Below are 54,812 nucleotides of genomic sequence, written 5' to 3' on the forward strand. Positions count from 1 at the left end.
CCGACGACGCGGCCGGGGGTGCCCCCGTGCCCGCAGGGCTACGGGGGAGTGCGTGCCGGGCGCCGCCGGGCAGGCGGGACTTTCGACACACGCCCCAGGGGGCGTCCTGCCGATCGGGCCGGATCGGGGAGCGGTGCCGGACGCCGCGAGCCCGGCGTGATCGGCGAGACACCCCCTGGGGCACCGGGCTAGTATCCCGGCGGTTCCTGCTGGGGGCCGCGGTCGACCGGACCGCGGCCCGACAGCACCTCGCCGTACGCCTGCATCAGGTCCGCCAGCCGGAGGGTGGCGAGGTCCTCCCGGGTCGGGCTGCCCGGACAGCCGGAGAGCCGCAGGTCCCGGTAGGCGCAGGACTTCTCGTACAGGGTGCGCAGGAAGCGCCCGTTGCCCAGCTCGTCGATCCAGCCCTGCTCGACGACGTGCCCGCCGATCGAGCGCAGCTCGTCGCGGGCCTCGTCGTCCCAGCCGTCCCCGTTGGCCGCCGCGAGGACCTCGCCGATGGCGGTGAGTTCGAGCGGCCGGTACGAGGGGAAGTCGACCCGGGTGGTGAACCGGGAGGACAGGCCGGGGTTGGTCGACAGCAGCCGGTCCATGCCCTCGGGGTAGCCGGCCAGGATGACCACCAGGTGGTCGCGGTTGTCCTCGGCCCGCTTCAGGAGCACCTGGAGCGCCTCGTCGCCGTACGCGTCGCCCTTGCTGTACCCGGTGTTGGAGAGCGCGTAGGCCTCGTCCACGAAGAGCACCCCGCCGACCGCCGAGTCGATCAGCTCGTTGGCCTTGACCGCCGTCTGCCCCAGGAACTCGCCGACCAGATCGGCCCGCTGGGCCTCCACGAGGTGGTCCCCGCCGAGCAGCCCGAGGGCGTAGAAGACCCGTCCCAGGATCCGGGCGACCGTGGTCTTGCCGGTGCCGGAGGGGCCGGAGAAGACGAAGTGCCGCTTCGGCGGCTGGACCGGCAGCCCCTGGTCGGCCCGGAACCGCGCCATCTCCAGCTGCGCCGAGAGCGCCTTGACCTGGCGCTTCACCGGTTCGAGGCCGACCATGCCCTCCAGCTCGGCCAGCGCCTGCGCGAGCAGGGCCGGATCGGTGGGACCGGCCGGGAAGCGCGGCGGCTCGGGCTGCCGGGGGACCCGGGCTTTGTGCCGTACGACCTCCGGGGGCGCGGCCGGTGCGACCGGCGGCGCCGGATCGGGCGCGAGCCGCAGCCCGTCGCCGAGTCCGCCGGTGTCGGGCTCGGCGCCCGGCACGGTGTCCACCGCGTCCTGGCCGAGTCCGCCGCCGACCGTGCCCAGGGCGACCGTCGCGAGCCCGGCCGGATCCTCCAGGCCGTCGTACCCCTCGAAACCGTCGTACTCGGTGATCGCCGCGAGCCGCGCCGCCGTGTCCATGAAGGAGGGGTCGATCCGGTGCACGGCCCGGTAGAGCGGAAGGGCGGCGGCACTGCGCCCGGTGCCCTCGTGGGCGCGGGCGAGCCAGTACCGCAGCTCCTTGCGCTGCGGCTGCTCGCTGCGGCACCGCATCAGGGAGGCCGAGAGCAGCGGCTCGGCCTGGCCGTACATCTCCAGGCGCACCCGGGCCATGCCGCCGAAGAGCCCGGCCTCGATGCCGAGCAGCGGGTCGTCGACGAGGGGCTCGGTGTGCCGGACGAGCTGGTCCCAGTCCTTGACGAGATAGGCCCGGCAGGCGTGCAGGAAGCGCACCTGGGGGTCGGTGTCGACCGGGGGGAGCCCCGCGAGGGCGCGGTCCAGCTCGGGCACGTGGCGCCCGTCGAGCCAGTGGGAGGCGTGCGCGAGCAGCAGGTCGCGCGGGCTCTCCAGGACCGGCTGCACCCACCAGCCGAGCCAGTACCAGGAGTTCAGGGTGCGCCGGTAGCGGGTCCGCTGCTCGCCGAAGCGCTCGCGGTGGCGGTACATCCGCAGCAGCGCGGTCGTGGTGTCGACCCGGAGCGCGTGCAGCCCGAGCCAGGCGTCCGCCATGCCGGGGTCGATCCGTACCGCCGCCCGGAACTCGTCCTCCGCCTGCGGGTAGGCGCCCATCGTGTAGGCGTCGACTCCGCGCAGCCAGGCGAGCTCGGCCGGGGGCTGCGAGCCCTGTGTGCCGATGTCCATCGGGTCCCCCACAACCGTCTTCGCATGGACGGGATTTGACCGCACCTGCGGGCATCGTACCTGCGCAGGGGGTGGGCGCTTAAGGAGAAGCGCATGATCCGGAAGCGGTGACCCTGGGTGAGCGCCGGGGGACGCGAAGGGCCCCGGCGAAGGCTCCGGAAGGGGGTCCGGGGGCAGAACGAAGCCCCCGGTCACGGGGGAACAACCGGGGGCTTCGCGTCCGCGGCGGCTCCTGAAAGCCGCACATTCAGAACGTAAGACCTGTACGGCCCTTGGGTCAAGCGGAGTTGGAGCACTTGCGCAAGCGGACTCCGGGCCCCTCAGTTCACGGACGGGAAGCCGTCACGGTGGGTGATGATCTGGTCCGTGCCCGCTGTCACACGAGGTCCGGGAAGCCACTCGTACCCCTTCCGGCACTCCTGTACCAGGGCGTCGGCGAAGGGCCGGGAGGGGTCCCCGGAGAAATGGCGAGTCTCCGCCACGGTCCAGCCGTCCCAGAACGCGGCCTGCTCCGGGCCGTCCCGGCGCCGGCCCCGCTCCCAGGACTCCTCCGCGCCGCGCTCCATCCAGAGCAGGCGCGCCAGGTGGGGGCGCACGGCCCGCCGGCCCGCGCCGACGCCCTCGACGAGGACCACCGGCGCCGGGGGCAGCGCGCGCGGCCCGCCGAAGCGCCGCAGCCGCCAGTCGTACGGACGGTAGGCCGCGACCGCGCCCCGCGCGAGGGGCTCCAGGACCTCTCCCCGCAGCCGGCCGGTCCACCCGAAGAGCTCCTCGTGGGTGGCGAGGTCGTCGAGGTGGAGGACGGGGGCGTCGCCGAGGGCGGCGGAGAGGCGGGCCGCGAGGGTGGACTTGCCGGAGCCCGCGTGCCCGTCGACCGCGACCAGCCGGACCGGCCCGCAGGAGGGCGGCAGCCGGAGCAGCGCGCGCGCCGCGCGGTCGAGGTCGTCCATGGCCCCAGGGTAGGGGAGCGGGGCCGTCCCAGGTCAGGGAGGTGCCGCCGTCAGTGGACGAGACCAATATTGGTGCGGCGACGCGGGGCGAAGTGCTGGCGGAGGCCCACCGGGGCCGGGATAGTGGGCCCGCGACCCGTCCGCGCGCCCGTGGTCCGGGGGCGCGGCCGACGGGCGGGACGTCCGCACGCCCGCGTGTCGACACATCGGCACACCGACATGTCCGTACGACAGCCCGCCCGTACCCCGTCCCGGCCGTACAGCACCGCACCCGCACACCGACATCTCCGTACGACAGCCCGTCCGCACCCCGACCCGGCCGTGCGGCACCGCACCCGCACACCGACCCGTCCGTGCGGCACCGCATCCGCGCATCGGCGCCCACACCGCACCCGCCGACCGGCACCTCCGCACGCCGGCACCCACGCACGCCCACCGTTCTCGACTGGGGGTCACCGCCCATGACCAGCTCCACCCCGCGCAGAACCGTCCTCGCCGCGGCGCTCGCGGCCGTCGCGGGAACGGCCGCCTCCGCCGTTCCCGCCGTCGCCTCCGCCGTCCCCGGCGGCGCCCGACGGAGACACGCCCCCGCGCCCGGCACCGTCGACAACCGCTTCTGGTCCTCGTACGCGGACTGGCGGAGCGGCACCGCCGCCGGTACGCGGGCGGTCCCCGGCGCCCGTCCGGGCCTGGTCCTCGCCCGGCCCGCCGGCCGCACCGACCACACCGACCCGCACACCGGGCGGACCTCGGCCTGGGAGTACGCGAGCTGGACCTCGCCCGAGTACACCCCGGCCGTGCCCGCCACCGAGGTCATCGCCTCCTGGAACGCCCGCACGCCCCCGGGCACCTGGATCCAGGCCGAGCTGTCCGGCACGTACTCCGACTCCACGGCCGTCCCCCGGTACGTCCTGGGCCGCTGGGCCTCCGGAGACGGGGAGGGGGACATCCGGCGCACCTCGGTCGACGACCAGACCGACGGGAGGAGCAGCGTCTGGACCGACACCTTCGCGATCGACGACCCGGCGAGCGGGCTGCGGCTGCGCTCGTACCGGCTGCGCCTGACCCTCTACCGGACGCCGGGCAGCGACCTCACCCCGACGGTGTGGCGGATCGGCGCCATGGCCTCGGACGTCCCGGACCGCTTCGCCGTCCCGGCCTCCGTGCCCGGCCCCGCCCGCGAACTGGCCGTGCCGCGCTACTCGCAGAACACCCACGTCGGGCAGTACCCCGAGTACGACAACGGCGGCGAGGCCTGGTGCAGCCCGACCTCCTCGCAGATGGTCGTCGAGTACTGGGGGCGCCGGCCCTCGGCGGAGGACCTGGCCTGGGTGGACCCGGCCTTCGCCGACCCGCAGGTCTGCCACGCGGCCCGCTTCACCTACGACAACCAGTACGAGGGCTGCGGCAACTGGCCCTTCAACGCCGCCTACGCCGCCACGTACCCCGGCATGAACGCCGTGGTCACCCGGCTGCGCTCGCTCGCCGAACTGGAGGGCCTGGTCCGCGTCGGCATCCCGGTCATCACGTCGCAGTCCTTCCTCGAGGAGGAGCTGACCGGCGCCGGTTACGGCACCTCGGGCCACCTGATGACGGTCGTCGGCTTCACCCCGGCCGGCGACGTCGTCGCCAACGACCCCGCCTCGCCCCACAACGAGGCGGTCCGCCGGGTCTACCGGCGGCGCGAGTGGGAGAACATCTGGCTGCGCACGAAGAGGTACGACGCGAACGGCAAGGTCAGGAGCGGGACGGGCGGGGTCTGCTACGTCTACTGGCCGACCGGTCCGACAGCGGGACAGCACCGCGCGCTGAGGGCGCTCGGGCTGGTGTGAGCGCGCGGGGGCCCGCCGTCGTACCGCCTCCGCCGCATCGGTCCGTCGCGCCTCCCGGCGGGACGGACACCGCGTCGACATCGGCTCGCGCGTCCCCGCCGTTCGGGTCGGCGTCGCGTGACACCCGAGGAAGGCAGGGGAGACGACCACGCGGGCCGGTTCCGTCGACCGCGAACCCGTCCGGGCGGCGGCGCACGTCGCCCGGACGCGCCGGCGGGGCGACAACCGCACCACGGCCGGCCGCGGCCCGTCCCCGTCGCGGACCTGCTCCCCGAGAGCTGCGTCCGGGCCGGCCACCGGTTCGACGACGCGGGAGGACGTGCCGCCCCCGTGCGTCGCCCCGTGCGCTGCGGGCAAAGGGAGTTGGCGGGGAGCTGCGCTACGTTGAGGGCGTGACCGACATCGAATCGCGCATCGACACGTCCCGGCCGCACACCGCCCGGATATGGAACTACTGGACCGGCGGCAAGGACAACTACCCGGTCGACCGGGAGACCGGTGACCGGATCAGGGAACTGCACCCGGGGATCGGGGACTACGCCAAGGCGGACCGGCTGTTCCTGGGGCGGGCGGTGCGCCACCTGGCGGGGCAGGAGGGCGTCCGGCAGTTCCTGGACATCGGCACGGGGCTGCCGAGCGCCGACAACACCCACGAGGTCGCCCAGCGCGTCGCCCCCGACGCGCGGGTCGTGTACGTGGACAACGACCCGCTCGTCCTCACGCACGCCCGCGCCCTGCTGGTCGGGACGCCCGAGGGCGCCACCGACTACCTGGACGCCGACCTGCGGGACGTCGACACGATCCTCGCCGCCGCGGCGAAGACGCTCGACCTCTCGCGGCCGGTCGCGCTGATGCTGCTCGGGGTCGTCATCTTCGTCGAGGACGACGAGGAGTCGTACGCGATCGTCCGCAGGCTCATGGACGCGCTCGCGCCCGGCAGCCACCTCGTCCTGTCCCACACGGTCACCCACCCGGACATGCCGGACGTCGACGCGGCGGTCGCCTTCTGGAACGAGCACGGCACCCCGAAGCTCACCCAGCGGACCCCCGCCGCCGTCGCGCGCTACTTCGACGGCCTGGAACTGCTGGAACCCGGCGTGGTGTCCTGCTCCGCCTGGCGGCCGGAGCGGCCGGCGCCGGACGTCGCGATGTACGGGGGCATCGGCCGCAAGTAGGGCGGGCCGGGCGGTGGACGGGGCGTGCGGGCGGGTGCCACCGGGCCGGGACCCGGGCGCGCGCGGCGACGTGGTCTGCGGCACAGAAGGCGCCCGCCGCGTCCCCCCGCCGACCGGCTACCGCCCGCCCGGCACAAGGCCCCCGGCGCCCTCGGCCCCCTCCGGCGCGGAGGCGCGGCCCCGGGGGACGTGACGGACGTCTCTACCCCGGGGCCGCCCCCGTGGCGCATGGTGGTCGCCATGACCTCCACCACCCACAGCCCCGCCCTCCTCCGCGCCCGCACGGGCGGCCCCCGGGACGACGACGGTCCCAAGCTCCTGGAGAACGTCCTCGGCTGGACCCTGGTCGTGCTGCTCGCCGTGCTCGTCACCCGGGCGGGCCTCATGTGACGGCGTCGGTGTGATCCCCCGGCGGCCGTGTGATCCGGGCCTCCGGGGCGGGCATGCTCCCCGCGACCCCGGCATCCCGCGCGCGGTCCGCCCGCGCCCGGCAGGGAGGAGCGTCCGGCCGTGCCCGACACCCCCGCGGACGGCGTGGAGCGCCGCCTGCCCACCGACGAGGCCCGCGAGCTGCTCGCCCTGGTGCGCGACGTCGCCCGGCGGGAGATCGTCCCGTCCGCCGCGGCCGAGGAGGCCGCCGGATGCTTCCCCCGCGAGCTGTTCGCACTGCTCTCCCGCTCCGGACTCCTCGGACTGCCCTACGACCCCGCACACGGCGGGGGAGGCCAGCCGTACGAGGTGTACCTCCAGGTCCTGGAGGAACTCGCCGCGGCCCGGCTCACCGTCGGCCTCGGCGTCAGCGTCCACACCCTCTCCTGCCACGCCCTCGCCGGTTTCGGCACCGAGGAGCAGCGGGCCGCGCACCTGCCCGCCCTGCTGGGCGGCGGCCTCCTCGGCGCGTACTGCCTCTCCGAACCCTCCGCCGGGTCGGACGCGGCGGCGCTGCGGACCCGGGCCGTCCGCGACGGCGACACGTGGACGATCGACGGCACCAAGGCGTGGATCACGCACGGCGGGATCGCCGACTTCTGCACGGTCATGGCCCGCACCGGCGGCCCCGGCGCGCGGCATCACGGCCTTCCTGGTTCCGGGGGACGCGCCGGGCCTGAGCGCGGACCCGCCCGAGCGGAAGATGGGCATGGGCGGCTCGCCCACCGCGCAACTCCGCTTCGAGGGCGTGCGGGTCCCCGACGCACGGCGGCTCGGCGGGGAGGGGCAGGGCTTCGCGATCGCGCTCGACGCCCTGGACTCGGGGCGGCTCGGCATCGCCGCCTGCGCCGTGGGGCTCGCCCGGGCGGCCCTGGACGCGGCCGTCGGACACGCCCGGGAGCGCCGCCAGTTCGGCCGGCCGGTCGCCGACTTCCAGGGGCTCCGCTTCCTCCTCGCCGACATGGCGACCCAGGTCGAGGCGGGCCGGGCGCTGTACCTGGAGGCGGCGCGGCTGCGGGACGGGGGGCGGCCCTTCGGCCGGCTCGCGGCGATGGCCAAGCTCTTCTGCACGGACGCCGCGATGCGGGTCACGACGGACGCGGTGCAGGTGCTCGGCGGGTACGGCTGCACGGCGGACTTCCCGGTGGAGCGCTTCCTGCGCGAGGCCAAGGTGCTCCAGATCGTCGAGGGGACCAATCAGATCCAGCGGGTGGTCATCGCCCGTCACCTGGTCGGACCAGAGTCCCGCTGACCCGGACGGTCCGGTCCGCCCAGACGGGCCCCGCGGCGAGCCGGGTCCACTCCTGGTCGCGGTGGCCGGGCAGGGCGCGGCCCTGGCTCGCCCAGAGGGAGAGCACGTCCTGGTAGATGGGCGGGTGCGCCGGGACGGGAGCGGGGGCGGGGAGGGCGGCGGGGACCGGGGCCCGCGCGGAGAGCGGGACCGGGGCGGCGACCGGTACGGGAGCGGTGATCGTGACCGGCGGATCGGCCGGAAGAGGAGGGCCGACGAGAGCCGGAGGGGAGGCCGGGACCGGGACGGAGGCCGGAACCGGCGGCTGCGACGGGGGCCGTACGCGGGACGGGGGAGCGGGCTGGACGCGCGACTGCGCCCGGGGCTGGGGCTGCGCCCGCGGCCGGTGACGGGGCTCGGCCCGCGTCTCCGTCCGGGTCTCGGCTCCCGCCTCGGCCGGGGGCTGCGCCTGCGCCGGTACGGGCACGGGCGGCGCGGGGACGGGTGAGGGCGCGGCTGTGGACGCCGGCGCCGCAGCCGGGAGGGGAACCGATTCTTCAATGCGCGGCTCGGCCTGCCGGTGCCGACCGTAACCGCTGGGAGTCGTGTGCAGCGTGGTCATGCCCGGACCAACGCGCTCCGTTGGCTGGGGGTCACCGCCGAGCGGATTCGAGCGGCAGTTCGCCCGGTACCCGGGCGGGTCCGGCACACGGCCGGACCATCGGGTTTCCCGTACCGCCGCGCGGTACGGGAAGGCGTCCGACGGGATGCGGCCTCAGGCCGCGCGGCGCATCTGCGGCACCCGGATCGGGCGCGAGCCCGGGCCGCCGACGTGCGAGAAGGGCTGCGTGCGCCAGTCGAGGCCCTGGGGGAGCGTCAGGAGCAGCGCGGTGTCCTGCTCCTGGACCTCCAGGGTGTCGTCGGCCGGGCCCGCCCCGGAGGCCGCGAGGCCCGTGCCCCGGCACACCGTGAGGACGAAGGGGTTCCACGGCGTGGGGCAGAGCGCGTGCTCCGGCAGCACGTCCTCGTCCGCGAGCAGCGCGATGGGCTGCGCGCACTCCGGGCAGAGGACCCGGAACATCTCAAAGGTGTCGTACGCGTCGAGTTCGTCGGACGTGTCGACCGAATCAACAGGCTCCTGCATGAAGAATCTCCCCCTCGGCTGGGTCGGCCGGATCTGTGCGGCCTTCGACCACAGCAAGCACTTCCCATACGGAACTCCGCATAACCGTGAGGCGGCACCCCGAGCCGGACACAAACATGTGGCGTTCGTCACATGCTCGTCGCAGGTGCCTCGTGACGGCGCATAGCGGTTCATACGGGGCGCCCCGGGCCGTGCCCCGGTCCCTGCGGAGCACTAGGGTCACCGCATGGAGGAGCTGGATCGTCAGATCGTGGAGTTGCTCGTCAAGGACGGGCGCATGAGCTACACCGACCTGGGCAAGGCCACCGGCCTGTCCACGTCGGCCGTGCATCAGCGCGTCCGCCGCCTGGAGCAGCGCGGCGTCATCCGCGGCTACGCCGCCGTCGTCGACCCGGAGGCCGTGGGCCTGCCGCTGACCGCCTTCATCTCGGTCAAACCCTTCGACCCCAGCGCCCCCGACGACACCCCCGACCGGCTCGCCGACATCCCCGAGATCGAGGCCTGCCACAGCGTCGCGGGCGACGAGAACTACATCCTCAAGGTCCGGGTCGCCACCCCGCTGGAGCTGGAGCACCTGCTCACCCGCATCCGCTCCCAGGCCGGCGTGTCCAGCCGCACGACGGTCGTCCTCTCCACCCCGTACGAGGCCCGGCCCCCGCGCATCTGACCCACCGGCCTCCGCCCGCCGGCGCCCACCTGTCTCCGCCTCCCGGCGCCCGCCGGGGGGACCTGCCGGACGGGCCGGGTCCGCACAGGTCCTAGCCTGGTGCCATGAGCGAGTCCATGCCTGCCGCGCCTTCCGGCGACCACCGCACCGTGCTCCTGCGCGGCGGAGAGGTCCACAGCCCCGCCGACCCCTTCGCCACCGCCATGGTGGTGGAGCGCGGGCACGTCGCCTGGGTGGGTTCGGAGGGAGCGGCCGACGCCTTCGCGTCCGGCGTGGACGAGGTGGTCGACCTGGAGGGCGCGCTCGTCACCCCGGCGTTCGTCGACGCGCACGTGCACACCACCGCCACCGGTTTCGCCCTCACCGGCCTCGACCTCTCCTCCGCCGCCTCGCTCGCCGAGGCGGCGGAGCGGATCCGGGCCCACGCCGCCGCCCGCCCCGGGGACCGCGTCCTCCTCGGCCACGGCTGGGACGCCTCCCGCTGGCCCGAGCGCCGCCCGTTCACCCGCGACGAGCTCGACGGCCTCACCGGCGGCCGCCCGCTCTACCTGACGCGGATCGACGTCCACTCGGCCGTCGTCACCACCGCCCTGCTCGACCTGGTGCCCGGCGTCCGGGACCTGGACGGCTTCCACGACGGCCTGCGGCCGCTCACCGGCGACGCCCACCACGCCGTGCGCGCCGCCGCCTTCGGCGCCGTGTCCGCGCTCCAGCGCGCCGAGGCCCAGCGCGCCGCCCGCGCCCGGGCCGCCTCCCTCGGCATCGGCACCCTGCACGAGTGCGGCGGTCCGCGGATCTCCTCCGAGGAGGACTTCACCGGACTGCTCGACCTCGCCCGCGAGGAGGCCGGCCCCCGGGTCGTCGGCTACTGGGCCGACCTCGACGTGGAGCGGGCGCGCGACCTCGGCGCGCTCGGCGCCGCCGGCGACCTGTTCGCCGACGGCTCCCTCGGCTCCCACACGGCCTGCCTCCACGAGCCGTACGCCGACCACGCCGACCGCGGTCACACCGGCGCCGCCCACCTGGACGCGGCCACCGTCGCCCTCCACGTCGTCGCCTGCACCGAGGCGGGGCTCCAGGCCGGCTTCCACGCCATCGGGGACGCCGCCGTCACCGCGGTCGTCGAGGGCTTCGGGGCCGCCGCCGAGAAGCTGGGACTCGCCCGCGTCCGGGCCGCCCGGCACCGGGTCGAGCACGTCGAGATGCTCACCCCCGAGACGATCGCCGCCTTCGCCGAACTGGGCCTCACCGCCTCCGTCCAGCCCGCCTTCGACGCGCTCTGGGGCGGCGAGGAGGGCATGTACGCCGACCGGCTCGGCGCCGGGCGGGCCCGCACCCTCAACCCGTACGCGGCCCTGCTGCGCTCCGGCGTGCCGCTGGCCTTCGGCTCCGACAGCCCCGTCACCCCGCTCGACCCCTGGGGCACCGTCCGGGCCGCCGCCTTCCACCGCACCCCCGAGCACCGGATCTCCGCCCGCGCCGCCTTCACCGCCCACACCCGGGGCGGCTGGCGCGCCGTCGGCCGCGACGACGCCGGGACGCTCGTCCCCGGCGCCCCCGCCGACTACGCGGTCTGGCGCACCGAGGAACTCGTCGTGCAGGCGCCCGACGACCGGGTCGCCCGCTGGTCCACCGACCCGCGCTCCGGCACGCCGGGCCTGCCCGACCTGACGCCCGGCAACGACCTCCCGGTCTGCCTGCGCACGGTCGTGCACGGACGGACGGTGTTCGTGCAGCCGGACGTGTGACGGAGGGGCGTTCCCCCCTTCGGGCACCGCCCCGCACGCTTGTCCCCGACCTGCGGGTCTTCCCCTCCGACCTGGCCTTTCGGGAGGAACCGGCAGGTCGGGCGGGTATTGACAGCCGCCCGCCGGGGGCGGGTAGGTTCTCCGCGTCCACCACAGGACGTCCGACCGGACCGCGCCCGCCCGGCAGCCGAACGCCTCCCGCGCCTCGGCCGCGGGGAGGGCCCCGGCGGAAGGTGCGACCCGGGTGGGGCCCGGACGTTCAGTAGACAACGGCTCCCGGTCGACCCGCAGCCGGCGGATCCCGGGCCGGACCGAAGGACGACGGGCCCCGCACCGCACGTCACCCGTCCCGCCCGACCCGCCGCGCCGGAGCATCCCGGGGACCTCGCTATGGTGGGGGCCTGTGTATGCATCCGAAGGGGCAGTAGTGAACGACGGTGGCCAGAGGCGTTACGGCCCGCTCGGCAAGGCCTTGGTGATCATTCCGACCTACAACGAGGCGGACAACATCAAGCCGATCGTCGCGCGGGTGCGGGAAGCCGTACCCGACGCGCACGTTCTCGTCGCCGACGACAACAGCCCCGACGGCACGGGCAAGTTCGCGGACGAGATCGCCTCCGAGGACGACCACGTGCACGTCCTGCACCGCAAGGGCAAGGAGGGGCTCGGCGCCGCCTACCTCGCCGGCTTCCGGTGGGGCATCGAGCACGGCTACGGCGTCCTCGTCGAGATGGACGCCGACGGCTCCCACCAGCCCGAGGAGCTCCCGCGGCTGCTCACCGCCCTCAAGGGCGCGGACCTGGTGCTCGGCTCCCGCTGGGTGCCGGGCGGCCGGATCGTGAACTGGCCGAAGTCCCGCGAGTTCATCTCCCGGGGCGGCAGCCTCTACTCGCGCGTGATGCTCGACGTGCCGATCCGCGACGTCACCGGCGGCTACCGGGCCTTCCGCAAGGAGACCCTGGAGGGCCTGGGCCTGGAGGACGTGGCCTCGGCCGGCTACTGCTTCCAGGTCGACCTGGCCCGCCGCGCCGTCGCCGCGGGCTACCACGTCGTCGAGGTCCCGATCACGTTCGTGGAGCGGGAGGTCGGCGACTCGAAGATGAGCCGCGACATCCTCGTCGAGGCGTTGTGGCGGGTCACCGGCTGGGGCCTGACGGCGCGCGCGGAGAAGGTCGGCAAGCGGCTGGGCCGCAAGCCCTCCTGACCCGTTCTCCCGCCGTACGGTCCGCCGGACGAGCGGCGGGCACCGGGCCGCGACCCGTACGCGCCGGTTCGCGAACCTCGCGCACCGGCCCCCGACCCGTACGCGCCGACCCGCGACGCGTACGCGCCGGCCCGCGATCCTCACCTGCGCACTGATCTTCCCTTTACGCCGTTCCGGCGGGGCTCCAGGCACACTGGGGACCATGACGACCGGCGTACCGCCCTCTCCCGCCCCCAAGAAGCGCTCCCGCGCGCGCACGTTCCTCCCGATCGGCCTCGCCGCCTGGCTGGTCCTGGAGATCTGGCTGCTCACGGTGGTGGCGGACGCGGCCGGCGGGCTCACCGTCCTCGCCCTGCTCGTCGGCGGCGCCGTGCTCGGCACCGTCGTCGTCAAGCGGGCCGGCCGGCGCGCCTTCCGGAACCTCACCTCCACCTTCCAGCAGGCCCAGGAGGCCGCGCGGACCGGTGGGGCGCCCGTCGCGCCGGAGCGGACCGGCGCGGAGGACCGCAACGGCTTCCTGATGCTCGGCGGCCTGCTCCTGATCCTCCCCGGCCTGATCTCCGACGCGGCCGGCCTGCTCCTGCTGATCCCGCCGGTCCGCTCCTTCCTCGGACGGTCCGCGGAGAAGGCGGTCGAGCGCCGGATGGCCGCCACGGCCCCCGGCGGCCTCCAGGACGCCTTCCAGCAGGCCCGCATGCACCGCCCGGACGGGAAGGTGGTCCGGGGCGAGGTCGTCCGCGAGGACGCCGCTCCGGGCCCGCGCGCGGCCGGGGACCCCCGCCCGCCCCTGACCCCCTGACGCGCCGGCCCCGGAGGGCACGCGAAAACGCCGCGGGGCCCGGTACACACCTTCGTGTACCGGGCCCCGCGGCGTTGATCGTCCGGCGGTCCGCTAGGCGGACTTGCGGCTGTCGCGCGGATGCACGGCGATGTTCATGGCGCCGGAGCGCAGGACGGCCAGCCTCTCGGCGAGGACCTCCTCCAGCTCCTCGCGGGTGCGCCGCTCCATGAGCATGTCCCAGTGCGTACGCGCAGGCTTGCCCTTCTTCTCTTCGGGACCGTCCCCGTCCACCAGGAGTGCCTGGCTTCCGCAGACCTTGCACTCCCACTCCGGCGGAATCTCCGCCTCTACCGAGAAGGGCATCTCAAAGCGATGTCCCTTCTCGCATGCGTACTCCACCGCCTGGCGCGGGGCCAGATCGATGCCGCGGTCGGTCTCGTAGCTCGTCACCACGAGGCGCGTGCCGCGAAGAGCTCGCTCACTCATGAATCGTGCCTCCCGGGCTTGTCGCCCACAGGACAGATGTCGCTGTCGTCGTTATCCGGTCAACGTCCGGTCGGCGGTAAAGATTCCCGTGCCGGGTCATGCGTCGCCCGTCGTGCCGCCCCTTGTTGTACCCACCAGTGCCCGTTTTGTCACATCTGACGGCAGGTGTGACGTGGTGTCTTCACCAAAGCAGCACGCAGTAACGGTCCGCCTGGCAGGCCAAACGCGTACACTACCGCCCTTTCCCCGCCACGTCTAAATACGCTCCGGCACGGGGTTTCCCGCGGCCTCCGCCGCGCGCCGCACCGGCACCCTGGCGAGCAGGACGAAGCCCGCGACGAAGAAGATCAACAGGGAGATGATGGCATCCCGGTAGCTTCCGGTCAGCTGATACGCGAGACCGAACACCAGCGGACCCAGCCAGCTCAGCCCCCGGTCGCTCATCTCGTACGCCGAGAAGTACTCCGCCTCCTTGCCGCGCGGCACCAGGTGCGAGAACAGCGAGCGCGACAGGGCCTGGCTGCCGCCCAGGACCAGGCCGATCGCGGCCGCCAGGGAGTAGAAGAACACCGGCGCGTCGGCCGGCAGGACGTAGGCCGCCGCCAGGATCAGGGTCCAGACCGCGAGCGAGGCCAGGATCGTCCGCTTGGCGCCGTACGACCGGGCGAGCCGCCCCATGCCGAGGGCCCCCGCCACCGCGAGCACCTGGACGAGCAGGACCGCCGTGATGAGCGTCGTCTGGTCCAGGCCCAGCTCCTCCGAGCCGTACAGCGAGGCCTGCGAGATCACCGTCTGCACGCCGTCGTTGTAGACCAGGTACGCGAGGAGGAAGGAGAGCGTCAGCGGGTGCCGGCGCATGTCCTTCAGGGTCGCCCGCAGCTGGCGCCAGCCGCTGCCGACCGCGCCCCCGCCGGCCCGCTCCCGGTCCTCGGCGGGCAGCCGCCGGTCGCGCAGCCGCCGCAGCGGCACGAGGGTGAACGCGCCCCACCACACGCCGGCCGAGGCCAGGCAGATCCGGACCGCCTCCCCCTCGGTCAGGCCGAAGGAGTCGTGGCCCGAGTAGAGGACCAGGTTCAGGACGAGGACCAGCGCGCCGGACGTGTAGCCGAAGGCCCAGCCGCGCGAGGAGACCGCGTCGCGCTCCTCCGGCTCCGAGATCTGCGGCAGATAGGCGTTGTAGAGCACCATCGAGACCGAGAGCGAGGCGTTCGCCACGATCAGCAGGAAGGCGCCCAGGAGGTAGCGGTCGCCGTCCAGGAAGAACATCCCGGCCGTGGCCGTCGCCCCCAGGTACGCCGTCGCCGCGAGCAGCGGCTTCTTCCGGCCCGTGCGGTCGGCCGCCGCGCCCACCAGCGGCATCACGATCACCGCGACCACGATCGAGGCCGACACGGCGTACGCGAAGAGCGAGCCCGCCCGCACGGGTATGCCCAGCGGGTGGACGAACCCCTCCGGGTCGGCCGCCGCCCGCGCCACCGAGGTCAGATAGGGGCCGAGGAAGACGGTGAGCACGCTCGTCGAGTACACCGAGCACGCGAAGTCGTAGAAGTACCAGCCCCGCTGCTCGCGCCGCCGTCCGGCGGGGCCGGTGGCGTACTCCTCCGGCTCGGTGGTGTCAGCGGTCACGGCCGCGCCCCCTCGTTCGTCCCCGTGGGCCCGTGCCCCTGGTGTCCCGTCCCCGTGCCGCCCGGGCGCGCGCTCAGCTCCACGCGCCCCGCTCGGTCAGCACCGAGCGCAGCGTCTCCAGGTGATCGGTCATGATGCCATCCACGCCCAGGTCGAGGAGGGAGTTCATCCGGGCCGGGTCGTTCACGGTCCACACGTGGACCTGGAGCCCGCGCGCGTGCGCCTCCCGGACGAACCGCCGGTCGACCACCGTGACCCCGCCCTGGCGCTCCGGCACCTGCGCCGCCACCGCCCCGGCCCGCAGCGCCGCCGGAACGCCCAGGGAACGCAGCCGCAGCCCGAGCACCCCGCGCACCCCGTACGAGGTGGCGAGCCGTGGACCGGCCAGGCGCTGCGCCCGGGCCACCCGGGCCTCGGTGAAGGAGCCCACGCAGACCCGGTCCCAGGAGCCGGTCCTGCGGATCAGGTCGACCAGCGGGGCGAGGGCGGACTCCGTCTTGAGGTCCACGTTCCAGCGGGCCTCCGGGAACTCCTCCAGGAGGTCGGCGAAGAGCGGCAGCGGCTCCCGGCCCGCCACCCGGGCCTCGCGCACCGCCTCCCAGGGCAGGTCGCAGATCCGGCCCGAGGCGTCCGTCACCCGGTCCAGGGTCGCGTCGTGAAAGGCCACGAGCACCCCGTCGGAGGTCGTGTGCACGTCGGTCTCGAAGTAGCGGTAGCCCGCCGCGGCGGCCCGGCGGAAGGCGGCCGCGGTGTTCTCCAGGCCGTTCGCCGTGCCGCCGCGGTGGGCGAACGGGAGGGGGGAGGGGTGGTCGAGGTAGGGGTGGCGTACGCGAGTCACCGCCGCAGTATGGCCTGTTCCGGTGTCCCGGGGGCGACCGTCGGGGGACGGGCGGCCGTCGCGGGGCCGGCCTCCCGCGCCGGAGCGGGATCCCCGGCCGGGCCGGGGAGCTCCGTCGGGGCGGGTTCCGGGGAGGCCGCCGCGACGCCCTCCTCCCGCTCCGGGATCGCGAACCGGCGCAGGAAGAACTGGGCCAGCGGGCCGATCGAGAGCGCGTACAGGACCGTGCCGACGCCCACCGAGCCGCCGAGCAGGAAGCCGGTCGCCACCACGGCCACTTCGAGGAACGTCCGCACCAGGCGGATGGAGCGGCCGGTGAGCCGGTGCAGGCCGGTCATCAGGCCGTCGCGCGGGCCGGGGCCGAACCGCGCCGCGATGTACAGGCCGGTCGCGACCCCGTTGAGGACGATCCCCAGCACGAGCAGCGGCACCCGCACGGCCAGGCCGTCGTGCTCCGGGACCAGGGCCAGGGTGCCGTCCATCGCCAGGCCGATCACGAAGACGTTGGAGACCGTGCCGAGTCCGGGCCGCTGCCGGATCGGGATCCACAGCAGCAGCACCACCGCCCCCACCACGATCGACACCACGCCGATCGTCAGCCCGGTCTTCCCGGCGAGGCCCTGGTGGAGGACGCCCCAGGGCTCCAGGCCGAGCGCGCCGCGCACGAGCAGTGCCGAGCTGACGCCGTACAGCGTCAGCCCCGCGTAGAGCTGGACCAGTCGACGGGTGAGGTGCCGGCCGCGGAGGCCGGAGGCGATGGACAAGGTGCTGCCCCCCAGAGTGGTGGTGGTGGACTGACTCGTGCCACTCTGTGGCAGGGGATCGAAGGCCAACCATGGCCAATTCGAGGAAGGTGGACTGATTTCCGTGGCTCAGTGGACTTCGGCAGTGGGACCGGCGCAACTCGCCCGGCAACTCCGGGCGCAGCAGCCCCGGCCCGCCGCGCCCGGCGCCCGCAAGCCGCCCGCCTACCGCGCCCTCGCCGACGGCGTCCGGCTGCTCGTCCTGGAGGGCCGCGTCCCGGTCGCCGCCCGCCTGCCCGCCGAGCGGGAGCTCGCCCTCGCGCTCGCCGTCAGCCGGACGACGGTGGCCGCCGCCTACGAGGCCCTCCGCACCGAGGGCTTCCTGGAGTCCCGGCGCGGCGCCGGGAGCTGGACCGCCGTCCCCGCCGGGAACCCGCTGCCCGCGCGCGGCCTCGAACCGCTGCCGCCCGAGGCCCTCGGCTCGATGATCGACCTCGGCTGCGCCGCCCTCCCCGCCCCCGAGCCCTGGCTGTCCCGGGGCTTCCAGGGCGCCCTGGAGGAGCTGCCGCCCTACGCCCACACCCACGGGGACTACCCGGCGGGCCTGCCCGCGCTGCGGCAGATGCTCGCCGACCGGTACACCGCCCGCGGCATCCCCACCATGCCCGAGCAGATCATGGTCACGACCGGCGCGATGGGAGCCATGGACGCGATCTGCCACCTCTTCGCCGGGCGCGGCGAGCGCATCGCCGTCGAGTCCCCCTCGTACGCCAACATCCTCCAGCTGATGCGCGAGGCCGGGGCCCGGCTCGTGCCCGTCGCCATGTCCGAGGGGCTCGGCAGCTGGGACCTGGGCCGCTGGCGCCAGGTCCTGCGGGACGCGGCGCCCCGCCTCGCGTACGTCGTCGCCGACTTCCACAACCCGACCGGCGCGCTCGCGGACGAGGACCAGCGGCGGCAGCTCGTGGAGGCGGCCCGCTCGGCCGGCACGGTGCTCGTGGTCGACGAGACCATGGCCGAGCTGCACCTCGACGACGACCTGGAGATGCCCCGGCCGGTCTGCGCCTTCGACCCGGCCGGCTCCACCGTCCTGACCGTCGGCTCGGCCAGCAAGGCCTTCTGGGCGGGCATGCGCATCGGCTGGGTCCGGGCCGCGCCCGACGTCATCCGCTCCCTGGTGGCCGCCCGCGCCTACGCGGACCTCGGCACCCCCGTCCTGGAACAGCTCGGCGTGAACTGGCTCATGCGGACGGGCGGCTGGGAGGAGGCCGTGAGCCTGCGCCGCGCCCAGGCGCGGGAGAACCGGGACGCGCTGGTGACCGCCGTCCGCAGGGAGCTCCCGGAGTGGGAGTTCACGGTCCCGCGCGGCGGCCTGACCCTCTGGGTGCGCACCGGCGGCCTCTCCGGCTCCCGGCTCGCCGAGGCCGGCGAGCGGGTCGGCGTCCGGGTGCCGTCCGGCCCGCGCTTCGGCGTCGACGGCGCCTTCGAGGGCTTCGTCCGGCTGCCCTTCACGGTCGGCGGCCCCGTCGCGGACGAGGCGGCCGCCCGGCTCGCCGCCGCGGCCCGCCTGGTCGAGTCGGGGGCGGCGGGCGGCGGGACGGAGCCGCCGAGGTCGTTCGTGGCGTAGTGCCTGTCCGGCGGATCGGGGTCGGGCGGGTCGCGGCGTTTCGGCAACGCGGCGAGGTGCCGTGCCGGGCGTCGCGGCCCCGGCCGTGATCCGCCGGACGGGCCCTGGTTCCGCCGGTGTCTCCGGGAACGCGCCGAGGGGCGGGTGCGGACCGTGGTGTCCGTACCCGCCCCTCGGCCGCTTCCCGGATGCTCAGCCCTCCGCCGGGACCGGGGCCTGGAACGGTGCCGGCCCGGGTGCGGGGGCCGGCTCGGCACGGGGGGCCGGGGCCGGGTCGGGGGGGATGACGGGGATCTTCTCGATCACCACCGTCGGCGCGGGAGCCGTCACCGGCGCGGCCGTGCTCCGCTCCGGCAGGAGGTCCAGGACCGCCCGGCGGTGCGCGTCGCTCGTCGCGTCGTCGTACGGGTCGGGCGTCGCCGGCACCTGGAGCCGCAGGACCGGGCCGCCGCCCAGGCGCGCGTAGCCGCGGCCCGCGGGGACGTCGGGCGTCGGCGTGGTGTGCGGCTCGGCGCCGAGGACGGCCGCGATCTGCCCGGGCGCGGCGGGGCCGAGCGCGATCCGGGCCCTGGTGTGGGTCCGTACCGTCTCGCTCAGCGTGTCCGTGTCGTCGAACTGCTCGGCCACCACCACCGTCACCTGCACCGCCCGCCCGTGCCGCAGCGGCACCTGGAGCAGCTCCTGCGGGTCGGGCCGGCCGTCGGCGGCGGCCAGGTGGCCGAGGACGCCCGGCCGGTCGAGCAGGATCCACAGCGGCCGCCGGGTGTCCTCCGGGGCGGGCAGGCCGGCCTGCCGGGCCCGGTTCGCGGCGATCAGGCGCCGCTCGGTCTCGTGCGCCGCCCACTCCAGGCTCGCCAGGGCGCCGGAGAGCCCGCACTCGACGGCGAGGACCCCGGCGCGGCCGGCCAGACACGCGTACTCGCCGGTGCCGCCGCCCTCGACGATCAGGACGTCGCCGTGGGGGAGCGCCTGGAGCGCGATCGAGCGCAGCAGGGAGGTGGTGCCGCTGCCCGGCCGGCCCACGGCCAGCAGGTGCGGCTCGGTGGAGCGGGGGCCGGTGCGCCAGACCACGGCCGGTGCGTCCTCCGTGCCGTCCGCCGTGACCACCGGCACGGTCCGCTGCACGGCGTCGGCGTCGGTGAAGCCGAGGACGGTCTCGCCCGGCACGGTGACGAAGCGCTGGGCGGCGATGGTGGTGGGCAGGGCGGGCAGCACGCTCAGGACGAGCCGGTTGTCCTCCTCGTCCCAGTCGAAGCGGTACTCGCGGCCGCGCCCCGACTTGGCGTGCAGCAGCTGCTCGACGCGGGCGCGCGCGGCCGGCTCGCCGTCGGCGAAGTACGGGGGGTACGCGATCCGCAGCCGGGTGAGACGCCCGTCCCCGTCGAAGGCGTACTCCCCGAAGGCCCCGCTCCAGTCGCCCCCGTGGGAGAAGAGCGGGGAGGGGTCCTCGGCAACGGAGAAGTACGGTACGAGCGCCTCGTACAGGCCCTTGAGGCGGGCGGTCTCCGCCTCGTCGGGCCCGGTCTTCGCGACCGGACGCTCGCGCCCCTTCCACGCGGCGGCGCCCATCAGCGTGACGAGCGCGAGGAGCGGCCCGTACGGCAGGAGGGCGACGACCAGGACGCAGGCCGCGACCAGGAACAGCGTGGGACCACGCCGTTCCTTGGGGGTCGCGGCCCACCTGGCGCGCGCGGACGCGGCCAGTTTCCGCAGACCCCGGGAGACCGTGATCAGCGGATGGAGCACGTCGGTGGCGCTGTCGGCGGCCGTGCGCGCGATCTCTCGACTGCGGGCGATCTGCGCGCTGCCGCTGCTCAGAATGCGGGGGAGTGGTCGCCGGGCCACGTCGTACTCCTGAAGTGGTGGAAGGGGCTGAGGGGCGTCAGAACTTGATCCCGCCCAGGAGACCGGCGAGGCTCTGCCCGCCCGCCGTGATGCTCGGGGCGATGGCGGTGCCCGCGAGGTAGAAGCCGAACAGCGAGCTGACGATGGCGTGGGAGGGCTTCAGGCCGTCCTTCTTGAAGAACAGGAAGCAGATGATGCCGAGCAGGACCACGCCTGAGATGGACAGGATCATTGGGTGTTCTCCTGGTTGAGGGGACAGTCACCATGAGTCCTTCCAGGTTCACGGCGGGTATCTATGCGACGGAAGGTGCATTGGAGTGAAAAAAAGCTGATTTCACCGCACCGGCGGACAGCGAACGCACGGTCGAGTGGCGAAACGCCCGAGGTGCGCTAAGGGCGAATCCGGGGGGACGGGACGCCGTGATCTTTGCCTCGGTCGCGCACGGTCATGTCCCCGGACGGGCAGTACCCTGTCGATTCACCCGTACGGCCCCGCTCGCCGTGCGCGACCCGACACCGTAGGAGAGAGGCGGTCCCCCGATGAGCGAGACTCCGGACCCCGAGGTCATCGAGCTGGCGTCCAAGGTCTTCGACCTCGCGCGCACGGGCGGCGCCGAGGCCCTCGCCGCCTACGTCGACGCGGGCGTCCCCGTGAACCTCACCAACGACCGGGGCGACTCCCTCGTCATGCTCGCCGCCTACCACGGCCACGCCGCGGCGGTCTCCGCCCTCCTGGAGCGGGGCGCCGACGCCGACCGCGCCAACGACCGCGGCCAGACCCCGCTCGCCGGCGCCGTCTTCAAGGGCGAGGACGCCGTGATCCGCGCCCTCCTCGCCGGCGGCGCGAATCCGGAGGCCGGGACTCCGTCCGCCGTCGACACCGCCCGGATGTTCGGCAAGGCCGAACTCCTGGAACTCTTCGGAACCCGGTGAACGGGCGCTGAACCCCAGGTGAGGCGGCGTCGTAAATGTGGTCGCGGTGGCGAAATGGGTGGGTCATCATGACGTCGGACCCGGCAGAACGGGCCACCGACGAGAGGCAGAGGAAGATGATCACTGGCAAGCGCAGGACGACGAGCGGCCCGACATGTCGCCGCACGGCCTAGGCGTACACCGATGCACCGCCTGACCCGGTTCATCCCGGTCATCCCGGCATCCCCCGGTCGTGTCGACAGCTTGATGTGAGGCGTCTCCCCATGTTCGATCCAGTCATAGCGCCGAGCGGCACCCTGCTCGGCCTGTTGCAGCGGGGCCGCGGCGACGGCACCCTGCACGCGCTCGCCGCGCCACGTGCCGAGGCCCTCGCGGCCCTGAACCACTGCGTCCTCGACGACCCCCGCCACGACTGGCAGGTCGAGAACCGCTCCCTCTACTACGCCCGTCTCTACCTGGACCTCCACGGAGGTCTCGACGAGATCGAGGCGCACCTCTTCGGCGCCGAGGACCACCTCGACACCGAGGAGTCCAGGACCGGGCTCGCGCTCGCCGTCCTCGGCCACCTCGCCTCCTACGGACGCCAGGACGCCCTGCTGCTGCTCCGGCGCTACGCCGCGACCGGCACCAACTGGGCCTGGGCCCTGGACGAGCTGGCCCTCCGCGACGACGACGCCGGACTCCGCGCGCTCGCCCCCTCCGTGCTGGGCCGCTTCCCGGCCGACGCCGAGGGCGACGCCGAGCTGGGCCGCACCGTCCGCGACGCCTTCGAGCCCCGGCCCTGGCGGCTGTGGGCCGAGGACCGGCGCGACACCGTGGGCCCCCGCGTCAGGGCCGCCATGGAGCAGGGCTCCTTCGACCGCTGGCAGCGCCAGATGCGCCCCACCGGGCCCCGCCCCGGCTGGAGCGTGCGCGCCGTCCTCGACTGGGCGCAGGAGGGGTACGAGCGCGGTGCCGTCCTCCACGGACCCGCCGCCCGCTGCCTCACCGCCGTCGCCGGCCCCGAGGACCGGCCCGAGCTGCTCGCCGCCGCCCGCGACGGCGCGGAGGGCGCCCGCGGCGCCGCCCTCCACCACCTCGCCGAGTCGCGGGACCCCGCCGTCCTCGACCTCGTCGAGCACGCCGCCGACGGTGACTCCCGCGCGGTCGCCGAGGCCGCCGTCGCCGCCTACCGCCGCATGTGCGGCGAGGACGCGGTCGCCCGCGCCCGCGCGTGGGTCCGGCGCGCCGACGCGCTCGGCGCCGCCGCCGCCGAGGTGCTGGCCTGCCGCGGCACCGCCGAGGACTCCCCCTCCGTCCTCGGCGCGCTGCGCGGAACCGTACGCGCCCAGGGCCCCGACGCCCCCGAGCTCGCCTGCCTCGTCGACGGCGCCGGACGCCTCGGCATCGCCTGCGCGGCCCCCGTGCTGCGCCACGTCTACCGGGAGACGGCCTCCTCCCAGCTCCGCGGCCGCACGGCCCGCGCCCTCGCCGCCACCGACCCCGCCTTCGCGACCGGCTTCGCCGTCGAATGCCTCTGGGACTGCGAGGAGACCACCCGCGAGGTCGCGGCCCAGCACGCCGAGACCGGCGACATCCGCGTCGCCGAACGGCTGCGCCGCCTCGCCGCCGACCCGGCCGAGGAGGTCGAGGTCCAGCTCGCGGTGCGCAACCGGATAGGGCCGGACCTGCAGGTCTGAGGACCCGGAACGCCCGAGGGGGACGGGGCGGGCCGGCGCCGCGCCCCCGCGGGCCCGGGAGAGCCGCCGGGCCCCGCCCCGCGGGCCCGGGAGAGCCGCCGCGCCCCGCCCCCCGCAGGCCTGGGAGAGCCGCCCCGCCCCGCGGGCCCGGGAGGGCCCCGCGCGGGAAACGCTCACGGGACGTTCCCTCCCCGTCCAGATCGACTTCGGCGGGAACACGCCGGGCGCGAGGACAACACCCGTATGCGTGTCGTCATCGTCACCGAATCCTTCCCTCCCGACGTCAACGGTGTGGCGCACTGCGCCCTGCAGACCGCGCGCCACCTCGCCCGGCGGGGCCACGTCCCGCTCGTCATCGCCCCCGCCGTCGCCGACCCGGCCGCGGACGCCGACGCCCCCTGCGCCGTCGTCCGGGTGCCGTCCCTGCCCCTGCCCGGCTATCCGCAGGTACGGGTCGCCCTGCCCAGTCGCCGGGTCGCCGCGTCCCTCGCCGCGCACCGCGCCGACCTCGTCCACCTCGCCGGACCGTTCGTCCTCGGCGTGCGCGGGATGACGGCCGCCGCCCGGCTCGGCATCCCCGCCGTCGCCGTCTACCAGACGGACCTCGCCGGCTACGCGCGCACGTACGTGGGGACCGGCGAGGGCACCGCCTGGCGCCGCCTCCGCGCCGTGCACGGCGCCGCCGACCGCACCCTCGCCCCCTCCACCGCCGCCCTGCGCGACCTGGAGGCCCACGGCATCGGCCGCGTCCGGCTCTGGGGCCGCGGGGTCGACACCGCCCGCTTCCGCCCCGGCCTGCGCGACCCCGCCCTGCGCCGCACACTCGCCCCGAACGGCGAGCTCCTCGTCGGCTACGTGGGCCGCCTCGCCCCCGAGAAGCGCGTCGACCTGCTCGCCGGAGCGTGCGGACTCCCCGGCGTGCGGGTCGTGGTCGTCGGGGACGGCCCGAGCGCACCCGCGCTGCGCACCGCCCTGCCGGGCGCCCGGTTCCTGGGCCGCCGCACCGGCGCCGACCTCGCCCGGATCTTCGCCTCGCTCGACGTCTTCGCCCACACCGGTCCCTACGAGACCTTCTGCCAGACCGTCCAGGAGGCCATGGCGAGCGGGGTCCCGGTGGTCGCCCCGGCCGCCGGCGGGCCCCTGGACCTGGTCGACCACGGCCGCACCGGGCTCCTCGTGCCCCCGGGCGACCCGGACGCGCTGCGCGACGCCGTCGCCGCCCTCGCCGCCGCGCCGGACCGCCGCGCCGCCTGCGGCCGGGCCGGCCGCGCCGCCGTCGAGGGACGCACCTGGGAGGCCCTCGGCGACGAACTGATCGGCCACTACCGGGAGGTCCTGCGCGGGCGGACGGCGGTGGCGGCGTGAACGGCCCCCGCACGACCGGCGCGGACACGGGGAGGTGCACGGGCGCGCGTGCGGGCGGCGGGCTCCGGATCGTCCGGCTCGCCAACTTCGTGACCCCCACCTCGGGCGGCCTCCGCACCGCCCTCGACCGCCTCGGCCGCGGCTACCTGGCGGCCGGGCACGAGCCGGTCCTCGTCGTCCCGGGCGCCACCGCGAGCGACCGTCGCACCGAGCAGGGCCGGGTCGTCACCCTCCCGGGGCCCGTACTGCCCGGCACCGGCGGCTACCGGGTCCTCGCCGACCGGCGCCGGGTCGCCCGCCTCCTCGACGAACTCGCCCCCGACCGGATCGAGGTCTCCGACCGCACGACCCTGCGCTGGACGGGCGAGTGGGCCCGCCGCGCCCGCGTGCCGTCGGTCATGGTCTCCCACGAGACCGCGGACGGGGTCCTGCGCACCTGGGGCGTGCCGCCCGTCCTCGCCGCCCGCGCGGCGGACCGGCTCAACCGCCGCACCGCCTGGGCGTTCGCGCGGATCGTCTGCACGACCGGGTGGGCCGAGCGCGAGTTCGTCCGGATCGGGGCCCGGAACGTCGTACGGGCCCCGCTCGGCGTGGACCTGGACCACTGCCGGCCCGGCCGCCGCGCCGCCGCGACGCGGGCCCGGTACGCGGCCGGGGAGCGGGTGCTGCTCCTGCTGTGCTCGCGCCTCTCCGTCGAGAAGCGGCCCGGCACGGCCCTGGACGCCCTGGAGGAGCTGCGCGGCGCGGGGGTCGAGGCGACGCTCGTGGTCGCGGGCGACGGGCCGCTGCGGGCCGCCCTGGAGCGGCGGGCGCGCGAGCGGCGCCTGCCGGTGCGGTTCGTCGGGCACGTCGCCGACCGGGAGGTCCTGGCCGACCTCCAGGCGGCGGCCGACGTCTGCCTGGCGCCGGGGCCCGCCGAGACGTTCGGGCTCTCCGCCCTCGAAGCCCTCGCCTGCGGGACCCCGGTCGTCGTCAGCGCCTCCTCGGCCCTCCCCGAGGTCGTGGGCACGGCCGGGGCGGCAGCCGCCGACACCCCGGCGGCCTTCGCCTCCGGCGTCCAGAGCCTCCTCGCCGTCCCGGAAGCCGTCCGCCGCCGGGCCGCACGCGCGCGTGCGGAGGGCTTCGCCTGGGACCGCTCGGTCGCCGCCTTCCTCCGCGCCCACGAGGCCCTGCCCGCCCCGGCGCCTTTCTTCCCCGGAGCGCACGGAGCGCAGGGGGTGCCAGGAGTTCCCGGGGCTCCCGGGGCGCTTGGAGCCCTCGGACCGGCCGGACCGATCGGCCCGGTCGTTCCCGAGGAGACCCTCGGATGACCGGGGAACCCTTCGGGCCGGAGGAGGCCGGCCGGTGACCGCGGACACCACGCGCGAAGGGACGGTGCGTTGTCGGCGATCGGGACGAGGCCGGCGGGGCCGGGACACCACGCGCGCGGGGACGGTGCGTTGTCGGCGATCGGGACGAGGCCGGCGGGGCCTGGGACGCCACGTGCGCGGGGACGGTGCCGCCGGGACCCCGGCGCCCCGCTCACCGCACCGGTACGAACCGCACCGCCGTCCCCGGCACCGCCTGGGCCGCCGCGCCCAGGTCGGCCTCCCGGACCACCCCGACCACCGGGTAGCCGCCGGTCGTCGGATGGTCCGCGAGGAAGACCACCGGGCGCCCGTCCGGCGGCACCTGCACCGCGCCGAGCACCATGCCCTCGCTCGCCAGCTCCCCGGGCACGGCCCGCTCCAGGACCGGTCCTTCGAGCCGCAGCCCGATCCGGTTGCTCGCCGGGGACACCCGGTACGCGCGCGTGGCGAGGGCGCGGAGGGCGCCGGGGGTGAACCAGTCGTCGCGGGGCCCGAGCCGGACCCGCAGGACGAGCACGTCCGGCGGCCCCGGCCAGGGAGGGGCGTCGACCGGCCCCCGTACCGCCGCGTCCGCGCCCAGCGGCAGGACCGTCCCCCGCCCCAGGGGCGCCGGGCCGAGGCCGGACAGCAGGTCGGTGGAGCGGCTGCCGAGCACCGGCTCGACCTCGATCCCGCCGTCGAACGCCACGTACGCCCGCAGTCCCCGGGAAGCCGTCCCGACCTCGACCACCGACCCGGCCGCCACCCGCACCGCCGTGCCCCAGGCGGCCGGGCGACCGTCCACCCGGACCGGGCAGGGCGCGCCGCCCACCGCCACGGTCACCGCGCACCGGGGCCGCACCGCGCACCCGTCGACGGTGGTCTCCAGGACCGCCGCCCCCTCCGCGTTGCCCACGAGCCGGTTGACGAGCCGTACGGCCGCCGGGTCGAGCGCGCCCGAGCGGACCACGCCCAGGTGCGCGTACCCGGGGCGTCCCAGGTCCTGCACGGTGGTCAGCGCCCCCGGCCGGACCACGGCCACCGTCCGGCCCGTCACCGCCCGCCTCCCGCGCCGGGGCGCTCCGCCGTGAACCGGACCCGGGTGCCGGGGGAGAGGAGCGCCGCCGGATCCCGCCCGGTGTCCCAGAGGACCGCGTCCGTGGTGCCGATCAGCCGCCAGCCGCCGGGGGAGGAGCGCGGGTACACACCCGTGTACGGTCCGGCCAGGGCGACCGAACCGGCCGGGACGGCGGTGCGCGGAGTGGCCCGCCGGGGCACCTCGTACCGCTCGCCGAGCCCGGTCAGATAGCCGAAGCCCGGCGCGAACCCGCAGAAGGCGACCCGGAACTCGGCCGCCGTGTGGATCCGCACCGCCTCCTCGGCGGACACGCCCCAGCACGCGGCGACCTCCGCCAGGTCGGGCCCGTCGTAGCGGACCGGCACCTCCACCACCCGCTCCGCGCGCGCGGAGAGCGGTCCCACCTCCCATCCGGGCAGCTCGGCCGCGAGCCGGTCCGGGTCCGCCACCCCGTCGAGCAGCACGGTCCGCGCCGCCGGCACGACCTCCCGTACGGGGGGAAGGGCACCGGCCGCCCGGCGCCGCAGCACCTCGGCGTGGAACGCCTCCGCCTCGGCGCCGCCGTCCAGCTCCACGAGCAGCGCCCGCTCACCCACGCGCAGCACGCGCACGCGTACGCCCGTGGAAGCGATCCCGTCCCCGCTCACGCGAAGGCCTCCACCCGCACTCCGGAGGATTCGAGGCCCGCCCGGACCCGCCGGGCGAGCTCCACCGCGCCCGGGGTGTCCCCGTGCAGACAGAGCGACCGGGCCCGGACGGCCACGGCGTCCCCGCCGTGCGCGGTGACCGTCCCGAGCCGGGCCAGGGCCAGCGACCGCTCCAGGACCTCGGTGGGATCGGTGACGACCGCCCCCTCCTGCCCGCGCGGCAGCAGGGAGCCGTCCGCCCGGTAGGCCCGGTCGCCGAAGGCCTCGGCGACGACGGGGAGTCCGGCCGCCGCGGCGGCCTCGTGCAGCTGGGAGCCGGGCAGCCCGAGCACCGGCAGCGTCCGGTCCGCGAGCAGCACCCCCTCGACGACCGCCGCCGCCTGCTCCCCGTCCCCGACCACCCGGTTGTAGAGCGCCCCGTGCGGCTTCACGTACGCGACCCGGGAGCCCGCCGCCCGGGCGAAGACCTCCAGGGCGCCGATCTGGTAAGCCACCTCGGCGGCCAGCTCCGCCGCCGGGACGTCCATCGACCGCCGCCCGAAGCCGGCCAGGTCCCGGTAGGAGACCTGCGCCCCGATCCGCACCCCGCGCGCGGCCGCGAGCTCGCACACCCGCCGCATCGTGGCCGCGTCCCCGGCGTGGAAGCCGCAGGCCACGTTGGCGCTGGTGACCACGGACAGGAGTTCCTCGTCGTCGGTCAGGGTCCAGCGTCCGAAGCCCTCGCCGAGGTCGGCGTTGAGATCGATCGACACCCAGGTCGTGCTCATCTTGCGCCTCGCGGGGTGGGGGCGTGCCCACGCGGGCACGGCGGGGCCATGGGACGCTCTCAACGTAGAGGATCGTTGAACGATCCGACAACGAGGGCGACGAGCCCGTCGTCCCGGCCCCTCCGTGCGGTCGACCGCGGCGCGGTGGGCTTCGGTGCGGTGGGCTCCGACGCGGCGGACCGGTGGCGGACGCCGCGGGGCGCCGAGGCCGAGGAGTCGCGCGGGCACCGGCGACGAAGAGGGAAGAGGCGCCGTGGCGAGGCCGGCGGAGGACGGGGCCGGGGACCCGGCGGACGACCGCGCGCCGCTCGGGCGCACGAGCACGGCGGAGCGGGTCGCGGGCATCCTGCGCACCCGCGTGGCCGAGGGCCGGTTCCCGCCCGGCACCCGGCTCTCCGAGGACGGTATCGGCGTCTCCCGCAACACCCTGCGGGAGGCCTTCCGCCTCCTCACCCACGAGCGCCTCCTCGTCCACGAGCTGAACCGGGGCGTCTTCGTCCGCGTCCTCGACGCCGGCGACGTGGCCGACATCCACCGCACCCGCGGGCTCGTCGAGTGCGCCGTCGTCAGGGGCCTGGGCCGGCCGCCGTTCGCCCTCGACGGCCTCGCCGCCGCCGTCGAGGAGGGCGAGGACGCCGCCCGCGCCGGCGACTGGAACGGCGTCTCCACGGCCGACATCCACTTCCACCGCGCGCTCGTCGCCCTCGCGGGCAGCGCCCGCACCGACGAACCGATGCGCGGCGTCCTCGCCGAACTCCGCCTCGCCCTCCACCTCGTCGACGACCCGCGCGCCCTCCACGAGCCGTTCCCCGCGCGGAACCGGGAGATCCTCGGCGCCCTGCGCGCCGGTGAGCGCGGCACGGCCGAACGCCTCCTCGCCCGCTACCTCGACGACTCCCGCGCCGGGGTCGAGGACGCCTGCGCCCGGGCCGCCGGCGCCCGCGACCGAGCCTCCGGCCCCGGTCGCATCCGCACTGTTTCGACCGTTGTCAGGGTGAGGACCTAATCTGTGCACCGTGACTTCGCCTGCCTCGACGGACCTCGCTCCGCCCCAGCTCAGCGCGGGGCCGCGGCCCGCGCAGGGCCCGGCCGCCGACGAAGGGCTCGCGCGGCGCCTCCGCGCGCTCGCGTGCACCGCCCCGCTGCACGACCTGGACGCCCGCAAGGCGAACCTGGCCGGCGAGTACACGGTCTACGCGATGGCCGAGGTGGCCCTCGCCGCGATCGACCTGATCACCCTCAACATGGACTTCGACACCGGCGCCGACCACGAGCAGATGGTCGCCCGCCTGCTGCCCCGCGTCGCCGCCCAGGCCCCGCGGCGCCCGGCCGCCGAGCACGAGCGCGTGGCCCGCTGGGTCCTGGAGAACCTGATCAACGTCGGCAGCGTCGACCGCGGCTTCCGCGCCGTCTACGGCACCTTCGGCACCGACGGCGTCTACGTCCGCAGGGACTACGACTTCAAACTCGTCGAGGAGGTCCCGGGATACGGGGGCGGGGTCTACCTCCGCACCACCGACGAAGCGGTCAACGTCCTGGTCGGAGCCCTCGACACCGACGTCACCAGCGCCCAGATCGCCGCCGAGGTGAAGCTGGAGGTCCTCATCAACCGGGGCCGCCTGGCCGACGCGCAACTCGCCGCCGAACAGGCCCGCTACCGGACCGTGCAGTACGCCGAGACCCTCCGCAGGACCCTGGAGGCCACCCGGCGCAACGTCCGTGCCGTCGACTGGCTCCAGACGGTCCCCGACATGATCGCCGAGGCGCTCGACCACGTGGCCGACCGCTACCGCCACGAGAACGCGATCCTCACCAACATCCGCAGGGCGCGCGACGAGGCCGAGGCCGCCACCGACGCGAAGACCGCCGAGCACAAGCGGCGCGCCGCCGAACTCGTCGACATCGTCAAGGACTGCATCCGCCGCCACACCCAGCTCCAGTCCCGCCTCCTGGAGGCCGGACCGCTCTTCCGCGCCGAGCAGGACCGCCAGGCCTTCGCCGCCCCCGCCGCGTACACCGGACTCGACCTGTACGGGCAGCTGGTCGCCCCGCTCCTCACGCTCCCCGTCGAACAGGCCACCCGCGCCACCGACGCCTTCTTCGCCCACGGCACCGGACTGCGCACCCCCGCCTCCGTCCGCCTCGGCGACCTCGTCGACCTGCTGCTCACCCCGCCCGTCGAGCGCGAGCACCTCGGCGCGGAGATGCCCGAGCCCGACCTGATCGCCACCCCCGACGACTCCCGCTTCAGCGAGGAGCAGCTCGGACACGCCATGCGCCTGCTCGACCTGGAGCACGACGCCCCGCGCCGCCTCTCCGGACTGCTCGCCGAGGCGCGTGCGACCGATCCCGACCTGCCGTACCTCGTCGCCCTCCTCGCCGTCCACGCGGCGAGCCCTCCGGTCGGCACCGCCTACCGCCAGGGCGAGGAGCGGCTGCTCTTCGCCGTCGACGACGGCACTCCGCTCGACGACCCCGAGTTCGGCGGCGCCGACCTCATCGTCGGTACGGCACTCCTCGACGCGGCGGGCATGGCCGCCGACCGCACGGAGGCGACGTGACCCTCGTACCCCCCGCTCCCGCCTCCTGTGCAGGTACCTCCGGTACAGATACCTCCAGTACAGATACCTCCTGTATCGACGGGGCCGGCCCCGCCCCGGCCGACGAGCCGGACTCGACCGACGCCCTCGGCCCGGCCGGCCTTCCGGACCCGGCCGACACCCTCGTACTCGGAACCACCGCCGCGCCCGCACTCCGACCGGAAGTCACGACGGAGCCGGAGCCGGAACCGGGGTCGGGGTCGGATCCAGAGCCTTCTTCGGATCCGGCGCCGGAAGCCGGAGCGGAACCCGACGCGGTCCCGGTCACCGACCCCGTCCCCGCACCGGACCCCGCCCCGGCGGACCCCGCTCCCGCCGCCGCGCAGGCCCTCCGTACCCGCCCCCGGCTCGGCACCGTTCCCCTGGGATCCGGGCCGTCCCGGTCCGGGGCCGCACGGAGGCGGGGCGACGTCCCGTCCGTGCGGGCCGTGCGGCTCACGGACGAGCCGCCCGCGCCCGCCGAGCGGGCTCCGGCCCCGGCCGCCGTCACCCCCGTCCCGCTGCCCCTGTCCCGTCCCGCCGTCCGCGCCGTACCGACCGAGAACCGTCCCGAGGAGCCCCAGCCGTGAGCGAGACCCACGCCGAGCACGCCGACGCGTGGAGCGAGCAGGAGGCCCCGCACGCCGACGCGTGGAACAGGCCGGAGGCCCCGGCCGCCCCCGCCGCGTCCGGCGGCCCCGCGGTCACCCCCGCCGACGCCGCCGACGCGGCCCGGCTCGTCTCCTTCGGCCTCCAGCCCAAGCTGCTCCCGGCCCGCGACGCCGAATACGCCGACCTCCTGCGCCGCTACCGCGAGGACCCCGCCTTCGCGCGCCTCGCCGACGCCGTCGCCACCGGCCTCGGCCTCGTCGTCCTGGAGGTCTCCCCGCGCGCGGGGATGGCCGTCACCGCCGCCGAGGACTCCGTCTTCGCCGTCCGCATGGGCGACTACGCCCGCCGCGCCTCCACGGACTCCGCCGACCGCTTCCTGCACGGCCTGGCCCACCTCGCCGTCGCCGCCATGGCCTTCCCCCGCCCCGAGGACCTCGCCGACGACGCGTACATCGGCCGGTTCACGGTCAACGGCGTCGACGCCTTCGTGCGCCAGGCCTGCCTGCGCCTGGAGCAGCGCGCCGAGGAGGACGGCGAGAACACCGACCCGGCCTCCGACGCCCCCGGCCTGGAGGCCGCCTGGCGGACCTACGCACGCCGCAGCGCCACCGGCGCCACCAAGGACGCCCGCAGGCTCGCCGGGTCCACCACCGGCATCGTCGGCAAGGCCGCCGCGTTCCTCACCGACTCCGGCTTCCTCCAGCGCACCGGCGACGAGGGCGGCGGCTCCTACCGCACCACCGCCCGCTACCAGCTCCAGGTCCGCGACATGGCGGGCTCCGCCGCCATGGCCGAACTCCTCGAACTCGGCGTCGTCCCCGTCAGCGACGGCTCCGCGACCCTCCTGCCGCCGCCCGAGGGCGACGACCTGGAGCTCGCGGCCGACGCGGGCCTCCCGTTCCACTCGTAATCCCGCCGACCCCGCCGACCCCGTCCACCACGCGCGCGGTCCCGCCGCCCCGCCGACCTTCCCAGCACGAGAGTCCCCGCCATGTACGAGCTGTCCCGGGTCCGCCTCTACTCCATCGGCCCCGCCGGCGCGCGCTACGCCGACACGGTCCTGGACCTGCGCGGAGTCGGCGCCCCGGTGCCCCACCCCGCCCCCACCCAGGCGGAGTTCTTCGAGGACGAGCCGGTCGGACCGCCGCGCCGCCCGGCCCCCGCGGGCGTGCTCTTCCTGGAGAACGGCGGCGGCAAGTCCGTCCTCCTCAAGCTGATCTTCTCGGTCATGCTCCCCGGCCACCGCAACACCCTCGGCGGCGCCAGCTCCGGCGTGCTGCGCAAGTTCCTCCTCGCCGACGACTGCGGCCACGTCGCCCTGGAGTGGCAGCACACCCTCACCGGCGAACTCGTCGTCGTCGGCAAGGCCAGCGAGTGGCGCGGCCGCCAGGTCTCCAACGACCCCCGGAAGTTCGCCGAGGCCTGGTACTCCTTCCGGCCCGGCCCCGGCCTCAGCCTGGACAACCTCCCCGTCGCCGAGGCCACCTCGGTCCGCCCGCCCGCCGAGGGCGCCTCCGGCGCGCGCGGCCGACGCCGCACCATGAAGGGCTTCCGCGACGCGCTGACCGAGGCCGGCAAGGCCTACCCGCACCTGGAGGTGGTCTGGGAGGAGATCCACGACCGCTGGAACGAGCACCTCGGCGAGCTCGGCCTCGACCCCGAACTCTTCCGCTACCAGCGCGAGATGAACGCCGACGAGGGCGAGGCCGCCGGCCTCTTCGCGGTCAAGAAGGACTCCGACTTCACCGACCTGCTGCTGCGCGCCGTCACCGACACCCGGGACACCGACGGCCTCGCCGACCTCGTCGGCGGCTTCGGCAACAAGCTCGGCCGCCGCGCCGAACTCACCGCCGAACGCGACTTCACGGCCGGCTCCGTGGACCTCCTGAACCGGATCGTCGAGGCCGCCGCAGTCCGGACCCACGCGCGCGAGGTCCACACCGCCGCCGAGCGCCGCACCCGCGCCCTCGCCCGCCGGCTCTCCGCCCGCGCCGCCGAGGAGCGCGGCCGGGGCGCCGAACTCGCCCGGCAGGTCACCTCCGCCGCCCACGCCGTCGCCGACGCCGAGGACGCCCGCGGCCGCAGCGCCCTCATCGCCGCCGAACTCGCCTACCGGCACGCCTCCCTGGCCCTGGCCGCCGCCGAGAAGGGCGCGGCCTCCCAGCGCCGCGAACTCACCGACGCCCGCACCCTGCACTCCGCCTGGCAGGCCGCCGAGGCCGTGCTCCGCCACCGCGCCGCCGGCGACCGCTCCGCGCGCGTGGCCGCCGCCATCCGCGAGGCCGAGCGGGACGCCGCCCCCGCCCTCGCGGCCCGCGCCGAGGCCGCCGCCGACCTCGTACGGGCCCTCGCCGCCGCCGCCGAGGAGGGCGAGCGGCACGCCGCCGAGGAGGAGGAGCGCTCCACCGCCCTCCAGGAGGCGGGCGAGACCGCCCACCGCGACGCCACCGCCGCCGCGACCGAGGCCCAGCGCGCCCGCAGCGAGTCCGGCCACCTGCGCCAGCGGCTCGCCGAGGTCGAGCAGGAGACCGCCGAGGCCGTACGGGCCGGCTGGCTCGACGACACCGCGCCCGACGCCGACCCGGCCCGCGCCGCGCTCGCCGCCAGCGACGCCGAGAAGACCACGGTCGCCGCCTGGGACGCGGCCCGCGAGACCGCCGCCGCCGTCGTCGAGCGCGCGCGGGAGGCCGCCGGGGCCGAGTCCCGCGCCGAACTCGCCGCCGCCCGCGCCGCCGACGCGGCCGCGGCCGCCGGGAACGCCTACGACGCGGAGCGCCGCGCCGCCGAGTCCCTGGCCGCCGAGGAGCGCCTCGCCGAACTCCTGAGCCTGCCCACGGCCGACCGCCCGGCCGGCGAGGAGCCCGCGGGGCCCGCCTCCCACGGGCCGCTCACCGCCACCGACCTCGACCGGTACGCCGACGAGCTGCGCTCCCTGCTCGACGGGGCCGTCGCCTCCGCCGAGCGGCAGCTCTTCGAACTGCGCACCGCCGCCGCCGACGACTCCCGCATCCTCGGCGCCCTCGGCGACGGCGGCCTGCTGCCGCCGGGACCCGACGTCCTCGCCACCGTCGAGCACCTCGGCGAGCACGGCATCCCCGCCCTCCCCGGCTGGCGCTACCTCGCCCAGGCCGTGGACCCCGCCGACCACGCGCGCGTGCTCGCCGCCCGCCCCGAACTCGTCGACGGCGTCGTGATCACCGACCCCGTCTCGTACGGGCGCGCCCGCGAGGTCCTCGCCGCCGCCGCCCTGCTGCCCCGCTCCGCCGTCGCCGTCGGCACCGCCGCCGCCCTGCTCGCCCCCGTACCGGCCCGACCGGGGGACGAGGACCCCGGCGTCTTCCTCGTACCGCCGAACCCGGCCATGCACGACGAGCACGCGGCCGACGAGGAGCGGCACGCCCTGCGCGCGCGGGCCGCCGCCCGCGACGAGGAGATCCGCGCCCTCGCCGGCCGCCTCGCCGGCGACCGCTCCCTCGCCGCCCGGCTCGGCGCCTGGCGCGCCGACTGCCCGCCCGGCATGCTCACCGAGCTCGCCGCCGCCGCCACGGCCGCCCGCGAGAGCGCCGAAGCCGCCGCCGCGACCCTCGAAGAGGCCCGCACCGCCCGCGCGGAGGCCGACGAGACCGCCGCCGAGGCGATCCGCGTCCGCGACGAGCGCCAGGAGGCCGCCCAGCGCGCCCGCCGGGTCGCCGACGCCCTCGCGGGCCTGGCGTTCCGGCTGCGCGAGCGGTCCGCCTGGCAGGCCAGGCTCCGCGAACTCGCCGACGACGCCGCCGAGTCCGAGGCCCGCGCCCAGACCTGCCTGGAGCGCGCCCGGGCCGCCGACGAGGACCGCCGCGCCGCCCAGCGCACCGCCGACGACGCCCACCGCACCGCCCGCGCCCTGCGGGCCGAGCGCGCCGAGATCGCGGGCGCCCCCGACCCGCTCCCCGAGGCCGACCCGGCCGCGCCCCGCACCGCCCTGCCCACCCTCCGCGAGGCCTACCGGGCCGCTTCCCAGCTCTACGAGAAGGTCGGCGTCGGCGCCGACCTGCGCGCCGAGCAGGCCCGCGCCGAGAGCGACGAGTCCGCCGCCCTCGCCGAGCTGAACCGCCTCACCAACAAGGTCCGCACCCGCGCCGAACAGCTCCTGGAGTCCACCGACGGCGCCGACGGCCCCTCCCGCCAGGCCGCCGCCGCCCGCGCCGAGTCCCTGGTCCAGATGCTGGAGACCCGTGCCTCCGAGGCGAGCGAGAAGCTCGGCCGGCTCCGCGGCGAGGCCGAGCGCCTCGCCCCCGAGGACGGCGGGGCGCACACCGAGCTGCCCGAGGAGCTCGTCCCCGCCGACGCCGAGCGCGCCCAGGCCCTCCTGCGCACCGCGACCGCCGAACTCGCCTCCCGCAGCGCAGCCCTGGAGTCGGCCCGCGCCGCCCACGCCGGACTGCTCCGCGACCACCGGGCCGCCGAGGACGCGGCCGGCGGCTTCGACGAGACGGCGGCCCTGCTCCGGGACCTGCTCCGCGACCACGCGGACGAGGAGCAGGAGGAGACCGAGCCGTACTCCGGCACCCTGGAGGAGGCCCGCACGGCGTCCACCGAGGCGCGCCGGACGCTGCGCGGCCGGACCGGCGAGCTGTCCGCCGCCGACGCCGCCGTGCGCGAGGCGAGCGACGTCCTCGTCCGGCACGCCAACTCCACCCGCTACGAGCAGGTCCGTACCCCGGCCCGCCAGCAGATCCGCGAGCTCCCGGCGTCCGCGCTCCCCGAGCACGCCGCCAAGTGGGCCGAGGCCTTCGCGCCCCGGCTGCGGGTCCTCACCGACGAGCTGGAGCAGCTGGAGCGCAACCGGGACTCGATCGTGGACCGCCTCCGCGGCCTCGTCGAGTCCTCCCTCGCGACCCTCCGCTCGGCCCAGCGGCTCTCCCGGCTCCCCGAGGGCCTCGGCGAGTGGTCGGGCCAGGAGTTCCTGCGGATCCGCTTCGAGGAGCCCGACCAGGCCACCCTCGCGGAGCGGCTCGGCGAGGTCGTCGACGAGGCCACCCGCGCCGCCGTGAAGAAGAACTCCGACCTGCGCCGCGACGGCATGTCCCTGCTCCTGCGGGGCGTGCAGGCGGCCCTCGAACCCAAGGGCGTCTCCGTCGAGATCCTCAAGCCGGACGCGGTGCTGCGGGCCGAGCGGGTCCCCGTCGGTCAGATGGGCGACGTCTTCTCCGGCGGCCAGCTGCTCACCGCCGCCATCGCCCTGTACTGCACGATGGCGGCGCTCCGCTCCAACGACCGGGGCCGCGACAAGCACCGGCACGCGGGCACGCTGTTCCTGGACAACCCGATCGGCCGCGCCAACGCCACGTACCTCCTGGAGCTCCAGCGGGCCGTGTCGGACGCGCTCGGCGTCCAGCTCCTCTACACGACGGGCCTGTTCGACACGACCGCGCTCGCCGAGTTCCCGCTGGTCATCCGGCTCCGCAACGACGCCGACCTGCGGGCGGGACTGAAGTACATCAGCGTGGAGGAGCACCTGCGCCCCGGCCTTCCGCGGACCGACCCGGAGGGGGAGGCCGTCCACGGCGAGATCACGGCGACGCGCATGTTCCGCCGCCACCGGTCCGACGACCCGGCCACGACGGACGCCGGATGAGCACCGCCCGTCCGTGAAAACGGTGATGGGCCCGGCACCCCGTCCGGGGGGCCGGGCCCATCACCGTTCTCCCTCAGGCCGCCTCGGACAGCGGCGCCGTCTCCACCCGGCCCTCACCGCGACGCGTCCGCGGCGACGGGCGCGCCGTGCTGCTCGGCTCCGACACCACCCCGTTGCGCTGGCGCCACACCTGACGGGTGATCCAGACGTCGAGGACGCTCCAGGTGGCCACGATCGTCGAGGCCACCGCGGTGATGGTGACCGGGAAGGCCAGCCATGACCCGGCGAGGCTGCAGAAGAACGCCACCACCGCCTGGATGAGGGTCACCGATGTGATCATCACGGCCCGTACGGCGGCGTCGCGCACCGGGTCGGGCATCCGCCGCCGGCCCCGCTCGTCCTCCACCCACAACTGCCCTGCCGACCGCGCCTCGTGCTCCATTGCCCTGTCACTCCCCACCACTGAACGACTTCAGGGACGGCTGCCCGTTGTGAACGCCTTTACGCGGACAGAACCCTCCCCGTACCCATTGACGCACGCCAGAGGGAAAAGGTTTCGCCCCGCCCAGGGTGAAACGCGAGACCCCGTACGGGCGGAACGCACAGTTCCAGCCATCTCCCCAGGCCGGCGGAGTCGCACGTCATCAGGTGTCCTGCGCCACAGTGGTCGACCTCAACTCCCCGAATAACAGGACATCTCATGATCGACGCTCACTCGACAGGCTGAAAATAGCCCGGACACGCCTTCGGGATGGTCGCGATGCAGTAGTAGGCTCGCGCCGCCGTTTGTTGAAACTCAAGGTTGACGCCGTGTGTTGACGCCCGACGTCACGAAGTGAAGGACCCTCGCGACGAACGGGGGCCGAGCTGGGGGAGGCCATGCGCTTTCGCGGGAAGTCCATCCGCAGGAAGATCGTGGCGTTGCTGCTCGTACCGCTCGTCTCCCTCACCGGCCTGTGGGGCTTCGCCACCGTCCTCACCGGCCGCGAGGCCGACCAGCTCCTCGACGTCGGCTACATCGTCGACAAGGTCGGCTACCCCCTGGAGGACACCGCCCGGGTCATCCAGCTCGAACGCCGCCAGTCCCTCATCTACCTCGCCGACCCCCGCGGCTCCGACGCCCTCGGCCGGCTCCAGGAGACCCGCCGGGCCACCGACCGGCAGATCGCCCGCATCCGCGCCAACGCCGCCGAACCCGGCGTCCGCGAGGAGATGCGGCCCGTCACCGCCCAGCGGATCGACAGCCTCCTCGAAGCGCTCGACGGCCTCGAATCGATCCGCCGCTCCGTGGAGGGCCGCGGCATCGGCCGCATGCAGGCCCTCGACTTCTACAACCGCCTCGTCGACCCCTGCTACAGCTTCCTCGTCACCCTCCACGCCCTGGAGAACGTGGAGATGGACAAGCAGGGCCGCGCCCTCGTCGGCATCACCCGCGCCCGCGAACTCCTCTCCCGCGAGGACGCCCTCGTGCTCTCCGCGCTCGTCGCGGACCGCGTCACCGCCCAGGAGATCCGCGCGATATCCGACCTGATCGCCAACCGGAGACAGTTCTACGAGGTCAACCTCGAACTCCTGCCGACCGCCGAGCGCGACCGCTTCGAGAAGTTCTGGCGCGGACCCGAGACGCTGCCGCTGCGCACCGCCGAGAACGCCCTCGTCGAACAGGGCCCCACCGACGACCCGCGCGCCGTCACCGCCGCCCACTGGCAGGACAACGCCGGCCCCGTCCTCGACGCCCTCGCCCGCGAGAACACCGCCGCGGGCGACCGCTACCAGGAACGCGTCCAGCCCGCCGCCTACAGCGTCCTCCTCAAGGTCGGCGTCGCCGGGGTCCTCGGCTTCCTCGCCCTCCTCGCCTCGATCGTCATCTCGATCCGCATCGGCCGCGTCCTCGTCCGCGACCTGCGCCGCCTCCAGAAGGAGGCCCAGGAGGTCTCCGGAGTGCGCCTGCCCAGCGTCATGCGCAGGCTCGCCGCCGGCGAACAGGTCGACGTCACCACCGAAGTGCCCCACCTCCGCTACGGGGAGGACGAGGTCGGCCAGGTCGGCCAGGCCCTCAACACCCTCCAGCGCGCCGCCGTCGAGGCCGCCGTCAAACAGGCGGAGCTGCGCCGCGGCGTCTCCGAGGTCTTCGTCAACCTCGCCCGCCGCAACCAGGTCCTGCTCCACCGCCAGCTCACCCTCCTCGACACCATGGAGCGGCGCACCGAGGACACCGACGAGCTGGCCGACCTCTTCCGGCTCGACCACCTCACCACCCGCATGCGCCGGCACGCCGAGGGCCTCGTCATCCTGTCCGGCGCCGCCCCCTCCCGCCAGTGGCGCAAGCCCGTCCAGCTCATGGACGTCGTCCGCGCCGCCGTCGCCGAGGTCGAGGACTACGAGCGGATCGAGGTGCGCCGGCTGCCCCGCCTCGGCGTGGGCGGCCCCGCCGTCGCGGACCTCACCCACCTCATCGCCGAACTCCTCGAGAACGCCACCGTGTTCTCGCCCCCGCACACCGCCGTCCAGGTGCTCGGCGAGCGGGTCGCCAACGGCTTCACCCTGGAGATCCACGACCGCGGCCTCGGCATGAACCCCGACGCCCTGCTCGACGCCAACCTCCGGCTCGCCGAGACCCCCGAGTTCGAGCTCTCGGACACCGACCGCCTCGGCCTCTTCGTGGTCAGCCGCCTCGCCCAGCGCCAGAACGTCCGGGTCTCGCTCCAGACCTCCCCGTACGGGGGGACCACCGCGGTCGTCTTCATCCCGGCCGCGCTGCTCACCGACGCGCCCGAGACGGAGGGCGCCGGCTTCCGCCTGGACCGCAAGACCACCGACCGCGCCGACGGCGACCCCGCCGCCCTGCCCACCCGCCGCCCGGCGCTCGCCAGGGTCCCCGACGTCGCCAACGCCCCGCTCGACGGACCCGTCGAGCTGGAGGCCCCGCTCGACGGCGACGACTTCGACGCGCTCCTCGACCGGTCCGCCGACCTCCTCGACGACACCGAGAGCGAGCGCGGCGGCCTCTTCAAGCCCCGGGACCGGCGCCGCACCGGCGGCCTCGCCCCCGCGGGCGAGCAGCACGACCAGGCCCCGGACCGCGCCGTCGGCCGCGACGCCGAGGACGCCTCCGCCGACGGAGCCGCCCGCCGCCCCGTACCGCTGCCGCGCCGCCACACCCCGACGCTCGTCGTGGACCACGGCCGCCGCCTCGACGGCCCCGACCGCGCCCATCCGGCCCCCGGCCGGGCCCACCCGGTCCCGGGCCGCCCGGCCACCGGCCCCGGCGGCGTCGGCAGCACCGGTGGTACCGGCCACGAGGACCGCCAGGGCCCCACCCTCGTCCCGGTCCGCCCGCAGGGCTCCGCCCGCCCGGACGGCCCCGAGCGCCCGGAAGCCTTCGCGCACCCGGGAAGCCCCGTACCGCCGGAAGGCCCGGCACGCCCGGAGGACACCGGACGCCCGCAGGGCACGGGCCGCACGGAAGGCCCCGGTCGTCCGGAAGGGTCCGGACGCCCGCAAGGCACCGGACGCCCGCACACCTCCGCACCGCCCGCGGCCGACTCCACCCCGCCGGGGCCCCCGGCCCCCGCCCTCTTCGACGGGCTGCCCCGCCGCGTCCGCCAGGCCAGCCTCGCTCCCCAGCTCCGCGAGGCCGACCGCCCGGCCCGCCGCGACGAGGGGACCCGGGCCGCGCCCCAGGGCCGGGACTCCTTCGAGCGCGACGCCGAGGAGGTGCGCGCCCGCATGGCCGCCATGCAGCGCGGCTGGCAGCGCGGACGCCGGGACACCACCGACCCTGACGACCCGACAGCACCAGGAACGACACCCGAGGGGGACGGTCGATGACCGCACCGAACGCCGCAGCACCCAGCACGACCTCCGGAAACGGCGAACTGAACTGGCTCCTCGACGAGCTCGTCCAGCGCGTCGCCTCCATCCGGAAGGCCCTGGTGCTCTCCAGCGACGGACTTCCCACCGGTGCCTCCCAGGACCTGACCCGGGAGGACGGCGAGCACCTGGCCGCCGTCGCCTCCGGCTTCCACAGCCTCGCCAAGGGCGTCGGCCGCCACTTCGAGGCGGGCAAGGTGCGCCAGACGGTCGTCGAACTGGAGGACGCCTTCCTCTTCGTCACGGCCGCCGGCGACGGCAGCTGCCTGGCGGTGCTCGCGGACGCCGACTCCGACGTCGGCCAGGTCGCCTACGAGATGACGCTGATGGTGAAGCGGGTCGGGGCCCACCTCGCGACGGCCCCCCGGACCGGACTGCCCTCGGGAGGGTGAGTGGGACGGCATGAGTGACGAAGCCGAGCGGAACCCGACGGCGGAGGAGCGGACCCCGCGCCCCCACCACTGGTTCGACGACGAGGCCGGACCGGTGGTCCGCCCGTACGCGATGACCCGCGGCCGGACGAGCGCCGCCACCCGCCACCGGCTCGACCTGATCGCGGTGGTCGTTCCCGAACCCGCCGCCGAAGACCCCGGCCGGGACCAGACGCTCTCCCCGGAACACGTGGAGATCGTCGAACGCTGCTCCGAGCAGCCCCAGTCGATCGCCGAGCTCGCCGCCGGACTCGACCTCCCCGTAGGGGTGGTCAGGGTCCTCGTCGGCGACCTCGTCGAGGACGAACTCGTCCACGTGACCCGCCCCGTTCCGCCGGCCGAGCTGCCGGACGTGAACATCCTCCGCGAGGTGATCAATGGCCTTCGGGCGCTCTAGCCGCACCAAGCCCTTCGTCGAACCGGTGACCCTGAAGATCCTCGTCGCCGGCGGGTTCGGAGCGGGCAAGACGACCCTGGTGGGCGCGGTCAGCGAGATCAGACCCCTGCGGACCGAGGAGATGCTGAGCGAGGCGGGGCGGCCCGTCGACGACCTGCACGGCGTCGAGACCAAGACGACCACCACGGTCGCCATGGACTTCGGCCGGATCACGCTGCGCGAGGACCTCGTCCTGTACCTGTTCGGCACGCCCGGCCAGGACCGCTTCTGGTTCCTCTGGGACGAGCTGGCCCAGGGGGCCCTGGGCGCGATCGTCCTCGCCGACACCCGCCGCCTGGAGGACAGCTTCGCGGCCATCGACTACTTCGAGCGGCGCGGCATCCCGTTCACGGTGGCCGTCAACTGCTTCGAGGGCGCCCAGCGGTTCCCCGCCGAGAGCGTGCGCGGAGCCCTCGACCTCGACCCCGAGGTCGAGCTCGTCATGTGCGACGCCCGGGACCGCGAGTCCGTGAAGAACGTCCTCGTGGCGGTCGTCGAGCACGCCCTCGTCCTCGCCGACCGCACCCACGCGGCCGTCGGCTCCTGACCCTCCGATGGAGGGCCCGCCACGGGCCCTCCACCGGGAGGCTCAGTGCCCCGCCACCGACCTCCGCGCCACCGGGAAGTCGAAGAAGGTGTCGGGGAACGGCTCCGGCCCGAACGTGAAGTGCCACCACTCCTCCGGCAGGTTCACGAACCCCTGCTCGGCGAGCACCCCCTTGAGCAACCGCCGGTTGGCCCGCTGCACGCCCGTGGTCCGGGGGTCGTCGGTGTGCGCGCGCGTGTCGAAGCAGTCGTAGCCCGTCCCCATGTCCACGGAGCTGTCGGGGAACCGCTCCGCCTTCGGCGCGTAGCACTCCACGAGCCTCTCGCCCGGCCGGTACGGGCGCGTGGGCGCCGCGGGCAGCCGCACGATCGTCAGGTCCACGGTCGAGCCCCGGCTGTGCCCGGACCTCTCCGCGATGTAACCGTCCGCGAACAGCCGGGACTTGTCGACGAGCGGATAGAACTCCTTCTTCATCCGCTCGTCCTCCGGGTCCCGCGCCCAGCGCACGAAGTGGTCGACGGCCCGCTGCGGCCGGTAGCAGTCGTACACCTTCAGCGTGTGGCCCCGGGCGAGCAGCCGCACCTGCGCCCGGTGCAGCGCCTCCGCCGCCCGCCGGGTCAGGACGCACAGCGGCTGCCGGTAGCCGTCCACCCGCTCGCCCGTGAAGTTGTGCGCCGTCGCGTAGCGCATCTCCTGGACGATCGTCCGGTCCACGGAGTCGAGGGCCACGAACTCCCGGGGAGCCTCGGGTTCCGGCGCGGCCGCCGCCGGGGGAGGGGCCGCGAGGACGGAGCCGGTGAGGGCGAGCAGCCCGGCGGCGGCCGTGACGGAGAGGGTACGGAGCGCGGAGACGAGTCCTGTCATGGGCACCGTCTACCAGTTCCGGCAGCGCCGGGAAAGGCTGATCGCATACGGTCGTGGCGTGACCGACTCGACCGTGCAGGACTCCCACTGCTCCTTCTGCGGCGCCGCCCACTCCGCCGGCGCGGGCTGGCCCCGCACCTGCCCGGGCTGCGGCCGCACCGCCTACCGCAACCCGCTGCCCGTCGCCGTCGCCCTCCTGCCCGTCACGGACGCGGACGGCACGGGGCTCGTCGTCATCACCCGGGCCGTCGAGCCCCGGCGGGGCGGGACCGCGCTCCCCGGCGGCTTCGTCGACCACGGCGAGGACTGGCGCGCCGCCGTCGTCCGCGAACTGCGCGAGGAGACCGGCATCGAGGCCGCCGCCGAGGAGGTGCGCCTCGCCGACGCGCTGAGCTCCCCGGCCGGGCACCTCCTCGTCTTCGGCCTCCTCCCGCCCCGCCCGGCCTCCTCCCTGCCCGCCTCGGTCCCGACCGACGAGACCAGCGGCCACCACCTGCTCCGGGCCCCGGAGGAACTGGCCTTCCCGCTCCACACCGAGGCGGTGCGGAAGTGGTTCGCGGGGGAGTACGACCGAGGGGACGGGAAGCGGACGGGCACCACGGAACGCTCGGTCCCGTAGCGACGGTCCCGCCCCGGGCTCCCCGCTCCCCGTCCCTGGAGCGGGGAGCCCGGGGCGGGACCGCCGCGCCCGAAGCGGCAGTCCCGCCTCGGGCTCTCCGCATCCACGACGCGGCGGTCCCGCCCCAGAGCCCCCGCACGCGGAGCGGCAGCCTCGCCTCGAAGCCCCCGCCCGCCGTAGCGGCGATCCCGCCTCAGAGCCCCCTGACCCGCACCGGCAGCCCCGCCTCCACCGCCCCGTCGTCCGTCACCCGCTCCACCACCACCCGCCCGTCCACCAGGCGCGACTGGTACCGCTCGATCTCGGCCGGCTCCCAGCCGTCCCCCGTGTCCCGTACGACGAGCCCCCCGCCCGTCCGCCCCACGGCGGGCGCCCACACCTCCAGGACCTGACCGCCCTCCCCGCCCCGCACCGGGAGCACCGCGCCCGCCCGGGCCAGGACCGGCACCCGCGACGCCGGCGCGTCGAGCAGCACCTGACCGGGCCCCTCGTACGCCCGCCCCGTCGCCGTGTCGTACCAGCGTCCGCGCGGCAGCCGCACCGCCCGCCGGTCGACCCCGGGCGCCAGGACCGGGGCCACGAGCAGCGCGTCGCCGAGCAGGAACGCGTCCTCGCAGTCCCGCAGCGCCCGGTCCTCCGGCGTCCCCCACCACACCGGCCGGACGTACGGCGCGCCCGTCATCCGGGCGAGCCGCGCCAGAGTCGTGAAGTACGGCCGCAGCCGCTCCCGTTCGGCCAGCGCCACGCGCGCGTACTCCGCGATGTCGGGCCCGAACTCCCACGGTTCGTGCGGCCCGGGCCCGCTCCCCGCGCGCGTGCGGAACAGCGGGAGCCACGCCGCCAGCTGGTACCGGCGCAGGAACAGCTCCGGCGACGCCCCGCCGTCGGGGCCGGTCACGTCCGGCCCCGAGTACGGCACCCCGCACAGGCCGAGACCCAGGACCAGGGAGAGCGAGGCCCGCAGCCCCGGCCACCCCTCCGCCACCCCGCCGGCCCAGGTGCCCCCGTACCGCTGCGTTCCCGCCCAGCCGGAGCTCGACAGGAGGAAGGGCCGCTCGTCGGGCCGCAGCCGGCGCAGCCCCTCGTACCCGGCGCGGGCCGCCGCCAGACCGCACACGCCGCCCGCCTCCCGGCGGTCGCCGTCGCGCACCCGGTCCCCGGGCTCCGCCCGCACCGCCGGGTCCGCGGCGGCCACCAGCCGCACGTCCTCCTCCCGCAGCTCCTCCGCGAGTCCGGACAGGCCGTTCGAACGCCCGGCACCCGGACGCCGGGCGTCCAGGTGTACGGCGGACAGCGGAAGCCCGTGCTTCCGGTACGCGTCCACCGCCCCCCGCACCTCCGCCGCGCCCCCGGAGCCCTCGCGCGCGTGCTGCGGGCCCAGCGCCCAGGACGGCGGGAGCGCGGGCGCGCCCGTGAGCGCCGCCCAGCCGTGCAGCACGCGCGCGGGGGTGCCGACCACCACCCAGCAGCGCAGCGGACCGCCCTCCATCCGGACCTCGCAGGTCCCGGGCCGGTCGTGCCCGGACCCGGCTCCCTCCTCGCCCTCGGAGAGGGTGACCCGGCCGTCCCGGGAGTTGTCGTGGAACACCAGGTGCGTACCGGCGTCCGAGACGATGAACTGCACGGGCATGGCGAGGTGCGACGGAACGTCCCCGGGAACCGACCGGGAGCCGGATCCCGATCCGAACCCGAGCCTTGATCCCAACCTCGACCCGGGCGCGGATCCGGACCAGGGCCCCGACCCGACCCCGGCCCCCCTCCCCGAAGGCGTGCTCCGCAGCCCGTACGAGCCGTCCCTCAGCCGGAGTCCCCCCGACCGCCCGCCGAGCCCGAAGAACCGCGCGTCGGCCGGCACCTCGCTCCGCTGCACCCAGCGCGCGGCCCCGGAGGCGTCTCCGGACCCAGAAGGGCCCGCGACCCCGGCAGGGCCCGCGCCCCCGGACGTCTCCACCGGCTCCCACCAGCGCGGCGGCAGGTCCCGCCGGAGCAACAGCCCGCCCGGCGTCCGGACCTCCACCGCCCCGTGCCGGGAGACCGCCACCGTCACCCGCTCCGACACGACCCGCCAGCCGCCGTCCGTGTCCGGTTCCAGGGCCGCCCGGGGATCCGGCTCGGGGGCCTCGCCCGCCAGCGCGTACGAGGGCAGCGGTCCGGCCCCGTCCCACCCCCAGAACACCGTGCCGCCCGCCGACACGCACAGCCGCAGCGAGGAGCGCGCGAACCGGATCGTCCCCCCGCCCGGCGCGGACTCCGCCGCCTCCGCCAGACCCGGCACCCGGGCCCGCTCCGCACCCCTCGAAGGCGTCCCCCACGCGTCCGTACGGCGCCGCCGCCACGCCGACCGCACCGTCCGCAAGCCCTCCACCGAACCGAACACCTTCATCGAACGCAGCAGTTCACGACCGTCCATGCGGCTCAGCCTGCCACCCGCGAAAGGCGCCACGAGCCGCGTTCAACTGCCGTTCACCCGTGGTGGGAGCACATATTCAACTACCTGACCATGGGCGGGCGGCCCTGGTGCGAAAGACGATCACATGGCATCGTCCTGTCAGCCGCGTCGCGCGCACACCCCAGCACGTGCGCGGGACACACGCAGACCCCGCGTACAGCCAGGGAGCCGCCCCATGACATCAGCGCAGACCGAGCCGCTCTGGCAGCCGGACGAGGAACGCATCGCCACGGCCGCCGTCACCCGTTTCCAGTCCTGGGCGGCCGAACACCACGGGGCCCCGGCCGAGGGCGGGTACCCGGCCCTCCACCGCTGGTCGGTCGAGGAGCTCGAAGCGTTCTGGCGGGCGGTCGCCGAGTGGTTCGACATCCGCTTCTCCACCCCGTACGAGCGCGTCCTCGGCGACCGCTCGATGCCCGGTGCCGAGTGGTTCCCCGGAGCCGCCCTCAACTACGCCGAGCACGCCCTGCGCGCCGCCGACGAGCGCCCCCACGACACGGCCCTGCTCCATGTGGACGAGACGCACGAGCCCGTGCCGACCACCTGGGCCGAGCTCCGCCGCCAGGTCGGCTCCCTCGCCGCCGAGCTGCGCGCCCTCGGCGTGCGCCCCGGCGACCGGATCAGCGGCTACCTGCCCAACGTCCCGCAGTCCGTCGTGGCCCTCCTCGCCACCGCCGCCGTCGGCGGCGTGTGGACCTCCTGCGCCCCGGACTTCGGCGCCCGCAGCGTCCTCGACCGCTTCCAGCAGGTCGAGCCCGTCGTCCTCTTCACCGTCGACGGCTACCGCTACGGCGGCAAGGAGCACGACCGCCGCGACACCGTGGCCGAACTGCGCGCCGAGCTCCCGACCCTCCGCGCCGTCGTCCACGTCCCGCTCCTCGGCACCCCGGCCCCCGAGGGCACCCTCGCCTGGGACGACCTGGTCGCCGGCGACACCGCGCCGGTCTACGAGCAGGTCCCCTTCTCCCACCCCCTGTGGGTCCTCTACTCCTCCGGCACCACCGGCCTGCCGAAGGCGATCGTCCAGTCCCAGGGCGGCATCCTCGTCGAGCACGTCAAGCAGCTCGGCCTGCACTGCGACCTCGGCCCCGACGACGTGTTCTTCTGGTACACCTCCACCGGCTGGATGATGTGGAACTTCCTCGTCTCCGGCCTGCTCACCGGCACGACGATCGTCCTGTACGACGGAAGCCCGGGCTACCCCGACACCGCCGCCCAGTGGCGCGTCGCCGAGCGCACCCGCGCCACCCTGTACGGCACCTCCGCCGCCTACGTGATGGCCTGCGCCAAGGCGGACGTGCACCCCGGCCGGGACTTCGACCTCTCGGCCGTGCGGTGCGTCGCCACCACCGGCTCCCCACTGCCCCCCGACGGCTTCCGCTGGCTCCACGACGAGGTCCGCGAGAACCTCTGGATCGCCTCCGTCAGCGGCGGCACGGACGTCTGCTCCTGCTTCGCCGGCGCCGTCCCCACCCTCCCCGTCCACATCGGAGAGCTCCAGGCCGCGGGTCTCGGCACCGACCTCCAGGCCTGGGACCCCTCCGGCAAGCCCCTCGTCGACGAGGTCGGCGAACTCGTCGTCACCAACCCCATGCCGTCCATGCCGATCCACTTCTGGAACGACCCCGACGGCAGCCGCTACCGCGACAGCTACTTCGAGATGTTCCCGGGCGCGTGGCGCCACGGAGACTGGATCACGATCACCGGCCACGGCTCGGTCGTCATCCACGGCCGCTCCGACTCCACCCTCAACCGGCAGGGCGTCCGGATGGGGAGCGCCGATATCTACGAGGCCGTCGAACGCCTCCCGGAGATCCGCGAGTCCCTCGTCATCGGCCTGGAGGAGCCGGACGGCGGCTACTGGATGCCCCTCTTCGTCCACCTCGTGGAGGGCGCCACGCTGGACGAGGAGCTGATCGCCCGCATCAAGCGGACCATCCGCTCCGAACTCTCCCCGCGCCACGTCCCCGACGAGATCATCGAGGTCCCGGGCGTCCCGCACACCCTCACCGGCAAGCGCATCGAGGTCCCGGTCAAGCGCCTCCTCCAGGGCACCCCGCTCGCCAAGGCCGTCAACGCCGGCTCGGTCGACGACCTCGGCCTCCTCCACTTCTACGAGACCCTGGCCGCCAACCGCCGCGCCTAGGGGGTGTCTCGCCGATCATGCCGGGCTCGGGGCGTCCGGTGCCCGATCCGGCCCGATCGACAAGACACCCCCTGGACCCGCGCACGTCCGGGCCCCGATCCACCCGGGTCGGGGCCCGGACGTGCCCCCGGGGTGTGTCCGGCGGATCACGGCCGGGGTCGCGCCCCCGATCCGCCGGACATCCCTCAGGCCTTCGGCAGCCCACCGGGCACGGCGGCGGCCCCCTTCACGAGCACCGCCGACACCCCGAGGACGGTGCCCGCCGGTCCGGCCGGCGTGGTCTCGGCGAGGACGGTCCGCTCCCCGAGGAACGCCGACGTCGTGCGGTCGAAGACCCACTGGGTCTGCTCGCCGTGGGCGGTACGGGCCACGGCGACGCCCTCGCGTCCGGCCGCGTCGGTCGCGGACGGCAGCACGGCCACGCCGGGGATCAGGGCAGCGGCCCGGTACAGCGCGGCGGTGACCTCCGGGGGAGCCCAGGTCTCGGCCAGCAGCGTCCCGATCGCGGTGAACGCCCGCTGGTCGGCGTCGCTCCCGGGCCCCCCGGTCTCCCCGGCCCCCCGGGTCTGCTCGCGGACCAGCCGCAGCAGCGCCTCCGGACCCGTGGGAAGCGCCGCCACGTACGCGTGCGTCGGGTTCGTGACGGACGGAGCCTCCGCCCCGAGGACGGTCTTCCGGGGAACGGCCCCGGGGCCGTCCAGCTCGTACACGGGCGCCCGGGAGCCGAGCGGAGTGTCGGCGGACCCCTCCTCGCGCAGCAGACCGGGCCGGCTGCCGTCGGCCGAGAGCCACACCTCGCGCGCGCGTGCGGACGGCAGCACGGCGGCACCGCCGGCCGCGTCGCGCCCCGCGTGCGCGACGAGGCTCTTCACGTAGACGTACTCCTCGGGCCGCACCCCCGGCGCGGGCGCGGCGGCCGCGGCGAGCGCCGCGCGCATGAACGATTCCCCGGCACTCGGCCGCACGACGACCTCTGCCCGAACTACGGCTTCCGCCCGAACGGAGACTTCCGTCCCTGGGGCGACCTCCGGCCGCACGGCCTCCGCCCACACCGCACCCCCCGGCCGCACGGCGGCGTCCCGTCGCGCGGCCCTCCGCGCCCTCGCCCTCGCCGGAGTCCTCTCCGGCGTGACGCTCTCGGCGCTGCCCCCGACCGCCGTGGCGGCGGCCCGCACCCCCGAGACGTACGCCCTGACGATCCGTCACCTCGACCGCCAGGGGGCCGCCACCGACGCGTACCGGACCCACGTCACCGGCATCTCGGGCCCCGGCGCCTCCGAGGCGGTCACGCCCCACGACGACTCCGGCACGGTCACCGTCCGCCTCCCCAGGGGCCGCTACCTGCTCGACTCCACCGTGGACGGGCGCGACGAGGGCTCCGGAACCGACTGGATCGTCCAGCCCCGCCTGGACCTGGACCGCGACACCACGGTCACCGTCGACGCCCGCACGACCGCCCCGGTGGACGTCCGCCCCCGGGACGCGGAGGCCCGCTTCCTCAGCAGCCTCGGCTTCGTCGAGGTCACCCACGGCGGCACGACCCGCTCCGCGAACGTCCTGGCCGCCCCCGGCCTGCGCATCGCCCACCTCGGCCCCGACGCCGAGCCGGGCTCGGTCAGGGAATGGTTCGACACGTACTGGGCCGGCGAGACCACCGACTACGCCCTCGGCTACACCTTCACCTCCTCACGCGCCCTGACCGGCCTCGTCCGCCACCCGGCCCCCTCCTCCCTCGCCACCGTCGAGGTCCGCCGCGCGGCCCCGAAGGGCGAGACCGGGACCGCGTTCGTCTCCGTCCAGCCCGGCGCGGGCCCCACCGTCGGCATCTCCCAGCCCCTCCGGCCGCGCGGCACCGCGACCGTGCTCGTCACTCCCGAGCGGGGCCGGTGGAACGTCGAGTACGAAGGTCCCGCCGCCCCCGGGACGAAGCCCAACCGGTACGCCGTGAACGGGCTCGCGGTGCGCGCGGGCGCCACCACCGCCCACACCTTCGACAACCCCGTCTTCGGCCCCGCCCTCGACACCGCGCCCGGCGCCCGCCCGGCCGGCGTCCGCGACGGAGCCGCCCTCTCCCTCGACGTCCCCCTGCTCGCCGACGGCGAGGGCCACGCGCCGAGCGCACCGCGCTTCCACACCGCCACCACCACGCTCCACCGGAACGGGGTCCTGATCGGCACCCACCGGGGCGAGCCCGGCCGGGGCACGTTCACCACCACCCCGGGAGCGGCCTCGTACCGGCTGACCGCCACCGCGACCCGCGGCGACGGCACCGCGCCGGCCGGACGCGCCACCGCGGCCTGGACCTTCACCTCGGCCGCGACCGCCCGACCGGCCGCGCTTCCCCTCAGCACCGTCCGCTTCGCCCCGGCCCTCGGCCTCGACGGCACCGCCCCGGCGGGCGCCCGAGTCCGCGTGCCGGTCACCGTCCAGGGCGCGGCGGCCGGATCCGGCGTCCGCTCCCTGACCGTCTCGGTGTCGACCGACGACGGCACCACCTGGACCCGCGTCCCCGTCGCCGACGGCCGGGCCGTCTTCCGCAACCCCGCCGCCGGACGGTCCGTCTCGCTCCGCGCCGAACTCACCGACACGAAGGGCAACACCCTCACCCAGACCCTGACGGACGCCTACCGCACCCGCTGAACGACCCACCGTTCCGGAACGCGCCGGGGAGGCACCCTCCCCGGCGCGTTCCGCCGTTCCCCTCCCCGCACCAGGCCTGCCCGTCGTTCGACACCTCCCCGAACCGTCACTGTCAGTGGCGAACGTTACGCTGAGTGAGCATTGATCGGAGCGTCACCAGGGGGAGACATGACACGGACCGGAACCACCCCGACGAACCTCGGCCGCGCACTGCGCCGCGAGGTCCCCAGCACCGTCGGACTCCTCGCCGACGAGCAGGACTTCGCGGCCATGCGCCGCTACCGCACGTTCCTCTTCGACGACCACACCGCCTACCTGCGCCAGATCGAGAAGCTCCTCAGGGCCCTCGCCCGGCAGGGCGGCCACACCACCGTCGCCCTCTTCGACCCCGAGGAGTACGCGGCCTGGTGCGCCGAGACCGCCACCGACCCGGACCTGCCCGCGAGCCGCAGCCGCTTCACCGCCCACCTCGCCGCCACCGGAGCCCGCGTCACCTACACCGGGCAGCCCCTCGCCGCCCTCCTGCCCGAACTCGTCGACACCGCCGTCCGCCAGGCCACCTGGGAGTACGCCACCACCGTCCTCGCCACCGCCGGCGACTGCGCGAGCTGCGGCAAGGACATCGGCAAAGCCGCCTACGAGCGGGCCGCCCGCCTGCTCGCGCGCCTCCTCGAAGCCGCGGGACCCGGCACCCACCACCTCGTCTGCAGCGTCCCCGCCGCCGACGACCAACTCCTCGCCGTCCTCCACACCGACGGCACCGCACCGCCCGAGGACCCCGACGGCGCCGGACCCACCACCGGGTTCACCGCCGTCCTCGCCGCCGGCATCGCCCTCTCCGCCCCCGGCGGACTCGTCCTGCGCACCACCGCCCCCGACGTCCCCGACCGCCTCCACGGCTGGCGCCTCACCGACGGCGCCCTGACCCCGCTCACCGAGGCCGAGGTCTTCTCCGCCTACTGCACCGACGCCCGCACGGGAGAACCCCTCTCCCCGGAACCCGGCGTCGAGTACCGCGCCGGATTCCCCCTCGCCCCCGGCCCCGACGACGACTGGACCACCCACCACTGACCACCGGCCCCGCACACGGCGAAGGGGCTCCCCGCCACCTCCGTGACGGAAAGCCCCTTCGTCATGACCCGGCTCGGGGGATCACTCCCCGGACAGCACCGCCTGCGCGGCCAGCCGCGCCTCGTGCGCGGTGTCCGCGGCACGCGCCGCGGCCGCGGCCCGCTCGCACTGCGCCAGCGTGTACTTGGCCAGCGTCGCCCGCACGTACGGAATCGACGCCGCACCCATGGAGAGGGAGGTGACGCCCAGACCCGTCAGCACACACGCCAGCAGCGGATCCGAAGCGGCCTCGCCGCAGACGCCGCAGCTCTTGCCCTCGGCCTTGGCCGCCTCGGCGGACAGCGCCACCAGGTCGAGCAGCGCCGGCTGCCACGGGTCCTGGAGCCGGGACACCGCACCGACCTGACGGTCGGCCGCGAAGGTGTACTGCGCCAGGTCGTTGGTGCCCAGCGACAGGAACTCGACCTCCTGGAGGATCGAGCGAGCCCGCAGCGCGGCCGAGGGAATCTCGACCATCGCACCGAACTTCGCCCGCAGCCCCGCCTCGCGGCAGGCGTCGGCGAACGCCTTCGCGTCCGTACGGTCGGCCACCATCGGCGCCATGACCTCGAGGTACACGGGCAGGCCCTCGGCCGCCTTCGCGAGCGCGGACAGCTGCGTCCGCAGCACCTCCGGGTGGTCGAGCAGCGACCGCAGCCCCCGCACGCCCAGCGCCGGGTTCGGTTCGTCCGCCGGCGTCAGGAAGTCCAGCGGCTTGTCGGCGCCCGCGTCGAGGACCCGCACGACAACGCGCCCCTCGGGGAACGCCTCCAGGACCTGGCGGTAGGCCTCGACCTGCTTCTCCTCGGACGGCGCCCGCTTGCTGTCGTCCAGGAAGAGGAACTCCGTACGGAACAGGCCGACGCCCTCCGCACCGGCCTCCACCGCGGCCGGCACGTCCGCCGGACCGCCGACGTTGACCAGCAGCGGCACCTTGTGCCCGTCCGAGGTCGCGCCCGGACCGGTGGACGTGGCCAGCGCGGCCCTGCGCTCGGCGGCGGCCTTCGTCAGCTCCGCCTTCTTGTCCTCGCTCGGGTCCACGAAGAGCTCACCGGTGGAACCGTCGACCGCGATGAGCGTGCCCTCGGCCAGCTCACCCGCGCCCGGCAGCGCCACGATGGCCGGCACGCCCAGGGCCCGCGCGAGGATCGCGCTGTGGCTGGTCGGCCCGCCCTCCTCGGTCACGAACCCGAGCACGAGCGCCGGGTCGAGCAGCGCCGTGTCGGCGGGCGCCAGGTCCCGCGCGATCAGCACGTACGGCTCGTCGCTGTCCGGCACGCCCGGCATCGGCACGCCGAGCAGCCGCGCGACGATCCGGTTCCGCACGTCGTCCAGGTCCGCGACCCGGCCCGCCATGTACTCGCCGGCCCCGGCGAGCAGCTCGCGGTAGTGCGAGAAGGCGTCGTAGATACCGCGCTCGGCCGTGCTGCCGACCGCGATGCGGCGGTCCACGTCGGCGATGAGCTCCGGGTCCTGGGCGATCATCGCCTGGGCCTCCAGCACCGCCTGGGCCTCGCCGCCGGCCAGATTGCCCCGGGCGATCAGATCCGCGGCCACGGCCTCCACGGCCTGACGGGCGCGCCCCTGTTCGCGCTCCGCCTCCTCGGCCGGAATCGACTTGGCCGGCGGTTCCAGAACCGCGGTGCCCATGTGCCGGACCTCGCCGATCGCCACTCCGTGGCTGACGCCGACGCCTCGCAGCGTTGTCTCCATCTCACCCGTCTCCGATTGGGCGACGGCCCCGGCCGCCGCGTTGAATGTCGAACTCGCGGTCGTCACAGCGGACGTACCGGCTCAGTTCCAGCCGAAGAGGTGGTCGCCGGCCTTCACGTCGCCGTCCTCGGCGACGTCGGAGAGGGAGTCCGCGGTGGCCTCCAGGGCCACGACGGGACAGATGGGGGACTTGCCGGCGGCCTCGACCGCGGCGGGGTTCCAGCGCACGACGGCCTGTCCGCGCGTCACGGTGTCGCCCTTGCTCGCGAGCAGCTCGAAGCCCTCCCCGTTGAGCTGGACGGTGTCGATGCCGAGGTGCGTCAGCACGCCGTGTCCCTCGGAGTCGACGACGACGAAGGCGTGCGGGTGCATGGAGACGATGACCCCGTCGACCGGGGAGACGGCCTCGGAGGGCTCACGTACGGGATCGATGGCGGTACCGGGGCCGACCATCGCACCGGAGAAGACCGGGTCGGGAACTGCGGCGAGACCGATGGCACGGCCGGCGAGCGGCGAGGTCACGGTTGTCATGGGAAGCCTCCCAGGGGCGGAGATTGTGTGGCGCCGTCACTACCTGTCCTGGACGGCGAGCTGTTCAGAAGCGTATGTCATGGGAAGTCCCGGTTCCGCCCGAGACGTACCAGTTGGACGGAGCTAGGGACCACCGGCGACGGTTTGCGTCTACTGACGGTGGGATGTACTGTCGTACTCCTGCCTGACCCCAACGCGGCCTTGAGTCGCGGGTCGGCAGCACCTATCAAGCCAGATCCTAACCCCAGTGGTCTACACCTCTGCGTGCTCGCAGCGGGACGTGGTCGGGGGGGCCGAGAAAGCCTGGTAATGTTTGAACCCGCCGGAAGGGCCCGGAGCGAAAGCAAAAGGGACCGGAAAGCACCGGGGAAATCGGATCGGAAAGATCTGATAGAGTCGGAAACGCAAGACCGA

44 protein-coding genes and 1 pseudogene are annotated in these 54,812 nt (G+C 75.5%); 26 read left to right on the plus strand and 19 right to left on the minus strand.

Features of this window, described 5'->3' with window-relative positions; all coding sequences use genetic code 11:
* Positions 1 to 188 precede the first annotated feature (188 nt).
* Positions 189 to 2,108, minus strand: coding sequence for an AAA family ATPase (locus tag ACIQKA_RS33200; protein WP_402543199.1), 1,920 nt, complete (start codon positions 2,106 to 2,108; stop codon positions 189 to 191).
* Positions 2,109 to 2,428: 320 nt separating this feature from the next.
* Positions 2,429 to 3,058, minus strand: coding sequence for a uridine kinase (locus tag ACIQKA_RS33205; RefSeq protein WP_391096958.1), 630 nt, complete (start codon positions 3,056 to 3,058; stop codon positions 2,429 to 2,431).
* A 461-nt stretch (positions 3,059 to 3,519) separates the two neighbouring features.
* Between ACIQKA_RS33205 and ACIQKA_RS33210 the strand changes: the two genes are divergently transcribed.
* From ACIQKA_RS33210 to ACIQKA_RS33225, 4 genes and pseudogenes are all read left to right on the plus strand, one after another.
* On the plus strand, positions 3,520 to 4,890 hold the full coding sequence (locus tag ACIQKA_RS33210; protein WP_402543200.1) for a peptidase C39 family protein: 1,371 nt from the start codon (positions 3,520 to 3,522) through the stop codon (positions 4,888 to 4,890).
* Between the two features lie 392 nt (positions 4,891 to 5,282).
* Positions 5,283 to 6,065, plus strand: coding sequence for an SAM-dependent methyltransferase (locus tag ACIQKA_RS33215; protein WP_383158216.1), 783 nt, complete (start codon positions 5,283 to 5,285; stop codon positions 6,063 to 6,065).
* A 240-nt stretch (positions 6,066 to 6,305) separates the two neighbouring features.
* Positions 6,306 to 6,455 carry an SCO1431 family membrane protein gene (locus ACIQKA_RS33220; protein ID WP_376240914.1) on the plus strand — a complete coding sequence of 50 codons (150 nt, stop codon included), beginning with the start codon at positions 6,306 to 6,308 and terminating at the stop codon, positions 6,453 to 6,455.
* A 120-nt stretch (positions 6,456 to 6,575) separates the two neighbouring features.
* Positions 6,576 to 7,746 (plus strand): annotated as a pseudogene (locus tag ACIQKA_RS33225) (acyl-CoA dehydrogenase family protein).
* On the opposite strand, the gene ACIQKA_RS33230 reads toward ACIQKA_RS33225, so the two are convergent.
* Entirely contained in the window at positions 7,709 to 8,212 is a 504-nt protein-coding gene (locus tag ACIQKA_RS33230) for a hypothetical protein (RefSeq protein ID WP_402543201.1), read from the minus strand. The pseudogene ACIQKA_RS33225 and the gene ACIQKA_RS33230 overlap by 38 nt on opposite strands.
* A gap of 288 nt (positions 8,213 to 8,500) precedes the next feature.
* Positions 8,501 to 8,869 carry a hypothetical protein gene (locus ACIQKA_RS33235; RefSeq protein WP_383158225.1) on the minus strand — a complete coding sequence of 123 codons (369 nt, stop codon included), beginning with the start codon at positions 8,867 to 8,869 and terminating at the stop codon, positions 8,501 to 8,503.
* A 226-nt stretch (positions 8,870 to 9,095) separates the two neighbouring features.
* Here ACIQKA_RS33235 and ACIQKA_RS33240 point away from each other — a divergent pair, with 226 nt between their 5' ends.
* The 4 genes from ACIQKA_RS33240 to fxsA all read left to right on the plus strand — a co-directional run bounded on the left by ACIQKA_RS33240 (position 9,096) and on the right by fxsA (position 13,287).
* Positions 9,096 to 9,536: an Lrp/AsnC family transcriptional regulator gene (locus tag ACIQKA_RS33240; RefSeq protein ID WP_030691308.1), complete on the plus strand. Its 441-nt coding sequence runs from the start codon at positions 9,096 to 9,098 to the stop codon at positions 9,534 to 9,536.
* Between the two features lie 104 nt (positions 9,537 to 9,640).
* Entirely contained in the window at positions 9,641 to 11,284 is a 1,644-nt protein-coding gene (locus ACIQKA_RS33245; protein WP_390112347.1) for an amidohydrolase, read from the plus strand.
* Between the two features lie 427 nt (positions 11,285 to 11,711).
* Positions 11,712 to 12,488 (plus strand): polyprenol monophosphomannose synthase, encoded by a 777-nt coding sequence (locus tag ACIQKA_RS33250; protein ID WP_366378855.1) that lies wholly within the window; start codon positions 11,712 to 11,714, stop codon positions 12,486 to 12,488.
* Positions 12,489 to 12,690: 202 nt separating this feature from the next.
* On the plus strand, positions 12,691 to 13,287 hold the full coding sequence (gene fxsA / locus ACIQKA_RS33255) for an FxsA family membrane protein (protein WP_383158230.1): 597 nt from the start codon (positions 12,691 to 12,693) through the stop codon (positions 13,285 to 13,287).
* Positions 13,288 to 13,380: 93 nt separating this feature from the next.
* Here fxsA and ACIQKA_RS33260 read toward each other — a convergent pair whose 3' ends face one another.
* The 4 genes from ACIQKA_RS33260 to ACIQKA_RS33275 all read right to left on the minus strand — a co-directional run bounded on the left by ACIQKA_RS33260 (position 13,381) and on the right by ACIQKA_RS33275 (position 16,983).
* On the minus strand, positions 13,381 to 13,755 hold the full coding sequence (locus ACIQKA_RS33260; RefSeq protein WP_026278069.1) for an RNA polymerase-binding protein RbpA: 375 nt from the start codon (positions 13,753 to 13,755) through the stop codon (positions 13,381 to 13,383).
* A gap of 255 nt (positions 13,756 to 14,010) precedes the next feature.
* Positions 14,011 to 15,381: an MFS transporter gene (locus ACIQKA_RS33265; protein WP_383158453.1), complete on the minus strand. Its 1,371-nt coding sequence runs from the start codon at positions 15,379 to 15,381 to the stop codon at positions 14,011 to 14,013.
* A 73-nt stretch (positions 15,382 to 15,454) separates the two neighbouring features.
* Positions 15,455 to 16,219: a glycerophosphodiester phosphodiesterase gene (locus tag ACIQKA_RS33270; RefSeq protein WP_402543202.1), complete on the minus strand. Its 765-nt coding sequence runs from the start codon at positions 16,217 to 16,219 to the stop codon at positions 15,455 to 15,457.
* A complete protein-coding gene (locus tag ACIQKA_RS33275) occupies positions 16,216 to 16,983 on the minus strand; it encodes a hypothetical protein (RefSeq protein ID WP_402543203.1) in 768 nt (255 codons plus the stop codon). The genes ACIQKA_RS33270 and ACIQKA_RS33275 overlap by 4 nt, the downstream gene beginning before the upstream one ends.
* 103 nt (positions 16,984 to 17,086) lie before the next feature.
* Here ACIQKA_RS33275 and ACIQKA_RS33280 point away from each other — a divergent pair, with 103 nt between their 5' ends.
* The gene (locus ACIQKA_RS33280; protein ID WP_383432845.1) at positions 17,087 to 18,589 is read left to right on the plus strand and encodes a PLP-dependent aminotransferase family protein; all 1,503 of its coding nucleotides are present in this window, start codon (positions 17,087 to 17,089) and stop codon (positions 18,587 to 18,589) included.
* Between the two features lie 192 nt (positions 18,590 to 18,781).
* Here ACIQKA_RS33280 and ACIQKA_RS33285 read toward each other — a convergent pair whose 3' ends face one another.
* Positions 18,782 to 20,434 carry a hypothetical protein gene (locus ACIQKA_RS33285; protein ID WP_402543204.1) on the minus strand — a complete coding sequence of 551 codons (1,653 nt, stop codon included), beginning with the start codon at positions 20,432 to 20,434 and terminating at the stop codon, positions 18,782 to 18,784.
* Between the two features lie 37 nt (positions 20,435 to 20,471).
* Complete coding sequence (locus tag ACIQKA_RS33290) at positions 20,472 to 20,666, minus strand: hypothetical protein (RefSeq protein ID WP_125667438.1); 195 nt, start codon at positions 20,664 to 20,666, stop codon at positions 20,472 to 20,474.
* A gap of 308 nt (positions 20,667 to 20,974) precedes the next feature.
* On the opposite strand from ACIQKA_RS33290, the gene ACIQKA_RS33295 reads away from it, so the two are divergent.
* The 4 genes from ACIQKA_RS33295 (at position 20,975) to ACIQKA_RS33310 (ending at position 25,721) form a co-directional block, all read left to right on the plus strand.
* On the plus strand, positions 20,975 to 21,367 hold the full coding sequence (locus tag ACIQKA_RS33295; protein WP_383158465.1) for an ankyrin repeat domain-containing protein: 393 nt from the start codon (positions 20,975 to 20,977) through the stop codon (positions 21,365 to 21,367).
* Between the two features lie 263 nt (positions 21,368 to 21,630).
* Positions 21,631 to 23,046 (plus strand): HEAT repeat domain-containing protein, encoded by a 1,416-nt coding sequence (locus tag ACIQKA_RS33300; RefSeq protein WP_383158468.1) that lies wholly within the window; start codon positions 21,631 to 21,633, stop codon positions 23,044 to 23,046.
* A 243-nt stretch (positions 23,047 to 23,289) separates the two neighbouring features.
* A complete protein-coding gene (locus ACIQKA_RS33305; RefSeq protein ID WP_402543205.1) occupies positions 23,290 to 24,411 on the plus strand; it encodes a glycosyltransferase family 4 protein in 1,122 nt (373 codons plus the stop codon).
* The gene (locus ACIQKA_RS33310) at positions 24,408 to 25,721 is read left to right on the plus strand and encodes a glycosyltransferase (RefSeq protein ID WP_402543206.1); all 1,314 of its coding nucleotides are present in this window, start codon (positions 24,408 to 24,410) and stop codon (positions 25,719 to 25,721) included. Before ACIQKA_RS33305 ends, ACIQKA_RS33310 begins: the two co-directional genes overlap by 4 nt.
* A gap of 211 nt (positions 25,722 to 25,932) precedes the next feature.
* Here the strand turns inward: ACIQKA_RS33310 and ACIQKA_RS33315 are convergent, their stop codons facing one another.
* Genes ACIQKA_RS33315 through ACIQKA_RS33325 form a run of 3 tightly spaced genes read right to left on the minus strand, consistent with a single transcriptional unit; the run spans position 25,933 to position 28,231 of the window.
* Positions 25,933 to 26,796, minus strand: coding sequence for a biotin-dependent carboxyltransferase family protein (locus ACIQKA_RS33315; protein ID WP_402543207.1), 864 nt, complete (start codon positions 26,794 to 26,796; stop codon positions 25,933 to 25,935).
* Positions 26,793 to 27,464: a 5-oxoprolinase subunit PxpB gene (gene pxpB, locus ACIQKA_RS33320; RefSeq protein WP_383158477.1), complete on the minus strand. Its 672-nt coding sequence runs from the start codon at positions 27,462 to 27,464 to the stop codon at positions 26,793 to 26,795. Before pxpB ends, ACIQKA_RS33315 begins: the two co-directional genes overlap by 4 nt.
* Positions 27,461 to 28,231 (minus strand): LamB/YcsF family protein, encoded by a 771-nt coding sequence (locus ACIQKA_RS33325; RefSeq protein WP_402543208.1) that lies wholly within the window; start codon positions 28,229 to 28,231, stop codon positions 27,461 to 27,463. The genes pxpB and ACIQKA_RS33325 overlap by 4 nt, the downstream gene beginning before the upstream one ends.
* 253 nt (positions 28,232 to 28,484) lie before the next feature.
* On the opposite strand from ACIQKA_RS33325, the gene ACIQKA_RS33330 reads away from it, so the two are divergent.
* The 5 genes from ACIQKA_RS33330 to ACIQKA_RS33350 all read left to right on the plus strand — a co-directional run bounded on the left by ACIQKA_RS33330 (position 28,485) and on the right by ACIQKA_RS33350 (position 37,039).
* Positions 28,485 to 29,237: a GntR family transcriptional regulator gene (locus ACIQKA_RS33330; protein ID WP_402543209.1), complete on the plus strand. Its 753-nt coding sequence runs from the start codon at positions 28,485 to 28,487 to the stop codon at positions 29,235 to 29,237.
* A 10-nt stretch (positions 29,238 to 29,247) separates the two neighbouring features.
* Positions 29,248 to 30,792, plus strand: a complete 1,545-nt coding sequence (locus tag ACIQKA_RS33335) for a hypothetical protein (protein WP_383158481.1) — start codon at positions 29,248 to 29,250, stop codon at positions 30,790 to 30,792.
* Positions 30,793 to 31,259: 467 nt separating this feature from the next.
* Positions 31,260 to 31,400: a hypothetical protein gene (locus tag ACIQKA_RS33340; RefSeq protein ID WP_383158484.1), complete on the plus strand. Its 141-nt coding sequence runs from the start codon at positions 31,260 to 31,262 to the stop codon at positions 31,398 to 31,400.
* The gene (locus tag ACIQKA_RS33345; RefSeq protein ID WP_383158486.1) at positions 31,397 to 32,332 is read left to right on the plus strand and encodes a hypothetical protein; all 936 of its coding nucleotides are present in this window, start codon (positions 31,397 to 31,399) and stop codon (positions 32,330 to 32,332) included. Before ACIQKA_RS33340 ends, ACIQKA_RS33345 begins: the two co-directional genes overlap by 4 nt.
* Before the next feature lie 81 nt (positions 32,333 to 32,413).
* Entirely contained in the window at positions 32,414 to 37,039 is a 4,626-nt protein-coding gene (locus ACIQKA_RS33350) for a hypothetical protein (RefSeq protein WP_402543210.1), read from the plus strand.
* A gap of 73 nt (positions 37,040 to 37,112) precedes the next feature.
* Here the strand turns inward: ACIQKA_RS33350 and ACIQKA_RS33355 are convergent, their stop codons facing one another.
* Entirely contained in the window at positions 37,113 to 37,481 is a 369-nt protein-coding gene (locus ACIQKA_RS33355; RefSeq protein ID WP_383159366.1) for a hypothetical protein, read from the minus strand.
* 437 nt (positions 37,482 to 37,918) lie between these two features.
* Here ACIQKA_RS33355 and ACIQKA_RS33360 point away from each other — a divergent pair, with 437 nt between their 5' ends.
* From ACIQKA_RS33360 to ACIQKA_RS33375, 4 genes are read left to right on the plus strand one after another with little or no spacing between them, the layout of a single operon-like run.
* Complete coding sequence (locus ACIQKA_RS33360) at positions 37,919 to 40,870, plus strand: nitrate- and nitrite sensing domain-containing protein (RefSeq protein ID WP_402543211.1); 2,952 nt, start codon at positions 37,919 to 37,921, stop codon at positions 40,868 to 40,870.
* On the plus strand, positions 40,867 to 41,304 hold the full coding sequence (locus ACIQKA_RS33365; protein ID WP_383159362.1) for a roadblock/LC7 domain-containing protein: 438 nt from the start codon (positions 40,867 to 40,869) through the stop codon (positions 41,302 to 41,304). Before ACIQKA_RS33360 ends, ACIQKA_RS33365 begins: the two co-directional genes overlap by 4 nt.
* Positions 41,305 to 41,314: 10 nt before the next feature.
* On the plus strand, positions 41,315 to 41,740 hold the full coding sequence (locus ACIQKA_RS33370) for a DUF742 domain-containing protein (protein WP_376241720.1): 426 nt from the start codon (positions 41,315 to 41,317) through the stop codon (positions 41,738 to 41,740).
* A complete protein-coding gene (locus ACIQKA_RS33375; protein ID WP_383159357.1) occupies positions 41,721 to 42,326 on the plus strand; it encodes an ATP/GTP-binding protein in 606 nt (201 codons plus the stop codon). The genes ACIQKA_RS33370 and ACIQKA_RS33375 overlap by 20 nt, the downstream gene beginning before the upstream one ends.
* A gap of 42 nt (positions 42,327 to 42,368) precedes the next feature.
* Here the strand turns inward: ACIQKA_RS33375 and ACIQKA_RS33380 are convergent, their stop codons facing one another.
* Positions 42,369 to 43,190, minus strand: a complete 822-nt coding sequence (locus tag ACIQKA_RS33380; protein WP_383432865.1) for a M15 family metallopeptidase — start codon at positions 43,188 to 43,190, stop codon at positions 42,369 to 42,371.
* 73 nt (positions 43,191 to 43,263) lie between these two features.
* Here ACIQKA_RS33380 and ACIQKA_RS33385 point away from each other — a divergent pair, with 73 nt between their 5' ends.
* Complete coding sequence (locus ACIQKA_RS33385) at positions 43,264 to 43,809, plus strand: NUDIX domain-containing protein (RefSeq protein ID WP_383159368.1); 546 nt, start codon at positions 43,264 to 43,266, stop codon at positions 43,807 to 43,809.
* Between the two features lie 193 nt (positions 43,810 to 44,002).
* Here the strand turns inward: ACIQKA_RS33385 and ACIQKA_RS33390 are convergent, their stop codons facing one another.
* A complete protein-coding gene (locus ACIQKA_RS33390; RefSeq protein WP_402543212.1) occupies positions 44,003 to 46,219 on the minus strand; it encodes a glycoside hydrolase family 31 protein in 2,217 nt (738 codons plus the stop codon).
* Positions 46,220 to 46,433: 214 nt separating this feature from the next.
* Between ACIQKA_RS33390 and ACIQKA_RS33395 the strand changes: the two genes are divergently transcribed.
* Positions 46,434 to 48,404 carry an acetoacetate--CoA ligase gene (locus ACIQKA_RS33395; RefSeq protein ID WP_383159351.1) on the plus strand — a complete coding sequence of 657 codons (1,971 nt, stop codon included), beginning with the start codon at positions 46,434 to 46,436 and terminating at the stop codon, positions 48,402 to 48,404.
* Between the two features lie 185 nt (positions 48,405 to 48,589).
* Here ACIQKA_RS33395 and ACIQKA_RS33400 read toward each other — a convergent pair whose 3' ends face one another.
* Positions 48,590 to 49,579: a CU044_5270 family protein gene (locus ACIQKA_RS33400; RefSeq protein ID WP_402543213.1), complete on the minus strand. Its 990-nt coding sequence runs from the start codon at positions 49,577 to 49,579 to the stop codon at positions 48,590 to 48,592.
* Here ACIQKA_RS33400 and ACIQKA_RS33405 point away from each other — a divergent pair.
* Positions 49,533 to 51,044, plus strand: coding sequence for a serine protease (locus ACIQKA_RS33405; RefSeq protein ID WP_402543214.1), 1,512 nt, complete (start codon positions 49,533 to 49,535; stop codon positions 51,042 to 51,044). The genes ACIQKA_RS33400 and ACIQKA_RS33405 overlap by 47 nt on opposite strands.
* Before the next feature lie 168 nt (positions 51,045 to 51,212).
* The gene (locus ACIQKA_RS33410) at positions 51,213 to 52,115 is read left to right on the plus strand and encodes a hypothetical protein (protein WP_391096445.1); all 903 of its coding nucleotides are present in this window, start codon (positions 51,213 to 51,215) and stop codon (positions 52,113 to 52,115) included.
* Between the two features lie 81 nt (positions 52,116 to 52,196).
* Here the strand turns inward: ACIQKA_RS33410 and ptsP are convergent, their stop codons facing one another.
* Together ptsP and ACIQKA_RS33420 are read right to left on the minus strand one after the other, a co-directional pair.
* The gene (gene ptsP, locus ACIQKA_RS33415) at positions 52,197 to 53,867 is read right to left on the minus strand and encodes a phosphoenolpyruvate--protein phosphotransferase (protein ID WP_383159340.1); all 1,671 of its coding nucleotides are present in this window, start codon (positions 53,865 to 53,867) and stop codon (positions 52,197 to 52,199) included.
* An 81-nt stretch (positions 53,868 to 53,948) separates the two neighbouring features.
* On the minus strand, positions 53,949 to 54,398 hold the full coding sequence (locus ACIQKA_RS33420) for a PTS glucose transporter subunit IIA (RefSeq protein WP_376241742.1): 450 nt from the start codon (positions 54,396 to 54,398) through the stop codon (positions 53,949 to 53,951).
* Positions 54,399 to 54,812: the final 414 nt, after the last annotated feature.

Source organism: Streptomyces sp. NPDC092045, from assembly GCF_044756005.1.
GTDB lineage: Bacteria > Actinomycetota > Actinomycetes > Streptomycetales > Streptomycetaceae > Streptomyces.

Excerpts from the sequence above, each read along its gene's own strand:
- ACIQKA_RS33300 (WP_383158468.1), top strand. The coding sequence starts at position 21,631 with ATGTTCGATCCAGTCATAGCGCCGAGCGGCACCCTGCTCGGCCTGTTG.
- ACIQKA_RS33235 (WP_383158225.1), bottom strand. The coding sequence starts at position 8,869 with ATGCAGGAGCCTGTTGATTCGGTCGACACGTCCGACGAACTCGACGCG.
- ACIQKA_RS33295 (WP_383158465.1), top strand. The coding sequence starts at position 20,975 with ATGAGCGAGACTCCGGACCCCGAGGTCATCGAGCTGGCGTCCAAGGTC.
- ACIQKA_RS33200 (WP_402543199.1), bottom strand. The coding sequence starts at position 2,108 with ATGGACATCGGCACACAGGGCTCGCAGCCCCCGGCCGAGCTCGCCTGG.
- ACIQKA_RS33395 (WP_383159351.1), top strand. The coding sequence starts at position 46,434 with ATGACATCAGCGCAGACCGAGCCGCTCTGGCAGCCGGACGAGGAACGC.
- ACIQKA_RS33290 (WP_125667438.1), bottom strand. The coding sequence starts at position 20,666 with ATGATCCTGTCCATCTCAGGCGTGGTCCTGCTCGGCATCATCTGCTTC.
- ACIQKA_RS33325 (WP_402543208.1), bottom strand. The coding sequence starts at position 28,231 with ATGAGCACGACCTGGGTGTCGATCGATCTCAACGCCGACCTCGGCGAG.
- ACIQKA_RS33350 (WP_402543210.1), top strand. The coding sequence starts at position 32,414 with ATGTACGAGCTGTCCCGGGTCCGCCTCTACTCCATCGGCCCCGCCGGC.
- ACIQKA_RS33365 (WP_383159362.1), top strand. The coding sequence starts at position 40,867 with ATGACCGCACCGAACGCCGCAGCACCCAGCACGACCTCCGGAAACGGC.
- ACIQKA_RS33360 (WP_402543211.1), top strand. The coding sequence starts at position 37,919 with ATGCGCTTTCGCGGGAAGTCCATCCGCAGGAAGATCGTGGCGTTGCTG.
- ACIQKA_RS33205 (WP_391096958.1), bottom strand. The coding sequence starts at position 3,058 with ATGGACGACCTCGACCGCGCGGCGCGCGCGCTGCTCCGGCTGCCGCCC.
- ACIQKA_RS33420 (WP_376241742.1), bottom strand. The coding sequence starts at position 54,398 with ATGACAACCGTGACCTCGCCGCTCGCCGGCCGTGCCATCGGTCTCGCC.
- ACIQKA_RS33210 (WP_402543200.1), top strand. The coding sequence starts at position 3,520 with ATGACCAGCTCCACCCCGCGCAGAACCGTCCTCGCCGCGGCGCTCGCG.
- ACIQKA_RS33375 (WP_383159357.1), top strand. The coding sequence starts at position 41,721 with ATGGCCTTCGGGCGCTCTAGCCGCACCAAGCCCTTCGTCGAACCGGTG.
- ACIQKA_RS33380 (WP_383432865.1), bottom strand. The coding sequence starts at position 43,190 with ATGACAGGACTCGTCTCCGCGCTCCGTACCCTCTCCGTCACGGCCGCC.
- ACIQKA_RS33245 (WP_390112347.1), top strand. The coding sequence starts at position 9,641 with ATGAGCGAGTCCATGCCTGCCGCGCCTTCCGGCGACCACCGCACCGTG.
- ACIQKA_RS33240 (WP_030691308.1), top strand. The coding sequence starts at position 9,096 with ATGGAGGAGCTGGATCGTCAGATCGTGGAGTTGCTCGTCAAGGACGGG.
- ACIQKA_RS33260 (WP_026278069.1), bottom strand. The coding sequence starts at position 13,755 with ATGAGTGAGCGAGCTCTTCGCGGCACGCGCCTCGTGGTGACGAGCTAC.
- ACIQKA_RS33390 (WP_402543212.1), bottom strand. The coding sequence starts at position 46,219 with ATGGACGGTCGTGAACTGCTGCGTTCGATGAAGGTGTTCGGTTCGGTG.
- ACIQKA_RS33305 (WP_402543205.1), top strand. The coding sequence starts at position 23,290 with ATGCGTGTCGTCATCGTCACCGAATCCTTCCCTCCCGACGTCAACGGT.
- ACIQKA_RS33410 (WP_391096445.1), top strand. The coding sequence starts at position 51,213 with ATGACACGGACCGGAACCACCCCGACGAACCTCGGCCGCGCACTGCGC.
- ACIQKA_RS33370 (WP_376241720.1), top strand. The coding sequence starts at position 41,315 with ATGAGTGACGAAGCCGAGCGGAACCCGACGGCGGAGGAGCGGACCCCG.
- ACIQKA_RS33355 (WP_383159366.1), bottom strand. The coding sequence starts at position 37,481 with ATGGAGCACGAGGCGCGGTCGGCAGGGCAGTTGTGGGTGGAGGACGAG.
- ptsP (WP_383159340.1), bottom strand. The coding sequence starts at position 53,867 with ATGGAGACAACGCTGCGAGGCGTCGGCGTCAGCCACGGAGTGGCGATC.
- fxsA (WP_383158230.1), top strand. The coding sequence starts at position 12,691 with ATGACGACCGGCGTACCGCCCTCTCCCGCCCCCAAGAAGCGCTCCCGC.
- ACIQKA_RS33220 (WP_376240914.1), top strand. The coding sequence starts at position 6,306 with ATGACCTCCACCACCCACAGCCCCGCCCTCCTCCGCGCCCGCACGGGC.